The sequence below is a fragment of the Pseudomonas neuropathica genome, from assembly GCF_051174785.1.
GTDB lineage: Bacteria > Pseudomonadota > Gammaproteobacteria > Pseudomonadales > Pseudomonadaceae > Aquipseudomonas > Aquipseudomonas neuropathica_A.
Genome location: NZ_CP195111.1, coordinates 57,358 through 113,645, shown reverse-complemented (window position 1 = coordinate 113,645; position 56,288 = coordinate 57,358). Strand labels below are relative to the sequence as shown.

The window sequence follows — 56,288 nt, the reverse complement described above, 5'->3', positions numbered from 1 at the left end:
GTAGGCAGCAATTTCGTAATGCTCGACTTTTTGCGCCGCTCCAATCAATGCCGCGTCGAGAACCGCGCCCTTGTCGATTTCTTCCAGCAGCTCTTTCGACTCTTCGACCAGTCCCTCCATGGCCACGCACTTCATGCGCTTCAATTTGATACCGGTCAGCTCCACCAACTGATCGATGCGCTCAATTTGCCCGTGGGTCTCCTCCAGGTGGGACGTAAAGGCGTCTGCCAACAGTGGATTGGTCGCGGCCTTCGCCAAACGCGGCAATGCTTTGGTGATTTGTTTTTCCGCACTGTAGACGTCAGAGAGTTCATGGATAAACAAGTCTTCGACAGTTTTTCTAGCCATTTCCAAACTTCCTTCTGGTCAGTATTGGCGTCGCCTGGTGGGCGTCCGCGAGGGATCAACAAGCAGGCAAAACTTGCCGTGCATGAGGACTGACCTGCCTGATTCAGGGCCTGTTCCGAAAATTTTCACGGTGACGGATAAAAGGTTGCAAGCTGACCGCAAGGGTTTCGAGGCACCTTCAACCTCAGGGTGCCAGCCCGGTAAAGTGCCACGGCGTCAGTCTTCCCGCGCAATGAAGGAAATCTTGCCGTTGCGCTCGATGATCGCGAACTTGATCTCTTCCAGCTTCTCGATGCCCTGGCTGGACCGCGCCGCTTCCATCACGTCAGCTTCGACCAGCCGAGCATGACGCAGGCGCTTGTGCAGGAGCTTTCCGTTCTCGACGATGATCGTCGGTTCGCCATCGATCAACTTCGAGACCCATGCCGAGCGTTGTTTAAGCAGGGACAATCCAACATCGATCGCGATCAGGGTCACGATGACGATCATGGCGTTGGTCAGCGAAAAATCATCGCCCAGCAAGGCTTGCTGAGTGGCCTCGCCGATCATCATCAACAGCACGAAATCGAAGGTTGTCAGCTCTGCCAGCGAGCGCCGTCCGGCGATCTTGAACAACACCATCAGCGCCAGATACATGGCCCCTGCACGCAATACCGAATCCATAACTCACCTACGGGAAAATGAACTGATCAAGCTTTACGCCAGGGGTGCCGGGCGTTGCGATATGACTGCGAAACAGCCCGAGGCCATCGCCGCGCAAGGTCATGTAGAGCGTCGCTCGACCGTCACGGTCGGTTTGCAGCCACAGCTTGATGCCTTGCGCAGAACTGCGTGAACGCAACGGTTGCGGTTGCAGCGTTTCGATGCTGAAGCCATCCAGCATCTCCCCGGCGAGCTGTAACTCCACCGCCGCGTTCGGCGTAGAATTCAACGTGATTTTCATCGCATTGGTCGAGCCGTTGCGATGGAACATTTCATACGCCACACGAAGCTGGCCGTCCTCGCTACGCACCTCTCTTGAACTGAGCCAGCCTCTGGAAAAAACTCCCGCCAACGCCATCACGACGACCAGCACCAACACGTACCAGCCAACGCGCTCGAAACGCCAGACCTTCAACTGATAGGCCATGTCTTCGTGAATCGGACGCTCGCGGCTCTTCAAGTCCGGATGATCTGAATCTTCGCTCATCAAGCGCCTTCCTTTTCGCCCGCTCGTGCACGGCGATGAAAGTGCGGCAACCACTGCAATGCATACTCCGTCGCCTCGGTCTGAACCTCGCAACGCCCCCCGGAGAAACGATGCTCGCGACTGAACACGTAGCACTCATCCGCCGATTGAAAGGCCCAGGCAAAACAGATCGTGCCTGCCGGGATGCCATCGACATCGTCCGGGCCGAGAATCCCGGTGGTTGCAATCGCAGCATTCGCGGTGCTGTCGCGTAACGCGCCGGTGGCCATTTCTCTGGCGACTTCAACGCTGGTCAGATTGAACGTTTCAATGGTCTGGGGGTTGACGTGGAGCAGGCGTTGTTTGGCTTGTGGCGAGTACACGACGTAACCACATTCGATAAATTCGCCACTGCCCTCCACTTCCGACAACAGCGTGACAATTTTGCCGGCCGTGCAGGACTCCGCCGTGGTCACCACCAAAGCGTTATCGCGCAGGTATTGCACAGTGTCATCGGCGATGGACATAAGCGCAGTGCCCTCCTCTGTGATAATCCTCTTCCGGGAGGCCTGTTGCCGGCCTCCCGGTGCCGAAAGGTCAGGAAGTGCCTAATCCGTCAGATAGATCAGCGCTGCTGGCCGTTGTGCCTGTTGAGGTCGTTGCGCCTGGACCCGCCTGCGCATGCTCGGTGGTTTTGGTCACGGTATCGCGCACCGCTTCGTAACCCTCCTGGGCCTGTTTTTTCACCTTGTCGACCAGCCCAGCACTGGTGCGTCCCATATACCGTTGCTCAGTCCGGGTAGACGGCAGCGCAGCGCCGAGCAAAGCGCCCAAGGCAATGCCTGCGGCCGCCACCACCAAGGGCTGCTCCCGGAGCAACTGATTGAATTGCTGCCCCAACACTTGCGAGTTGTGGGTGAGCCGATCGCTCGCGTCGTGCAGGGTATGACTGAGGTTTTCGCTGGCCGCGCTGACATTCTCGCTCAAATGCGCGGCCTTGCCCTTCAGCGACTGATACCCCCCTTTGAGCGTGTCAGCGGTCTGGTGCAGATGCTCGCGAGCAGTGCCCAAGCCGTCAGCCAAACCGTCAGCCCACTCCCCGGCTTTATCCTGATCAGGCCCCGTGCGATAGACCGGCTGCTGCACCGGTGGCCGATTCTGCCCCATCATCAACCAGAGCAATCCAACCGATGTCAGCACGGCGGGGACCGGGTTGTTACGCACACTGGTGCCCAGATTGCTGACGAAGGTCGAGCCATTGTTCTGCAGCATGCCCCACGCCTGATCAAACATCTGGCCGGGGGTGAACTTGCTTTCCAGCTTGTCGACGATGTTGCCGATACTGGCGCGCTGCGCGTCGATTTCCCGCTCGATCTGCTCGGGACTTTTTTGCGACTCGATATCCAGTTCAGTGTTCATGAGACTTTCCTCCGCAGCGCTTCCTGATCCTTGTTCAAGGCATCCAGTGTGCGATCAGGTTTGAAGTGGGATGGCTCGAATTGTTTCTTGCCGGATTGCACCATGGCGAAGCCGATGATCATCACCACGGCACCGACGATGAGGGCCGCCAGCCACGGCGCCATAAACAGACTCAAGCCGTAAACCGCCGCCATCAGCAGGATGATGAAACCCGCCAGAAACACAATCGCCCCCCCCGCCACGGCCGCGATGCCGGCCTTGAGTGTAGTGAGGCTGTTCTGAAGTTCGGCTTTGGCCAACGCCAGTTCCTTGGTAAACAACGCGGGGACTTCGCGGGACAACTGCCGCAGCAGGCCAACCACCGACGCATCTTCCGGTTGCGCGAGCGGTCTGGTGCCCGGCAGATCCTGATCTTCTCTGTTCATGACAAGTCTCCTCTCGCGCTGGGCGAAACAGTGGCTGATGCACCGGCAAAATCAGTGGGATGATCGTGCGCGTCGGGCGACGCAGGTGTGATGCCGGTCGCCAGTCCTGGGCTCGGGTCGCCAGACGATGCGGTGGAGGTTTCATAAGGCCGATGCGCGCCATAACCACCCGTCGGCGGTGTCGAGCTTCCCGCCGCAGGATCATGCTCCGCGCTGACGGTGGCCGCAGCAGACGTTCCCGCTTTGAGGAATCTCGATAAGCCAAACCCGATCGCCACGCTGCCAGCAATAAACAGCGCTGGATTGCTGCGGGCCAGATCGGCGGCGTCATGCAGCAGTTGCTCGGCACTTTTGCCGCGCAGATTGCCGGCAAGCCCGGTCATCGACTCCGCCATGTCCGTGAGATAGTCGGACATGCCCAGCGTGTCTTTGTCCTCCAGTTCGGAGACGAAGCTTTTTGCGCCCTGGGCCAGTGCTTCGATCTGCTCGGCTGCGGTATCGCGATATTGGCCGAACTGCGCGTCGGCTTGCTGCCTGGCGCCACCGAGTGCTTCGGTGACTTCTTCCTTCAAATGCTCAAAGTCTTGCCCGGATTTAACGTCTGCAGGATCGTCTGCCTGAGATCCCGCCCTGCTGTCTGAAGTATTCATGTCGCCCCTCGCTTTCTGAGTGAAAACGTCTAGTGGGACTACGCAGCAGTATTGCCCTGAGCCCCTCATAGCAGAGGACGGGAGAGGTTGAACAAGAGTTCAAAGAGGATGATGAGCGTCAAACACTGGCAGATGCTGTTGCCAGATCGCCCCGCCAATTGATCCAGTGGTCGGGGCAATCTGGCTTCCTGGAGCGAAGTTGCTGTCAGGATGCGTCAATCCAGATGGTTTTGATTTCAGTGTATTGGTCGTGCGCCCAGATTGACTTGTCGCGCCCGCCGAACCCCGACTCCTTGTAGCCGCCGAATGGCGTCGAGGCATCGCCCTCGCCGAAGCAGTTCACCGTGACGATCCCGGCACGGATGCCGCGCGAGAGTTTCAGGGCGTGGCGCAGGTTGCCGGTGTAAGCCGATGCCGCCAGGCCGTAGGCCGTGTCGTTGGCCAGCGCAATGGCTTCGTCAACGGTCTGGAACGTGGTGACGCTCAACACCGGGCCGAAGATCTCTTCCTGGAACAGACGGCTATCGCGACTCACACCGTCAACGATGGTGGGTTCGACGAAGATGTCGTCGCGAGTGTTTCCGCCCACCAACACGCTGAGGTTTTCGTCGCGGGCCACATCAAGGTAGGAGCGCACCTTGTCGAAATGCGCCTTGCTGATCATCGAACCCAGGCGGTTTTCCGGGTCCAGTGGATCGCCCATTTTCCAGTCGCCCAGATGCACCTGGACACGCTGCAACAGCTCATTCTTGACGTCGGCGTGGACGATCAGCCGCGAGGAGGCCGAACAGTTTTCACCCATGTTCCAGAACGCACCGTTCACCACATGCTGAGCGACGAGGTCGATGTCTTCGACATCATTCATCACCACGGCCGGGTTCTTGCCGCCACATTCCAGCACGATGCGTTTGAGGTTCGATTCGCTGGAGTATTTCAGGAACAGCCGCCCGGTGTCGGTTGAACCGGTGAAGCTGACCATGGCCACATCCGGATGACGACCCAACGGCTCACCGGCCTCCTTCCCTCCCCCGGGCACGACGTTGAAGACACCGGCGGGAATCCCCGCCTGATGCGCCAGTTCGGCGACGCGCAAGGTGCTCAAGGTGGTTTCCTTGGCCGGTTTGACCACGATCGAACAGCCTGCGGCCAGCGACGGGCCGATTTTCCAGGCGAGCATCAGCAGCGGGAAATTCCACGGCAACACCAGGCCGACAACGCCAATCGGTTCGCGCACCACCATGGTGACCGCACCAGAGCCGACGGGGGCCGTGGCGTCGTAGATCTTGTCGATCAGCTCGGCATGCCAGCGCAACGTATGAATCGTTTCCGGCACGTCGATGTTCTGGCATTCACGAATCGGCTTGCCACTGTCCAGGCTTTCCAGCACCGCCAGTTCATGGGCGTTGTCTTCCAGCAACTGGGCAAAGCGCAGCAACACGGACTTGCGAGCGGACGGCGCCAGTGAATGCCAGCGTGCGTCATCGAAGGCTTTTTTCGCAGCGGCAACGGCGGCATCGACGTCATCGGCATTGCACGCGGCAATCTCGGTCAGTACCTGTTCGGTGGCCGGGTTGGTCGCGGTGAATGTCTTGCCTGAACGCGAGGCGCAAAACTGGCCGTTGATGAACGCTTGGTTGCGAAATTCGAGTTTCGCAGCCAGCTCGAGGTATTGCTCTTTACTCAGCAGGTCTGCCATTTCAAGCCTCCTCAACAATGCGGGCGACGTTTTTCTGAAGGGTTTTGATCACGCTTTCCAGCGCTTGCTTCTCGGAAGGCTCCAGCGGTTGCAGTGGCGCCCGGACCCCGCCGGCACGCAGGCCACTGAGTTCGCTGCCATGTTTGATCGACTGCACGAACTTGCCGCTCTCGAGGAAATCCATCAAAGGCAGCATCGCCGACATGATCCGCCGGCCCTTATCGAAGTTCTTCTCCAGTACACAGGCTTCGTAGAGCGCGATGTGTTCACGCGGGATGAAGTTCGAGCCGGCGCATACCCAGCTGCGCGCGCCCCAGGCGAAAAACTCCAGGGCCTGATCATCCCAGCCACAGGACAGCTGGATCGACGGATGGGCATGTGCCAGACGGTGCAGGCGGCTCATCTCGCCCGAACTTTCCTTGATCGCGGCGATGTTCTTGCAGCCAGCGATGGCTTCGAAAAAATCGTCGCCCATCGCCACGCCCATTCGCGACGGATAGTTGTACAGCATGATCGGCAGCCCGGCCGCCTTGTCCACGGCGAGTACATGGGCGGCAATTTCCTTTTGCGTCGGCAAGGCATACGGTGGCGAACCGACCAGGATGGCGTCTGCTTTCAGGGACTTGGCCTTTTCGGCGAAGTACACCGAGTCTTCGGTACGAATGCCGCCGGTGCCGATGACCAGCGGCAAGCGTCCGCGAATCACCTCTTTGGCCCGCTCGGCCACGGCTACGCGCTCCTCGGCGGTGTGCGCGTAATACTCGCCGGTGGAGCCGCCAATAACGATGCCGTGAACCTTGGACTCGATCAGGTATTCGAGCACGTCGGAGAACGCCGAATAGTCGATCTGGCCATCAGCGGACAACGGGGTAATCGCAGGGGTAAAAATTCCGTCAAAGTTCATAGCGTTTTCTCCAGTGGTTCAATGTTCATCAGTGACCGACGGCATACCGGGCACACCGTGGTTATTTGCGGCGCAAGCCTCCAGGACAGCAGCAGGCCAACGAGCGCGACCGCTGCCGCGTCGGGCCAACGCAGACTCAGCTTTCTCTCCCGGCGCGGTACTGCCCCCACTTGAGGTTCATGTTCACCCCAAGCGAAAGGAACGGTTCTGGCGGGTTGCTGTTGGGGCCTGGCGCCTGCAACAGGAAATCAATCAGTGGGTCACGCTGCCCCGCCAGCCAGTCAGCGAGCAACTTGCCGGTGACGGTTCCGCGCGTGACACCCAGACCGTTGCATCCCAGCGCGCCATAAACGTTGGGCGCCAGTTCACCGAAGAAACCGTTGTGGTTGCGTGACATGGCCAAGGCGCCGCCCCAGGTGTAGTCGAACGTCACGTCCGGCAACATCGGGAAACGCTGATCGAATGAAGCCTTGTGCCGGCGCACGAAGCGCTCGTTGTATTTGCTGTTGCTGCGGCCATCCGGGTTGAAGGTGAAACTGTTGCGGATCAGCAGGCGGTTATCCGGGGTGCGGCGTACCGTGGTTCCGAACGGATCGGCCGGAATGGCGCCCCAGTACGGTTTGCCGCCCAGGCGCGCCTGTTCCTCTGCAGTCAGCGGTCGCGTGATGCTGGCGTAGGTGTAGATCGGCAACATGCGCCCTTGCAGGAAACCGAAACGCATACCGAACGAGTTGTTCGCCAGAATCAGTTTGTCGGCGGTGATGCTGCCGTGGGCGTGTTTGAGGACTGTCTTCGCGCCGTACTCCACTTCCAGAATCGGCGTGCGCTCGTACAGCGTGACGTTCGATGGCAGATGATCGGCGAGGCCTTTCACCAGTCCGGACGGTTGCAATAACACTGCGCCCGGGGTGAACAATGCCTGGCGGTAAAACCGCGTGCCCAGGTGTTCGGGCAATTCGTCGGCATCAATCATTTGAAAGGGCTGATCGAGCTTTTCCAGGCCCCGGCGATAGGCATCGAGTACGGCGATCCCGCGGTTCTCTACCGCCGCCTGATATTTGCCGCAGGCTTTCATCTGGCAGTCGATGCGGTATTGATCGACCAGTTCGCGCAGTATCGATTGGCCGGCCAGATTGAGTTTCAAACTGGTCCGGGCCAACGCGATGTCACCGATGTAATCCTCAGCGCCAATGTCATGGGGAAGATCAATAGCGAACCCGGCATTACGCCCCGAGGGCCCCAATCCGACTTCCTGCGCTTCGATAAGCACCACTTCGTCGTCGGGAAAATTCAACGCCAGTTGCCGCGCGCACGCCAGTCCCGTGAAGCCGGCACCGATGATCACCCAGCGGGCTGAACGGTGCCCGCGGTGAGCCGGTTCGGGACTGCGTGGCTTGCTCAAGTGAAACCAGCCACAACTATCATCATCGGCGGGTAATGAACTGACTTTCATAGTGTTGAACCGTTAATCGTTGAAGTTGCAAAACGCACGCGGCACAAAGCAAACGCACGCAGTGGCGTTGATCCGGAAACTTGCAAAACTGGCACTTGCTCAAACAGCGTCGATTTGACTGTTTGTTTTAAAAACTGGCTGCCACGGCATAACGTCCGCTACTGGCATAGTCACTCGAGTAGTAATAATCCCTGAAGGTCATGGGCGGTAAGCCGAACAGGTCCTTGAAGCGTTTATAGAAGTGCGGATAACTGACAAACCCGGTCGCCAGTGCCACATCAGTCAACGAGCGATCACTTTGCACGATCAATTGCCGAGCCCGGGTCAAACGCAGTTCCAGGTAGTAACGATTCGGTGCCGCATTCAGATAGCGGGCAAACCGTCTTTCCAGTTGCCGGCGTGACACGCCAACCTGGCTGGCGATGGCATCGATTTCCAGCGGCTCTTCGATGTTTTTTTCCATCAAGTCGAGCGCGATGTTCAAAGGCTTCGGAATCGACGAGCAGCGAGTGCTGTCGGCATTCGCAGAAAACTTCGGCTGAACTTTTCCAGACTGGTGAACCCGTTTTATTTCATCGACCAGTGCTGCATCGTTGCGCGCGCCCAGTTGCTGCATGATCGCCAGGGTCATATCCAATGCCGAATGAGCGTTGGCGCAAGTGGCTCGGCGCTGTGTGCAAATAAACTCGCGAGTCGAAACTTTCAGCTGCGGGAAATATTCATGGATGAGGCCGCCGCTGTCGCTGTGACAGGCGAACTCGCAAGCCTCCAGCAAACCGGCATCGGCCAGATAAAACGCGGCATTCCAGCAACCGGCAACGATCCCTTTGCCCGCGGACTTCTTCAGTACTCGGCGCAGCACTGGCTGCGTGGCAAGCCTCACACGCTGGCCTCCGACGACAATTACCGCATCATGACTGAAGCCTTCTGCGACCAGCCTTTGCGAGGCCAGCGACACGCCAATATCGCTTTCAACCAGCCCGCCCTGAAGTGAGTAGGTCGATACCGTGTAAATCGTCTCAGCGTTGATCAGGTTTCCAGTGGCCAAGGCATCCATCGCCGTTGAAAGGGTCGTCAACGAAAAATGATCGAGCAAGATAAACGCCACCCGCACCACCCGTTCATGGCCCGACATCACGGTGGTTGGGCGAAAGCCGATGTTCTGTTGCTTCAAAGGACTCTGGAAAGTTTCCATGTTGCGTCACCCGCTCACCTTCATTTGAAACGACAACCTTGTGGCTTGGCGACTGGCACGGCCCGCCGCCAACCCGTGGTTGAACCGATTACTTCGCTGCCGCCCGCGCGTCACTCAACCAGCCGTCATAGGCCTGCTGGTTGGCCTTGATCCATTCCGCGGCATGGCGCTTGATGTCGGCGAGGGACTTTTCACCCTGCTGCATGCGCAGGTTTTGCGCACTTTCAGCGGCCGTAGGGATGCTGACTTCAGAGAGGAATTTGCGCGCCACCGGGTTCTTCTCGGCGAACTCTTTGCTCATGACGGCATTGATCGTGTCCACCGGGAAGCCGAGGTTCTTGCCGTCATGGAAGGTGTCCTTGCTTTCCTGGCCATCCGGCAGCGAGGTGAACGGCACCGGCAACCAGACCACGTCACGCCCTTCCACCAGAACACTGGCGATCCACTGCGGAACCCAAGTGAAGAACAGCACCGGTTTGCCTTGCTGGAAGCGCGCAATGGTGTCTGCCATCAGCGCGAAGTACGAACCGCGGTTGTCGACCACGGTTGGGCCCAAGCCATAGGCTTTCATGTGGTGTTCAACCATGATCTCGCAGCCCCAGCCCGGGTTGCAGCCGGTCAGGTCGGCCTTACCGTCACCGTTACTGTCAAAGAGTTTGGCGATTTCGGGTTTCTTCAAGTCCGACAGATCCTTGATCTGGTAAGCCTCGGCGGTCTTCTTGTCGATCATGTAGCCCTGCAGCACGCCTTTCATGACTTGCCCGACCTTGACCATCACGTCATCGCCGCCGGCCTTTTCATAAAACGCTTGGTGCAGGTGTTCCCATTCATGCACGGTGAAGTCCGCATCGCCGTAAGACAACGCGAGAAACATCGCCGGGTAGTCGACTTCTTTCGGCTGTTTGACGTCGTAGCCCAGGTCCTTGAGGCCGGCGATCACTACCTCACCGCGAAAGCGCTCTTCAGCAATGGTCGGGAAAATCGGCGTAATCGAAACACCGGCACCGGGTTTGTTGGCATCGGCCGCGTAGACCGCCGAGCACAGCAAAGTCCCAAACACTGAAGCTACCAGGCTCGCAACCACGCTTTTCTTGAGATTTGTCAGTTTCATGTTTCACCACGCTTGGAATTTTTAATGGGGTGAGCAGGCCAACTCAATTCGTCACTGGACGTGCAACGTTCTTCTTTTTCTTCAGTTTCATGACCAGCCCCACGGGGCCGCTTTCATACCAGCGCTGCCCTGTGGCCAGATCGCTGCTGCGCTCACCCATTGCCTGGGTCAGTCGGTCAAGGAATACCGCGAGCAGCACCAGCCCGGCGCCGCCGACGCTGGCCAGGCCCATGTCGAGGCGGCCGATGCCGCTCAACACCATCAAGCCGAGACCGCCCACCGAGATCATCGAGGCGACCACCACCATCGACAGCGACAGCATCAATGTCTGATTGAGCCCGGCCATCATCGTCGGCGCTGCCAAGGGCAACTGCACCTTCATCAGCATTTGCGTGGCCGTGCAGCCGAACGCGCGGGCGGCTTCGACCTTGTCCGCAGGGACTTGGCGAATACCGAGGTTGGTCAGCCGCACCAGCGGCGCGACGGAAAAGATGATGGTGACGATCACACCGGGGACGTTGCCGATGCCAAAGAGCATCACCACCGGCACCAGATAGACGAACGCTGGCAGTGTCTGCATGGCATCCAGCACCGGTCGGATGATCATTTCCGTGCGATCACTGCGTGCACACAAGATGCCCAGCGGTATGCCGATGACTGCGCAGAACAACAGCGAGGTCAGCACCAGGGCCAATGTGACCATCGCATCGTTCCACACACCGATCAGCCCAAGCCCGGTGAGGGTTGCGACGCTGAAGATGGCGATGCGCTTGCCGCCAATCTGCCAACTGATCAGTCCGGCGATGATGATGAACACCGTCGGCGGAACCGACAGCAGTCCCCACTGGACACCGTCGAGCACTTGATCGACCGGCCAGCGGATCGAGCGAAACACTTCCCTGAAGTTATGCACCAGGTATTTAAGGGCGGTCTCTACCCACGAGCCCAACGGAATATTTAAACTTTGGAAAGGATCTAGAAAGTTGAAGTCTGACATGGTGCTACCTCGCCCTCAGAAGCGGTGAATCAATTCTGATTATTCGCAGTTCAGTTATTACACAGGCAGCTCAGAAGATGCCCCTGCGAAATCGAACCTTTATAAAGCCCAACTTCATCCACCACCGGCATGGGAGTTGCCGAGGCAGCGACAATATGAAAGATATCGCGAAGAGACGCTTCCGCTTTGATCGGTGTTTGCCCGCCCGGTATATAAGCGACATTGCAATCCTGTTGCGCGATATCGCCCGCTTTCAGAATGCGACTGGTGTCGAAGCCATTAAAGAAATCACGCACATATTTATTCACCGGGTTACAGAGAAGTTCACGCGGCGTGCCGATTTGCACCACGCGCCCGCCTTCCATGATCGCAATGCGATGACCGATGCGAACCGCTTCTTCTATATCGTGGGAGATGAAGATAATGGTGCGATCCTGCTCGGCCTGGAGCTTGATCAGCTCGCCCTGCATTTCGCTGCGAATCATCGGATCGAGTGCCGAGAACGCTTCATCCATCAGCAGAATGGCGGGATCGTTGGCCAGTGCGCGGGCCAGGCCGACACGTTGTTGCATGCCGCCGGAGAGTTGGTGAGGAAAGCTCAGTTCCTGCCCTGCCAGGCCAACCTGCTCCAGTGCGCCCATCGCGCGGCAGTAGCGCTCTTTCTCGCTGACGCCGCTGATTTCCAGGCCGAAGCTGACGTTGTCAATAACGCTCATGTGCGGCATCAATGCAAACGACTGGAAGACCATCCCCATGTCTTTGCGGCGAACTTGCAACAAATCCTTGTCGCCCAGGCCGGTGATTTCCTTGCCATTGAGAAAGATCTGTCCGGACGTCGGTTCGATCAGCCGGTTGAACAATCTGACCATGGTCGATTTGCCCGAGCCGGACAAACCCATGATGACGAAAATCTCACCACGGCGAACCGAGAAGTTCGCATCAAAAACACCAATCGCCTGACCGGTCTTTTTGAACACTTCAGCTTTTGATGCGCCTTCTTTAACCATTTCCATGGCAAGTGCTGGCTGCGTACCGAAGACCTTGAAAACATTCTTTACGCAGATGATCTCGTCGGAACTTGTCATACCATGCCTCCTTCGCATCGTGCACCTTTCGCATTAAGCGACAGGCAAACGAGCAAAAATAATTGTAAGCGGCAGCGGTAATGAATAAATGTCTTCACGACGGGCTTCCTTTTATTATTTTTGAGGTCCCAGGAAAAAGGGATGTTTCAAATCTATTAGCATCACCCCGCTTAATCCAACTACATTTACAGGGACAATTCGATAACGTCGGGTTATCGGTTGCGACGACTGCCATTGCCGAGTGCTGCGTCAGCACCATGAGCGACCGGGTCTATCCCCACAGCGACGCTCGCGTAGCCCTCCCCGCACGGTTCCGTTACCCTCCTCGCGCTTCGTTGGGGAGCTGTATGGTTAGGAGAGTGTACGAATGAGCAAGCATGTCGACCCTGACACCATCCTGCTGAAAATGCCGTCCTTGAGGGCTGTGAAGGCATTTGTCGCCGCGGCCAAATACGAAAGCTTTACCCGTGCGGCGGAGGCGTTGTGCGTTTCGCAAGCCGCGATCAGCCGGCAGATCCGTGAGCTGGAAAGCTATCTGGGCGCGCAACTGTTTACCCGGGTCGGCCGGGCGGTGGAACTGACAGCCGCCGGCGCGGTGTTCTTCGATGCTGCGCAACTTTCGTTCGTCAACATCGCCCAGGCCGCCGAACGCATCCGCAGCAGCCAGTCGACCAAGAAGGTGCTCACCGTCTGTTGCTCGCCGGCCTTTTCCGCATTGTGGCTGTCGAATCATCTGCAGGAGTTCTTCGCCCAGTGTCCGGACATTGAGCTCAATCTGATCACCACGCAGAACTTTCTGACCATGGAACCCGGTGTGCAGCCGGACATCTTCATCACCAAGATTTCGCGCATCCGTGACGGTTATAGAAGTTACCCGTTGTGCCACGACGTGATTTACCCGGTGTGCACCCCGCAGTATCTGGAAAAGCACCCGGAGATTTCGACGATCGAAGGCGTGCGCGATTCGGCCCTGCTCAACCTGAGTCCCTATGGCCGCTCGCAAGTCGCCGAGCATGTCGACTGGGGCGTGTGGCTTGCGTTCCAGGCCATCGATATCGACGATCGACCGCCGAACAGTCCGCAGATCTTCAACGCTAACGACTACAACCTGCTCATCAGCATGGTCCTGACGCATCAGGGCATTGCGCTGGGCTGGAATCACCTGGTCACCGGATTGGTGCAGCAAGGCCTGTTGGTGCGACCGATCGAGCAGCAGGTGCAATTGCGCAACAGCTGGCACTACCTGAGCTGTCGCGAAAGCTCCGAAAACGAAGATGAGCTGCGGCGTTTTCGCGAATGGATTCTGGCGAAGTTTCCTCGCCGCTAATCCGCTCGGCACAAGCGTCGGGTGATTTGGTTATCAATAGCCCGACGAAAATGTTGCTAGAGCGGCACCCTCCCCGTGGCCCATTGTTGAGCTGCGCCGGCCATGATCGGCCCGGCTCAACTCACAGGAAGGGATTGTTGAATGTCACTCTTCGAATTCTGTCGCGACTTTGATTTCCTCGATGCCCCGCTCAAGACCCGCGCAATTGTGCAGGACAGTCTGCTGGACATCGTCGGCGTCATGGCCGGTGCGGCCAGCAATGACACCAGCAGCGCGATGCGGCGTTTCGCTGAACAGCATTACCCGGCGGGCGCCTATAGCAGTCGTCTGATCTTTGCCGGGCAGCGTGTCAATGTGCTCGGTGCGGCTTGGGCCGGAGGTTTCAGCGCTGACAGCCTCGACGCCCACGAAGGCCACTTCAAATCCAAGGGGCACGCCGGAGCGACTGTTGTTCCCGCCGTGCTTGCCCTCGCCGATGCGCTGCATCATCAAGGCCAGTCGATCAGTGGCCATGAACTGCTCACCGCGCTGTGCATCGGTTATGAAACAGCGCTACGGGCCGGCTCCGCACTGATGGCGACCTCGCCGACTTATCACGCATCGGGTGGTTTTTCGGCGCTGGGCGTGGTGTGTGCCGGGGCGCGCTTGCTGGGCTTCGATGAAACGACGTTTCGCCACGCCCTGGGGATTGCCGAGTACTTCAGCGCCCGCTGTCCAATGATGCGCGTGGTGCAAGCACCGACGATGCTGCGCGATGCCCATGGTGCAGGCGCATTTGCGGGTTTGAACGCCTTGCTCATGGCCCGGGAAGGCATCACCGGTGCGCCGGCAGAAACCGTTGAAGACATCACCGTCGCCGAATACTGGACCGACATCGGTGAACGCTGGGAGATCGACAGTCAGTACTTCAAACCCTGGCCAGTCTGCCGCTGGGCACAACCGGCGCTGACCGCCATGCTCGAACTGCAGCGGGAAAATCCTCAGCTCGATGCGGGCTCGATTGAAACCGTTCGCGTCGAAACGTTCTACGAGTCGATGTGTTTGCAGGGGCATACGCCGAATGACGCCGATGAGGCGCAGTACGCCCTCGCCTTTCCGCTGGCCGCACTGATTGTCCGGGGCAAGGTCGGTCCGGAAGAAGTCACCGGGGCGGCGATTTTTGCCGAAGATATTCTGGCACTGAGCCGCCGTATCGAAGTCGTCGAAGCCGCCGATATCTCCGCCCGATTCCCCGACGAAATCCTCTCCAGATTGACCATTACCCTGAAGAACGGTGCGGTGTTGGTCAGTCCGGTCACCGCCGCGCGTGGCGATCCCGAAACGGCCCTCAGCGTTGAAGAGCTGGATCAGAAATTTGATCTGTTCGCCAGCGGTCTCGGTGTAGAGCGCAGTGCCGAAGTGAAAACAGCGATCAAACACATCGCTCAATCCAGCTGCGCCATTACCGCGCTGGACCCGGTTTTTCACGCCGTTCCGGCACGCCAGTCAAACCCCATCGATAACCCCAACGCATGAATTGCCCACAGCAAATGTCGTTTGTGACGGCTGTATTGCGCCCTATAGGCTGAGGGCAATGTCGCCCTGGGAGGATAACAATGAATAAAGAAAGCGTTTTTGACCTGATTGCACAGCGCAAACCCTGGCATTCGTTGCCGGGAGCCCTTTACAGCAGTGAAAGCGTTTACCGCCAGGATCTTGAGCAGATCTGGCACAAGGACTGGATCTTCGCCGGCCACACCTTTGAAATCAGCAAGCCGGGGCAGTATTTCACCCTGCAGATCGGCGACTATCCCGTTGCCGTGGTGCGCGGCAAAGACGGAGAAGTTCGGGCGTTCCATAACGCCTGCCGTCACCGAGGCGCGAAAATCTGCGAGGCCGATCACGGCAAAGTGGCGAAGATGGTTTGCCCGTATCACAAGTGGACGTACGAGCTGGATGGCAACCTGTTGTTCGCCGGCAACATGGGCCAGGATTTCGATAAATCCCAATACAGTCTGAAAAGCGTTCACTGCGAGATCGTCGATACCTACATTTATGTCTGCGTGGCCGCCAAGGCCCCGGACTTCGAGGGTTTCCGCAAAGCCGTCAGTCCTTTCATCGCGCCGCACTATCTTGAAAACTGCAAAGTGGCGTTCGAGTCGAACATCATCGAGAAAGGCAACTGGAAACTGGTCTTCGAAAACAATCGCGAGTGTTACCACTGTGACGGCTCACACCCGGAATTGCTGCATTCGTTCGTCGATAACTTGTCGGTGGGTGGCGTCAGTGGCGAAGATGATCCCGAACTCTCGGCCTACTGGTCCAAGTGCGAGAGCGCCGGGCTGCCAAGTCGTCTGGTGATGGACATCAATGGTCAGTTCCGCATGACCCGTATTCCCCTGTCATCCGGTGCCGTCAGCTACACCATGGATGGCAAACCGGCCGTTGCCGGTCGCCTGGACAAGACAGCTGAAGCGGACATCGGCGCGCTGCTGTACTTCCACTACCCCTCCACCTGGAATCACTTCCTCGGTGACCACGCGCTGAGCTTCCGCGTGCTGCCGATCAGCGCCACTGAAACCCTGGTCACCACCAAATGGCTGGTACCTGACAGCGCAGTGGAAGGCGTGGATTACGATCTTGAACGCCTGACCAAAGTCTGGATTGCCACCAATGATCAGGACCGCACACTGGTTGAAGGCACCCAGCGTGGCGTGACCTCGCCGTCGTACGAGCCGGGGCCTTATTCGGAAACGGCCGAGACTGGCGTTTGTCAGTTCGATGACTGGTATTGCGCGACCATGATGGATCGCCTCAAAGGCCCCATCCCGTTGAAGTCTGTTGGCTGATCTGCGCTCTGTTCACTCATGTTAACCCTGCTCCCTACCAGCATCCCGACGGATGCTGGCAGGGGCTCTTTCGTCTCGAAAAGCTGTTATTCCGGTTCGTCGCCAAAAAAAGCCGGGAGACAGCGATAAGGATGTCCGCCTCAATGAACACCTCGACATCATCCGTGGCGACTTATGCAAACTACGGCGAACGCGTGTCCACGCGCATCGTTTTTTTGATCACCGGCATTGTGATGTCGGCCTGGGCGCCACTCGTGCCGTTAGTGAAAGCCCGTACCGGACTGGACGACGGCGGACTGGGTCTGTTGTTGCTGGGATTTGGTATCGGCTCGATTGTCGCCATGCCGTTTGCCGGTTACCTGACTGCACGTTTTGGCTGTCGGCCAGTGATCATCTGCTCAACTCTCGCGTTGTGTTCGCTGCTGCCGATGCTGAGCCATTTGACATGGCTGCCGGGACTGGCGCTTGCGGTGCTGGGATTCGGCGCCAGCATGGGCATGCTCGATTGCGCAATCAATATCCAGTCCATCATTGTTGAAAAGAACAGCGGCGAAACCCTGCAATCCGGTTTCCACGGGCTCTACAGTGTCGGGGGCATTGCCGGCGCGGGGGCCATGACGGCGATGCTCAGCCTGGGGCTGGATCCGCTGCTGTCGATACTTTGTCTGGTGGCGATCATCCTCGCCGCACTGTACAAGGCTGCGCCAGGTTTACTGACCTATGGCACGGAAAGAGACGGCCCGTTGTTGGCGATTCCACGGGGGATCGTGCTGCTGTTGGGCAGCCTGTGCTTCATTGTTTTCCTGACGGAAGGCGCCATGCTCGACTGGAGCGCGGTTTTTCTCGCCTCGCAACGCGCAATGGAACCCAGCTACGCAGGCTTGGGTTATGCGAGCTTCGCCGCGGCGATGACGCTCGGGCGCCTGACCGGAGACGCCATCGTCCGCCGACTGGGTGGCGTTCGCGTGGTGGCGCTGGGCGGGATCTGCGCGGCGGCGGGCATGCTGGTTTCGCTTGTGTTCGAGAGCTGGCAGGCGGCATTGCTGGGCTATGCCTTGGTCGGCATCGGCTGCTCGAATATTGTTCCGGTGCTGTTTACGGCGGCAGGTCGGCAACAGCGCATGCCCCAGCGCACGGCGATTCCGGCGATCATTTCCATGGGCTACGCCGGCATTCTCATGGGGCCGGCATTTATCGGCATGGTTGCGCATTTCAGTACGCTGGTCATCGCATTGGGGGGATTGGTATTCCTGCTCCTGTTCGTCAGCTACGCCGCAAGATTTCTGAAGACATAACGCACTGGCAGCACTGATGGAAACGGGATTGGCTTCTTCAGTGAGGATTATCGCCCACACTGACCTTGATCGGTGTTGTCTGGGAAATGTCGCGTTGGCGGGTCGCATGCCAACACAGCAGCGAGCCCACCGTCACCAGCACGGCGCCCTGCCAGAATTGCATCTGCAGACTCACGCCCAGCCACACCGCGGCGAACGCCGACGAGAGCACGGGCGCGGAATAGGACGCGGTCGCCAGCAAGGTCAGGTTTCCCCGCAGGATGCCGATGTTCCAGAGTGCGTAGCCACCGGCCATGGCGATGCCCGCGGCCAGCAGTTCCAGAGAGTTTGCCCAGGTGAATGGGGGAATCTGTTCGAGGCTGAGGTACCACTTCAACCACAACACCACGGACGTCAATACGAAAAACAGCACCACCAGATTCTGCCCACCGGCATAGCGGCGCGTGACATTGCAATACAGGGCAAAGGTAATCGCACAGGTCAGGGCCAGGCTGTAGCTCAACGGGTTGGACTGAACATTGCGCACAATCCCCGGCAACGATAACCCCTCGCCACTGACGACCCACAGGATGCCGAAAATCGCCAGCGCGGAGCCTGGAATGATCAACCACCGGGTCTTCTGCCCGTTCATGACAATCGCCAGCACCACGGTCAGGCATGGCCATAGGTAATTGACCACGCCCAGTTCAATGGCTTGATGACGATCACTGGCGAAACCCAATGCCAACGACAGGCACACCTCATAAGCGACAAACAATGCGCTGCCCAGCACCAGATAGAGCCTGGAGGTCGAGCGAATACGCGGGCGGCCGAGAAATACCAGCAAGAGCATGGCGCCCAGCGAATAGATCAACGCAGCGCCCCCCAACGCACCGAAGTGCTCGCTGACGCCTCTGATCAGTCCGGCGGCGGTACTCCACAAAACTATCGCCACCAAACCACACGCCGTGGCGGCCCGCTCACCTTTGATCAGCATCATGACTCCTGGCACAAAATGGCAAACCGACCGCACAGGCTAACCAGCGCAAGAGGATCAATAAAGGAACATTTTTGCCCTGCAAAGGATGAGCTGTCGTTATGACTCAGCCTTGATTGACCTGCGTCCAACTGTCGCAGCAAACAGCCATTGGAAAATTCCGCACAAGCCTTAGAATCCGCGCGCTCTTGCAGTCGCCGGATCTGGTGACCAAAACGTACCCAACCGCCCTGCCCGTCTGGCAGGCACTTGCACCACAACACACTTCGGCTTGGCAATCGCATGCGCAGCGGCGCACGTTGCGCTGTTCGTCCTCTAGAGGTTTTTATGTCTCCGCGTTTGCTGGCCATGGCGCTGGCGCCCCTGCTCGGGCTGTTCATTGTTGCGCTGGGCAACGGTTTCATGTCGTCGCTGACCACCCTTCGACTGGACGCTGCCGGTGCGTCGACCACGATGATCGGCATCGTTTCATCGGCCTACTTCATCGGCCTGACTTTGGGTGCTGTGTTCAATGACCGTTTGATTTTGCGCATCGGCCATATCCGCGCCTACGGCAGCTTCGCCTCGCTGATCGCTGTGACCATCCTGCTGCAGGGCTTGTTCTATGACACTTGGGGCTGGTTCGCCCTGCGCCTGATCAATGGCTGGGCCACGGTCGGCGTGTTTCTGGTGATCGAAAGCTGGCTGCTGCTAGCGGGCGACGCGAAGATTCGCGGGCGCTTGCTCGCGTTGTACATGATCGTCTTGTACGGCGCCGGTGTGCTGGGTCAGGCAACGCTGGGGAAAATCACCGGTTTGAGCGACAGCGCACCGTTCATGGTCGCCGGCATGCTTGCCTCGTTTTCGGTGTTGCCGATCGTGATCCTGCCCCGCGTATCGCCGCTGCTCGATCAGGTCGAGCCGCTGAAGCCACGGCAACTGCTGGGCGTGACGCCGACCGGGCTGGTCGGCTGTTTCGGTTCGGGTGTGACCATCGCGGCGATTTACACTTTGCTGCCGCTGTATCTGCAACGCAGTGGTCTGAATGTCGGTGAAGTCGGCAGCATGATGGCTTGGACGATTCTCGGCGCGATGCTCCTGCAATACCCGGTCGGGCGTTGGTCCGACCGCAAGGATCGCTTGCAGGTGCTGACGATTCTGACGGTGGCGTGCACGGTGTTGTCGCTGCTGATCGTCCTGGTGCCGTTGTCCGCGTCAATGCTCGCGGTGATGTTGTTTCTGCTCGGCGGTGGTGTGTTCGCGCTTTACCCGGTCGCGGTCAGTCACGCCGCCGACCGCGCCCCGGCCGAAGCGTTGGTGCCGATGATTCAGGGCTTGCTGTTGATCAACTCTCTGGGTTCGGCGATCAGTCCGATGATGATCTCTCCGGTGATGAATTCGTTCGGTGCCAATGGTCTGTTCTGGGTATTTGCGCTGGTCAATCTGTGTATGGTCACCTTCTTCTTGTGGCGCCGTGGCAAACGCCCGGTTCCGGCCAATCCCGCGCCGTTTGCGGCAGCAGCGACGTTCTCGCCGACAGGTGCAGAACTGCGGGTGACCGAAGACTTGCGTCAAGCGGTGCAGGAGCATCCGCCGATGGTCGATGCATTGAGCGGCGAGCCTTCGCCGCAGTGTGAGACGCGCTAAGGGTTGCGCCAGTCTGCGTCAAGCGCAGGCTGGCTCGCACCGCTATTCAGATTCGTGGGTGATATCCACGAGAGGAATCGGCTCGATCGCCCAAGCGCGAATCTGACGACGTTCGGGGCTGGGTATTGCGCAGGCTTTGCGTCCGGTGAAAGTACGCGCAAGACGCTCTTCATCGATGCGCCAGCCGCGCAACTCCAGTGCCTGCACATCTTTGCGAAAAGCAATCTGCAGCGCATCGGATTTCAACGAAACCTCCTGCTGAAAAGAGTCCGGCACACGCTCCGGCCGGACGTTTTTCAACACGGCATGATCTTGTTCGAAGATACGGATATTGCTCGCAATGAATCTGCTATCCAGCAGTCGGGTGCGCAGGAACGTTCTACCCATCATCCACCAGGTGCGCGTGTGATTGGCATCAATCGGCACATGCGCCGAGACGATGTAGATCCGCCAGCCGTTGGGCAACTCAAGCTCAAGCGTTGTGCATGGGCCGGACAAATGGAAGCCCGGAACAGTCACCACACTGACAAACTCAGTGGATGATTTGCGCCTCAACAACCCTTTGCGTGCCGGTCTGCGCATAAGCATTTGGGCGCTACCGCTCCACGCATCGCTGTCGACCTCAAATGATTCAATCTCGGGATGATCCGGATCGCCGAAGGTTGAACCATGGACAAACGGTGCGTGGGCAAAGTCCAGACCGTTTTCAATAATCCGGTCCCAACTGGCCTGCCAGTCAAAGTGGCCCGAGACCACGCGGATGGCGGGATCGTCGACCCAATCGAGCATAGGCAACGGTGGACGCTCAGACTCCGGCAGATCACCTAAAAATGCCCAGATCCAACCGTAGCGCTCAAGCGTCGGGTACGCATCGACGCGGGCCTTGGCGGGAATCCGCAGGTCGGGCTGCGCCGGTATCTGCGTGCAGACGCCATCCCCGCCAAACCGCCAGCCGTGATAAGGACACTGCACGCTGTTGCCAACCTTGCTGCCGGCGGACAGCGAGCCGCCGCGATGCACGCAAATATCCGAAAGCAGGTGAGCGACACCCGCGTCATCGCGGAACGCCACGAACGGTTGTCCGAGCAATTGAACCGGCATCAATCCATCAGTCAACTGTGACGATGGGAGAACGACATACCAGAGGTTTGTGAGCATGGGGGGAGTGTGATCCGTCAGTACAGTTAGCTCAGATCGGGAAACCTGAAACTTGAATTCAACCAGCGCCTGCGCATCGACAATCAGCCAAGCACGTTATAGATCTCTGCAACTACCTGAGTCGTTGCGGCTTCGATGGTTCCTTCGTTACGGCACAGCACCCAGCCATGATCGGTAACCGCCTGCTCGAACATCTCGCTACAGGTGACGTGCTCCGCGTGTTTCTGGATCACCGTGCCGCCGAGTCCACGCGATCGTGCCGTCGCCCTCGCCCATGAAATATCCGGCGCGGTGACAACGCCGACATGCAGATCCGGCACGCGCACGCCTCGCTGCATGTTCAACTGCAGAATCTCGGCAAACGGCACGCTATGGCGAAATGCGGCATCTGACGGATACCAGCGGTCGATCAGGATGATGCTGTCCAACGGCTGTTTGGGCAGCACTTGCCGGGAAATCCAGCGACGGCTATCGGCAAGGCGCTGACACACCGCCCACTCCAGATCCCGCGAGGGATGTCTGGCGAGTTGGTTGACGAGGGCCATGGTTTCGCCGCGGTACGGGTCGCTTTTTCTCTCGCACAGCCGAATGACTTTGTGCTTGTCTGCCCGCAGCGCAGCGGTGACGGCCTCCAGCAGTGTGGTTTTGCCGGTGCCCTTGGGCCCATCCAGAGAAATAAACAGCGGCAGCTTCATGGTTCACGCAACGATCGAGACATTGCTGAGCACTCTAACCTCATTTGCGCAAATCAATGAGCTGATCCCTGCCCTTTGCCTACACTTGCTTGCCAATGATGTTTACCCTCTGCCAAAGGAGTCACCATGTCCAAGCTCTATCCGAGCATCGATCCCGAGGGATTGGTCGAGTATTCCGTGGTCTACACCGACCGCTCGCTGAATCACATGTCGCAGTGCTTTCAAGGCGTGATGAAGAACATTTCCACGACCCTGAAACAGGTCTACAACGCTGAAGCGGTAGCGGTGGTTCCGGGCAGCGGTACATTCGGCATGGAAGCGGTGGCGCGGCAGTTCGCCTCCGGCCAGCAATGCCTGGTGATACGCAACGGCTGGTTCAGTTATCGCTGGAGCCAGATTCTGGAGATGGGCAATATCCCGGCGGCCACCACGGTGCTCAAAGCCCGGCCGGTCGAGACGGGTCGCCAGGCAGCCTACGCCCCGCCGCCACTGGACGAAGTGCTGGCAGCCATCGCCGCACAGAAACCGCAGGTTGTCTTCGCACCCCACGTTGAAACTTCATCCGGAATCCTCCTGCCCGACGACTACCTGCGGGCAGTCGGCGACGCCGTGCATGCAGTGGGTGGTCTGTTCGTGCTGGACTGCATCGCCTCCGGCACGATTTGGGTGGATATGCACCAATGCGCCGTCGACCTGCTGATCAGCGCCCCCCAGAAAGGCTGGAGCGCCTCCCCTTGCTGCGCCCTGGTGATGTTCAGTGCTGCGGCGCTTGAGCGCATCGAACAGACGCAAAGCAGCAGCTTCGCCTGCGACCTGAAAAAGTGGCTGCAGATCATGCAGGCCTACGAACAGGGCGGACATGCCTATCACGCAACCATGCCCAGCGATTCCCTCGCGCGGTTCAACGAGGTGATGAAAGAGACGCAAGCCTACGGGTTCGACAAGGTTCGCGATGAACAACAGGCGCTGGGCGATCGGGTGCGCGCCCTGTTGACCGGCAAAGGCATCAAAAGTGTGGCGGCTGCGGGCTTTCAGGCCCCTGGTGTTGTGGTGAGCTACACCGATGATGCCGACATCAAGAACGGCAAGAAATTTGCCCAGCACGGCCTGCAGATCGCTGCCGGCGTGCCACTGCAATGCGATGAGCCGGCCGACTTCCAGACCTTTCGCCTTGGGCTGTTCGGACTGGAGAAGCTGCAGAATATCGAGCGCACGGTCAGCCTGCTTGAGCAGGCACTGGATGAGGTGATGGTTGACTAAAGTCCCATATCGTTCCTAGCGCTTGAACTCCAGAAGGGCATTCCCGACGTGTGCCCTTCTTCCAGCAAGGCGGTTCATCATTCTGTTCAGTGGTCTATCGACTATTTGGCCCCGGGACCAATCAGCGAGCTTTCAATCTGCACGCCGGGCATCATTTGCTGCAAACCTGCGATCAGCTTGTCCCCTGCCTCAGTCAAGGCCTCAAGCGGCATCGCTGGCAAACTCTCCAGAATGAACCACATGCACTTCGCATCGGCCCCAAGGCGGGTTCTGACACCTTGCCGCCAATTCCAGCGGCGGCAGGTCACGCCTTTGTCATCGCGCCAGACCACTTCGCCGGCATCTGGATACTCGACAGCGGGAACGCCCTCTTTCATCGTGTCAAAGGGCTCGTTGCCATCGGCGACGACAAGGCGCGGAGAGCCGGCATAGGCTTTCAGGTTTTCCCCTCCCACCGGAATCGCGTACTCGATACTGATGGCGTTATAGAGATCGACGATGGGATCGAGGCTCGGCAAGGTCCCGTCACGTAAAACCCTTTTACGCAACGCTTCGGCTGAACAAGGCGTGCGCTGCGGCTTGGCCCCGAACTTTCTGAAGGCGTCGGCCCAGGCGGCAAGGTGAGCGTCTCCCCAGCTTGGCCCTCCCGCCTGCACAACCTTGCAAGCATGATCCAGGGCGGCCCGGGCAACTTCAGGACGAGTGAGTGGTGTAGCTTCCACCACAATGCTCAGAGCCCGGAACTCTGGAGCCAGTTCTGCAACGGCTGGATCGATCAATGGCAGTACGGACAGCATCAAAAACCTCCAGGATTCAAATGGTGTTTCATGCTATCTATCGATGACCGATTTAGTCAATATAATGACCGAGCTGATCTGCTTTAGCAGGTGAGCCAATTGACGGCTCGATCGTTAAAGGCCGAGAATTCCAGCACTTTTTTCATGAACCTGATCAATGACCATGAATACCAGCTTGTCGACTACCCCGGGTGCTGATGCTCAAGCTGTCAGCCTGGCCGTCGCACGCACACTCAAACAAGCCCGCAAGGCGCAGAAAATCACGCTGGACGAGCTTTCTCGGCGCTCAGGCGTGAGCAAAGGAATGGTCGTCGAAATAGAAAAATGCACCGCGAATCCCAGTATCGGCATTCTTTGCAAAATCGCCGCCGCGCTGGGCCTTTCGGTTGCCGACATCGTCAATGTGACCGAGGCACCCTCTGCCCATATCATCGACAGCCAGGACATCCCCACGCTCTGGACCGGTGACCTTGGAGGGACCGCGCGACTTCTAGCAGGAACGTCCGGCCCGAACATGATCGAGTTATGGCGCTGGGAAATGCATCCAGGCGAATCGTTCGCTTCACCGGGGCATCCTCAAGGCACGCTTGAACTGTTCCATGTAGAGAAAGGCACGTTGAAATGCTTGGTTGGGGAAACAGAGCTTGTCATTCCTGCCGGGAGTTCGGCAGTGGCGAAAACCGATGTACCTCACGCCTATTCCAACGCGGGCAGATCCAAATTGGTGTTCACCATGTCGGTTACCGAGATACATCAGTAGAGAACCGGCAGTAAGACACAGGCTTCATGACGTAACCGTCAGTAGTTGAAGTCGTGCCCCAACTCATTCTCCATCCACTCCAGAAATCGCCTGACCCGCGGAAAACTGGCATGCGCTCTCGGGAACACCAGGTGGTGCGCGGTGATCGGGGCACTCAACCCTGGCGTCACTTCGACTAACGCGCCGCGCGCCAGATAATCCTGAGCTAGCAGCGTGCTTTCCAACGCAAATCCAAGACCGTGGCTGGCCGCCTCCAATGTCATGTAGGAGCGGTCAAAGCTGAGTGAATAGGGTTTTTCAGGACGCGACAGGCCATGTTGAGCAAACAGCTGCGGCCACTTGATCAGCGTCGCTTCCGACAGGATCAGATTGCAGTCGAGCAAATCTGCGACTGTGCGGATCGGGCGTTGCTGCAGCAGTTTGGGCGACGCCAGAACCGCGATTTTTTCATCGCGCACCGTACGGACTTCGAAACTTGGCCAATTCGGCATGCCGTGACGGATGTCGACATCGATCTTGTCGCGACTGAAATGCAGTGATTCGTAAGAACACGAAAGGTTGAGCTGGATATCAGGATGACTCTGGCGAAACTGTTCCAGCCGCGGCATCAGCCACAGCAACCCGAAGCTGGGCGACGAGTGCAACCGCAGGCAATCGAGGCTGACATCGCTGGCAGCACGCTCTGTCGCCACCGCCAGGCTATGCAGGATACCCGACACTTCAGTCAGGTATTGCTCGCCCACCGGCGTCAACGTTACGCCCCTGGCTGTTCTGAGAAATAACTGACGCCCGATCATCGCTTCCAGTTTGGCCAATTGGTGACTGACCGCTGACGGGGTCAAGTCCAGCAATTCGGCGGCGCGGGCAACGTTGCCGAAGCGTGCCGTTTGCTCAAAGGCCTGAATGGCTTTCAGGGGTGGCAGGGTCGCAGGTGCATCGCCAGATGAACTCATGATGATTGTTTTTCCGCTGCAAGTGGCTTGGGCCGGGCTTATGGCTATTCAAGCATTGGCAGACAGCGCTGGCGAGTGCTGAATTTTTTTCAGCACCCAGTGAAGTTTGCGTTATTGCTCAGGGCCAGGCTGGAGGACAAGCTGAGTCATCGGTTCTTTGCGGACCGAACCCATAAAAACAATTAGAGGAACACCTCCATGCTTCTCCAAGGCAAAGTTGCAATCATCACCGGTGCCGCATCTGCCCGTGGCATCGGCCGCGCTACAGCGACGACGTTCGCACAACAAGGCGCACGTGTCGTCATTCTCGATCTGGATGCCTCCGCAGCGCGTGACGCCGCCGCGTCGTTGGGCGAAGGTCACCTGGGACTGGCAGCCAACGTCGCGGACGAGGCGCAGGTTCAGCAAGCCGTTGCCACCATTATCGAGCACTTCGGGCGCATTGATATTCTCGTCAACAACGCCGGCATCACTCAGCCACTCAAGACCCTCGACATTCGAACTTCGGACTATGACAAGGTGCTGGACGTCAGCCTGCGCGGCACTTTGCTCATGTCCCAAGCGGTGATTCCGCTTATGCGTCAACAGGCCTGCGGCAGCATCGTCTGCATGTCGTCAGTGTCTGCCCAACGCGGTGGCGGCATTTTCGGCGGCCCGCATTACAGCGCGGCCAAGGCCGGTGTGCTGGGGCTGGGCAAAGCCATGGCGCGGGAGTTGGGCCCCGATAACATTCGCGTCAACTCCATCGCGCCGGGCCTGATTCACACCGACATCACCGGCGGCCTGATGCAGGACGAGCGCCGTCACGCCATCATCGACGGCATTCCGCTGGGTCGCCTGGGTGAGGCGCAGGACGTCGCCAACGCTGCGCTGTTTCTCGCCAGCGACTTGTCCTCTTATCTGACTGGCATCACTTTGGATGTGAACGGCGGCATGCTGATTCACTGAGTACTTCTGGGCGGGCCTGTGCGGCCCGTGCGGTTCTGGATCGATGACGCAGCCGGGCCTGATGGTCTGGCGGTCAATAAAAACAAGAGATCAGACCATCATGACTACCCTGTCGCTCGAAGCGGTTTCGACCGTGCGCTCCTCTGCCTATCGCAAAACCGCCTGGCGCCTGATGCCCTTCCTGATGCTGTGCTATTTGTGCGCCTATCTGGATCGGGTCAACGTCGGCTTCGCCAAACTGCAAATGATGAACGATCTGGCCCTCAGCGAAACGGTCTACGGACTGGGCGCCGGCGTGTTCTTCATCGGCTATTTCCTCTGTGAAGTACCGAGCAACATCATCCTGCACAAAGTCGGTGCGCGCGTGTGGATCGCGCGGATCATGATCACCTGGGGCATCGTTTCGGCGCTGTTCGCCTTCGTCGAAACCGCGTGGCAATTCTATGCGCTGCGCTTTCTGCTGGGGATTGCCGAAGCCGGTCTGGCGCCGGGCCTGTTGCTCTACCTCACCTACTGGTTTCCGTCCTACCGTCGGGCACGCATGACGGTGCTGTGGTTCATCGCCATTCCGCTGTCAGGCATGGTCGGTGGTCCGATTTCCGGCTGGATCATGAACCACTTTGCCGGCGTGCACGGTTGGGCCGGCTGGCAGTGGATGTTCGTTCTGGAGGCGGTGCCAACCGTGGTCGTCGGGCTGCTGGTGCTGAGCTATCTGAAAGACGGCGTACATCAGGCCACTTGGCTGAATGACGAAGAAAAAGCCTTGATCACCCGCGAGCTGGCCGAAGACGACCAGCAAAAAGTCACCCACGCCTCGGTTGGCGAATTCATTCGCGATCGCCGTCTGTGGCTGCTGGCGGCCATCTACTTCTGCGTGGTGATGGGCCAGTACGCAATCACCTTCTGGCTGCCCACTCTGGTACGCAATGCAGGGGTTTCCGACCCGCTGCACATCGGTTTCATGACCAGCCTGCCCTACCTGTGCGCCATCGTCGCGATGTTGTTGGTGGGACGCAGTGGTGACAAGCATCGCGAGCGCCGCTGGCACCTCATCGTGCCGATGATTGCCGGTGCGATCGGCTTGAGCCTGGCGGCGATGATGGGCGGCAATTCGACGCTGTCGATTCTCAGTCTGTGCCTGGCCGCTTCCGGCATTTTGTCGGCGACGTCGCTGTTCTGGATGCTGCCCACCACGCTGCTCGGCGGGGTGTCTGCTGCCGCCGGCATCGCAGCGGTCAACAGCTTCGCCAATCTCGCCGGGTTCTGTTCGCCCTATCTGATCGGCTGGATCACCACCCTGACCGGCTCCAGCGCCATCGGCATGTACCTGATTACGGGTGTGCTGTTCCTCGGCGCCAGTCTGGTTCTGCGCATTCCCGCCGCCCTGGTCAATCGTTGAGTTAACGGAGTTTCATCATGACGACTAATCTTTCACACGCTGCATCCCTGAGCCTGACGGAGCGCGCGCACAACATTCGCCGCCACGCGCTGCGCATGGGCCAGGTCCAGGGTCAGGGCTACGTCGGCCAGGCCCTCGGCGCTGCCGATCTGCTGGCGGTGTCTTACTTTCATGCGATGAACCATCGCCCCGCTGACCCTGAATGGGAGCTGCGCGATCGCTTCTATCTCTCGATCGGTCACTACGCCATTGCGCTGTACGCAGCGCTGATCGAAGCCGAGATCATCCCGCTCGCCGAGCTGGAAACCTATGGTTCGGACGACAGCCGCTTGCCGATGTCGGGCATGGCCGCCTACACCCCGGGCATGGAAATCACCGGCGGCTCGCTGGGCCAAGGCTTGGGCATCGCCGTCGGTGCCTGCCTGGGCCTCAAGCGCAAAGGTTCGCCCTCCTTCGTCTACAACCTGCTGTCCGATGGCGAGTTGAACGAAGGCTCGACGTGGGAAGCGGTCATGTCGGCTTCGCACTGGAAGCTCGACAACCTGATCGCCATCGTCGACGTCAACAACCAGCAAGCCGACGGCCACTCCAGCGAAATCCTCTCGTTCGAACCCATCGTCGATCGCTGGCAGGCATTTGGCTGGTTCACCCAGCGCGTCGACGGCAATGATCTGGATGCGCTGGTCAGCGCGTTCGATGCTGCGCGCAATCACTCCGGCCGTCAGCCGCGGGTGATCATCTGCGACACCAAAATGGGCAAAGGCGTGCCCTTTCTGGAAACCCGCGAGAAGACCCACTTCATCCGTGTGGAAGAGCACGAATGGGACCTGGCGCTGCGCAATCTTGAAGAAGGAAAAACCCAATGAACAACGCCGTCAAAACACCCATGTCGACTGCCGAACCGGGCAAGAAACGCCTGACCACGTCGGCGATGATCGCCTCCATTGCTGCGGAAGGCCAAGCCACCAAAGCCGCGCCTTTCGGTCATGCGCTGGCGGCGTTGGCCGATCAACGCCAGGACATCGTCGGCCTGTCCGCCGACCTGTCCAAATACACCGACCTGCACATCTTTGCCAAGGCCCACCCGGACCGGTTCTATCAAATGGGCATGGCCGAGCAACTGCTGATGAGCGCAGCCGCAGGTATGGCCCGTGAAGGTTTCGTACCCTTTGCCACGACCTATGCGGTGTTTGCTTCGCGGCGTGCCTATGACTTCATCTGCATGGCCATCGCCGAGGAAAACCTCAACGTCAAAATCGTCTGCGGCCTGCCCGGCCTCACCACCGGTTACGGCCCCAGCCATCAGGCCACCGATGATCTGGCCATCTTCCGTGCCATGCCCAACCTGATGATCGTCGACCCCTGCGATGCCCTGGAAATCGAGCAGGCCGTACCCGCCATCGCCGCGCATCAGGGGCCTGTGTACATGCGTTTGCTGCGCGGCAACGTACCGCTGGTGCTCGACGAGTACGGCTATCAGTTCGAGATCGGCAAGGCCAAAACCCTGCGCACCGGTAACGATGTGCTGATCATCTCCACCGGCCTGATGACCATGCGTGCACTGGAAGCCGCCAAGGAGCTGCAAGCCGATGGCGTCGATGTCGCCGTACTGCACGTACCGACGATAAAACCGCTGGATGAACAAACCATTCTTGCCGAGGCACGCAAATCCGGTCGTTTGGTGGTCACCGCAGAAAACAGCTCGATTATTGGTGGCCTCGGTGAGGCCGTCGCTGGTGTGCTGCTGCGTAACGGGGTCACGCCAGCGTTCAGGCAGATCGCCTTGCCTGACGCGTTTCTCGACGCGGGGGCACTGCCGACATTGCACGATCGTTACGGCATTTCTACCCAGGCCGTCTGCGCGCAGATCAAGCTCTGGCTGGACCGCTGACCGATCAGGGCGCTTATGGACGAGCGCCCTACAACTCGCAGACAACGAACAACTTGTACGATGTCCTATCACAAGGTATTACTACGTCTCCCACAAAAAAAATAAAACCACGGAGATCGCTACATGGACTCATCCCTGTCCGCTCGACCTGAAAGCCCTGACCGAGCGCAAGGCAACACCCGCCGCAGCTTCCTGAAAAAATCTCTCGCCGTTTCCGCCACGCTCGCCACCGTCGGCAGCACCGCACTGACGCGGATCGCCGAGGCCGCCGAACCCTTGAGTCAGCGCTACCCAGATCCGCTGATTCACATCCTCGACGACAGCTTCCTTGAGCTGCGTATTTTCAACGCCAGTGTTGAAAAACTTGCCACCGGCATGCGCTGGGCTGAAGGACCGGTTTGGGTCGGTGATGGCCGCTATTTGCTGGTCAGCGACATCCCCAATAATCGCATCATGCGCTGGGACGAAATCACCGACACCTTCAGCGTGTACCGCGAACACTCCAACTTTTCCAACGGCATGTGCCGGGATCGCCAAGGGCGTTTGATTGTTTGCGAAGGCTCCACCACCACCAGCGAAGGTCGACGCATCACGCGCACCGAAACCAATGGCACGATCACCGTGCTGGCCGACAGCTTCGACGGCAAGCCCTTCAACTCGCCTAACGACATCGTCTGCAAAAGTGACGGATCGATCTGGTTCACCGACCCGCCCTTCCAGACCGGCAACAATTACGAAGGCCACAAAATCACCCCGAGCCAACCCCACGCGGTGTACCGCATCGACGGCGAGAGCAAAAAAGTCACGCGGGTCATCGACGACCTCAACGGCCCCAACGGCCTGTGCTTTTCGCCTGATGAAAAAACCCTGTACGTCGTCGAAGGTCGCGCCAAGCCTAATCGCCTGATCTGGGCGATGACCGTAAAGGACGACGGCACACTCGGCGAACGCCGCAAGCACATCGAAGGGCTGGACTATGCCGCGATCGACGGCATCAAGTGCGACGAAGCGGGCAACCTGTGGTGCGGCTGGGGCGGCAATGGTGATCCCAAGGCCGACCTGGAAAAACTCGACGGCGTGCGCGTGTTCAATCCACAGGGCAAGGCCATCGGGCACATTTCCCTGCCAGAGCGTTGCCCGAATTTGTGCTTCGGGGGGCGCGAAGGGAATCGGTTGTTCATGGCCAGTAGTCACTCGATCTATTCGCTGTTTGTGAATACTCGGGGGACTACGTTTGCGTTGTAAAAGCGAGGCTCGTCTCGCGACAGTTTCGTGAGTATCGAAACGAGAGTCTGCCGCGCATCCAAGGATGCGCGGCATTCAAGCCCGGTTACTGTCCCGCCTCGCCGGGCCTTGTGAAGCGTCCCTAACGTCAGACACCCCAAGATTGTGTTCGGAATTGATAAAAGTCTTTCCCGGATTCGCGTCTGTTTGCGCAAAACCCTCAAGCCTAAAGTTCGTCCTGCCAGCAACACCACACTTACTTTAGGAAATCTCATCATGAAAACGGCAATGATCATCGTCGCACTCTTGGGCTTCAGCTCTGTAGTAGCAGCGCAGGACGGGACTGCAAAGACTCAACAGGTCGAGCAATATCGCTACGGCACCCACCTGGACGTCGCCAAGGTCATCTCTGAAGACCCGGTGCCGGATGTTTGCGCAGTGGTACCGACGCACATGACCTACCAGGATTCGCAAGGCAAACGCCACATACTGGCCTATAACGTCATGGGCCGTTGCAGCCAGGGCTAAGTCAGCTGTTCGCCGATCATTGCGTCTCGGAGAGTGGTCTCATCGAGGCGCAAATACCTTTTTGCTCCGCAGTATTTCAATCGATCAGTTCTTTGGCCGTGGCTGCCAGCTGACTGCCAACCCGATCTTTCAGTGTTCCGATAAACCGGGTGATTTTTGCATCGACGAACTGCCGAGAGGTATAGACGGCATACACGTTGCGCTCATAGGTATGGTAGTCAGGCAAAACCCGCACGAGCCTGCCGGAACGCAGATCATCAATGGCCGTGAACCCGGCCAGCAAGCCAATCCCCGCGCCCTCTCGAATGGCCAGCGCCATCGCATCCATATCGTTAACGCTGAAACTTGGCCCTGTCGGGACAAATGTCGCGTCCCCTGCCTTGCTCTTCAGCTGCCACTCGTCCCGCACGTAGTCCACGGTGCCCAGCAACAGACACTGGTGATCGCGCAGATCTTCAGGTGTCTCCGGGGCCGCATGCCTGGCCAGGTAATCTGGCGACGCCACCAGCACACAATGGCTGACACCGATCTTCTGGCTGACATACGCCGAATCGGGTAACGCGCGGGCGATCAGAATCGAGACGTCCAGTTGATCTTCCAACAGGTTTGGCATGCGTTGCGAGAGCAATAAATCCACCGTCACCTCCGGGAATTGCTGGCGGTACTCCAGCACCGCCCCCGTAACCAGATGCCGGGCCAGTCCGGGAACGCAATGCACCCGCAGTGTTCCCCGAGGCTCCAGCGCGGCATTGCTGGCTTCGGCTTCGGCACTCTCCAGATCAGCGAGGATTTTCGTGCAGCGCTCATAGAAGCGTCGCCCGGCATCGGTGACCGACAGGCGTCGGGTCGAGCGTTGCAACAGACGTGCGTCGAGCACGTTTTCCAGCGCCGATACAGCACGCGATACGTTACCGACGGTTGAATCCAGATGATTGGCCACGGCCGTGAAACTGCCCATCTCGACAACCTTTATATACACCGACATGTTCGAAAGCTTATCCATCGCGACCTTCCTGTAGATCTGACGCTCACCCGTGATAACGCGCATTTTTTCCGGATGCTACACGTTCGGCCCGCGGCTCGATATTACCTCTGGCGACAACAATGATTCCCTCTGGCCCGTCTAAATCAATGCCCCCTCCTTCCATAGACTTGGTTGCACAGGCTGCCTAAACCGGCGCCGGGTTTCTTACGAATCTCTGACAACCAACTGAAGGGCACATCATGAAAACCTCCTACGACCCGCTTTATCTTTTCATCGGTGGTGAATGGATCAGTGCCGAAGGGCGCGATACTGCCGCCGTCGTCAACCCGGCAACCGGCCGGGAAATCGGCCGCGTCCCGCTCGCCACCGCAGGCGACCTTGATCACGCCTTGGAAGTGACTCGCCTGAGCTTCGAGCAATGGCGCCAGACCGTGCCTGACAAACGCGCCAAGATCCTCAAACGTGCCGCCGACCTGATCCTCGAACGCGCATCGCAGATCGCCGCGCAGATGACCCTGGAGGAAGGCAAGCCGCTGAATGAAAGCCTCGATGAAGTGACCCGTGCGGCGGAGTATTTCGAATGGTTCGCCGAAAGCGCCCGGCGTATCGATGGCCGTGTGGTCCCGGCCAACCGGCCAGGCGTGCTGCAACTGGTCAAACGCCAGGCCATCGGCCCAGTGGCCGCATTCACACCGTGGAATTTCCCGGCAATCACCCCGGCACGCAAGCTCTCGGCAGCGTTGGCCGCCGGTTGCAGCGTCATTCTCAAACCCGGTGAAGAAAGCCCTTCCACAGCGCTGGCTCTGGCGCGTGCACTCGACGATGCTGGATTGCCCAAAGGTGTGCTGCAAGTGGTCTTCGGCGTACCGGATCAAGTGTCCAGCCATCTGATCGCCTCGCCGATCATTCGCAAAGTGACCTTCACCGGCTCGGTGCCCATCGGTCGCCTGCTGTCTGCACGCGCTGCCGAAGGCGTGAAGCCCATCACCCTTGAACTGGGTGGGCACGGACCGGTGCTGGTGTTCGAGGATGCCGACATTGAAAAAGCCGCCGTTGAGGGCGTCGCTAACCGCTTTCGCGGCACTGGGCAGGTGTGCATTTCATCCACTCGGTTTCTGATCCAGCGTGGCGCCTATCAAGCCTTTGTCGATCACTTTGTTGCGGCGGCCCAAGCCCTGAGGATCGGTGACGGCCTGCATCCGGATACTCAGGTCGGACCTTTGGCCAACCCAAGGCAATTGGCAAAAATGGAAGAACTGGTCGCCGATGCCGTCGAGAAAGGAGCACGGGTATTGGCCGGTGGTGAAGCCTTGTCAGGCGAAGGCTACTTCTTCCAGCCCACGGTTCTGGCGGATGTGCCGATGAACGCCCGCGTCATGCACGAAGAACCCTTCGGCCCCATCGCCGTGCTGATGCCGTTTGATGAGCTGGCCGATGGGCTGCAAGAAGCCAACCGCCTGCCCTACGGACTTTCGGCCTACGCGTTCACCTCCAGCGCGCGCACGGCCATTGATGTCGCCGACGGATTGGAGGCCGGGATGATCGGCATCAACCAATACCGCATCGTCGCTACCGAACTCCCATTCGGTGGCATGAAAGAAAGCGGCCACGGTTCCGAAGGCGGCATTGAAGGCATCGAGCACTATCTGACCCACAAATTCATCAGCCAGGTTTAAGGAACTCGCCCATGTCCAAGCTCAATTTCAGCAGTCCTCGCGAAGCCGCGCGCGCGTTCACGCCAAAGCTGGCGCAATTCGTCGACTCGACGCTTTATCCGCAGATCTGGAGTGACCCGGCGCTGTCCCCACGCGACCGTAGCCTGATCACCGTGGCGGCATTGATTGCCGCTGGTCACTCGGAAGAGTTGCCTGCCCACTTACGCCGCGCGGCTGGCAACGGTGTGACCCAAGACGAACTGGCGGCAGCGATCACGCACCTGGCTTTCTATGCGGGCTTCCCTGGCGCCATCACCGCATCTGCTATCGCCAACGCGACGTTCAGCGAAACGGAGAACAACTGAATGAAAGCCATCAACATCAGAGAATTTGGTGCGCCAGACGTCCTTGAACTCGTCGAGGTCGCCAATCCTGAAGTCCGTCCTGACGACCTGCTGGTGCGTGTCTATGCCGCCGGGGTGAACCGTGCGGATCTGACGCATCGAACCGGTGGGTACGGCCATCCGAATTTCGGCGACTCGCTGATCATCGGCCTGGAAATCGCCGGCGAAGTGATCGGCAAAGGTAACGCAGTGGCCGGGTTCGAGGTGGGAGATCGCGTCATGGGTGTGGTCGGCGGCGGCGCCTACGCCGAACTGGCCCGCATCGATTACCGCATGGCGATGCACATCCCTGCGCAGCTTGATTATGTACACGCGGCGGCCATTCCCGAGGTCTTCGTCACAGCCCATGAAGCCATGATGCACCTGGCTCGGCTCAAGGCTGGCGATTCGGTGTTGATTCATGCGGCCGCTGGCGGCGTCGGGTCTGCTGCTGTGCAGTTGGCTTACGCCACCGGCGCCACGGTGTATGCGACCACCGAAGGCAGCAAGTTGGCGCGTGTCGAGCATTTGGGCGCAGACGTGGCGATCGACTACAAGACCCAGGATTTCGCTGAGGTGATCGCCGACAAAACCCAGGGTCGCGGCGTCGATGTAATCATCGACTTTATCGGTGAGCCCTACTTCGCCCGCAACATCGCGTCCCTTGCACGCGGCGGCCGCCTGATTCAGGTGGGGATTCTCGGCGGTGGCGGCAACGTCACGGTGGCGCTGGAGGACATTCTTTACCGCCACTTGCAAATCATCGGTACGGTCATGAAGTCACGCACGCAACCGGAGAAGCACGCCATGATCAAGCGCTTCCGCGAGCATTGGCTTGATCGCTTCGAGGGGGCCGGCAGCCTTGAGCCGGTTGTCGACAGCACGTTTGCACTGTCGCAGGCTGCCGATGCTCACCGCAGAATGGAATCTTCCGCAAACGTCGGGAAGATCATTTTGACCATGCAGCCCAACGACCTGGTTTAGTGCCGCTCATCTTTCGGTGAAACTGAAAAGGTGCCTGTGACGGGCACCTTTTGCGGGTGAGAAATTAATCTCTCCTCAAGACCAGAAGCCTTTGTGCGGCTCAGCCGCCTCGCCCTCCAGCATCGGCCCCAACACATTGACCTTGCGCTGCCCTTTGGCGAACACCTCGCGGCACGGCAGCGAGAACGTCGGGTTCTCCGGATGGTCGCCCGTCAACCCCAGCAGCGCATGCTCCGACAAGGCATAAACCACCCGCCCGATCCCCGTCCAATACACCGCGCCAGCGCACATGCAGCAAGGTTCGGCGCTGGTGTACAGCGTGCACAGTTCCAGCTCTTGCGGCGACAGTAGTTTTGCCGCTGCCGCTGCTGCCACCAACTCGGCGTGCTGAGTCGGATCGCCTTCTGGCGGCATCGAGTTGTTCCCCGCTTCGACAATCACCTTGCCGTTGCGGTCGGCCACCAATGCCGCGAACGGATGGCGACCGCGTTGCTTCGATGCCTCGGACAAGGCAATGGTCTGGCGCAGCAACGTCAGATCAAGCTCGCTGACGCCGGCCGGAATGAGCTGAGTGAATTGATTCATGGGTAACTCCTGGGCAGTGGAAAACAAACAGTCAGTCGGCCAGTTCAGCGCCGATGGTTTCGGTCGATTTTTTGTCGTTGTTGAGCAGGATGTTGAGGACGATGGCGGTGATCGCTCCGAGGAAAATCCCGCTGTCGAGCACCAGTTTCAGGGTCGGGCCGACGTGTTCGAACAGCGCCGGAAAGGACATCGGCAGCACGCCGACACTCACCGACACCGCGACGATGATGCCGTTGCGCGTGCCCTCGAATTGCACCCGCGACAGTTCCTGAATCCCCGCCACCGTGGTCATGCCGAACATCACGATTGCGCAGCCACCGAGCACCGGCGTCGGCACTGCGGCGATCAACGCGCCGAGTTTGGGGAACAGGCCCATCAGCACCATGATTGCCCCGGCAGCGGCCACGACGTAGCGGCTTTTCACGTTTGAGAGCGCAATCAAACCGGTGTTCTGGGTGAAGGCGTTGTAGGGAAAGCTGTTGAACAAGCCGCCGAGCATGGTCGACAAGCCGTCGGCGCGAAACGCGTTGCCGAGAGTCTGTTGCGTGGTCGGTTTGCCGGTCAGTTTGCCGATCGCCAGGCAGTTGCCGGTGGTCTCGGCCATGATCACCAGCATCGCCAGGGTCATGATCAGAATCGGCACCGGCGCGAATTCCGGCGCGCCGAAGGCCATCGGCGCACTCAGCTCGAACCACGCCGCTTCGCTGACCCGATTGAAGTGAGTCATGCCGCAGGCCGCTGCGATCAGGCTGCCGACGAACAGGCCAATAAGCACGCTGAGGTTGCCGAGGAAACCCTTGCATTTGGCGTAGATCACCAGCGTCACGCTGACCGTGGCCAGGCCCAGCAACAGGTTGGCGGGGTTGCCGAAATCCGCCGCGTCGGGATTGCCGCCGCCCAGCCAGATCGCCGCCGCAGGCATCAGCGAGATGCCGATAATGGTGATCAGACTGCCAATAACCACCGGCGGAAAAAACCGTAGCAAGCGGCTGAACACCGGTGCCAACGCGATAGTGATGAAGCCTGCGGCAATCACCGCCCCGAAGATCTGACTGAGGCCGAACTCTTTACCGATCATGATCATCGGCGCCAGGGCTATGAACGAACACCCCTGAATCAGCGGCAGCCGTGCGCCAAACTTCCAGAAACCGAGGGTTTGAATCAGCGTCGCCACACCCGAGGTCAACAGGTTGGCGTTGATCAGCAATACCACCTGCGCCGAAGTCAGTCCCATCGCACTGCCGAGAATCAGCGGCACCGCCACCGCTCCCGCGTACATCACCAAAACATGCTGCAAGCCAAACGTGAACAACTGTCGCAGTGGCAAAACCTCGTCCACCGGATGAATGCGTTGTGTGGTCATTTCACACGCTCCTGAAGGTGCGGCATCTGTTGAGATCGCAGGCATGCTCAGGGGCGTTTGAAAATCAGATCCGCCCCGGAGATCGTTTGACGCGGGGCCATGGTTGAACGTTTATTGCGATGAACAAAATTGGCAACCATCGCTTTTTTCGATGGCACGAATCTGGCATTGGTTATTTGCTTTATACCCTCATCCTCGACCCGGGAGTCCACCGCTTGCGCTTCTCACTCGATCAACTGTTGATGTTCGTCCAAGTGGTCAAAAGCGGATCGTTCTCCGCCGCCGGGCGCAAACTGGGCAAAACCCAATCGACCATCAGCGCGGCGATTGCCAACCTCGAAACCGACCTTGGCGTCGACCTGTTCGATCGCAGCAACCGCAGTCCTGCCCTCACCGCCAGCGGCCACAAATTGTTGGTGCAGGCCGAAGCCGTGCTCGAACGCTGCATGACCTTCGAAGCCCACGCCGATTGCCTTTCGGAACACGTCGAACCCAGCCTGACACTGGCGATTGAAACGCCGTACGGCCCGATCATGCCGGTACTCAAAGCCTTCGAATCCGCATTCCCCTTCGTCGACCTGATCATCCGCCACCCGGTCTACGGCGACGTCAGCGAACTGGTCAGCAGCGGCGAAGCGATACTCGGCGTGGCGTTCTCACAGCCCGGCTATCCCAAGGAGCTGGCGTTCCAGCAACTGGGCAAACTGATCATGCTGCACGTCTGCCACCCCGAGCACCCATTGGCGCAACTCGATAACGTCACGTTCGACGACCTGCACGTCCATCGCCGCCTGGCCTTCAGCGCCCACGCGAGCAAACTGCCGAGCAGCGAATACCTGCGCTCGACCCAGTTGTGGCAGGCGGAAAGCTATCTGGCGTTACTGGAAATGGTCCGCGCCGGGCTCGGCTGGGCCACCCTGCCCCGGCAGCTTATTCAGCGCGAACTGGCCAAGGGTGAACTGGTGGAACTGCAGCTCTCGGCGTATCCGCATACGGACTGGCAGATTGGTGTGGATTTGCTCTGGGCGCGGCAGCGGCCGCTGGGTAAAGCCGAACGTTGGTTGAAGGAGAAATTGCAGGGCAACAAGGTGTATGAGCTGGATCGCAATGGGCAGATCACCACGCTTTGACGTGGGAGACAAAGAGGCCCGCCAGAGCGGGCCTCGATTTCAGGCCAGTTTGACTGTTTCAGTCTGAGCGTTGTGCTCAGGGCGAATCTTGAACCAGATCGAATACATCGCCGGCAGGAACACCAGCGTCATGATGGTACCGACGAACGTACCGCCAATCAGGGTGTAGGCCAGCGTGCCCCAGAACACCGAGTGTGTCAGGGGAATAAAGGCCAGGATGGCCGCGAGCGCCGTCAGCAGTACCGGCCGCGCACGTTGCACCGTGGCTTCGACCACGGCATGGAACGGGTCCAGTCCTTCCAGCGTGTTGTGATGGATCTGCCCGATCAGAATCAGCGTATTGCGCATCAGGATTCCCGACAGCGCAATCAACCCGACCAGCGCATTGATGCCAAACGGCTGATTGAAGATCAGCAGCGTCGGCACCACGCCAATCAAGCCTAATGGCGAGGTGAGGAAGACCATGATCATCGCCGCGATCGAGCGCACCTGCACAATGATGATCAGCAACGTCATGGCGATCATGATCGGCAGCAACGGCAAGATCGCCTTGCCCGCCTTGCCGGACTCCTCGATGGCGCCCGCCTGCTCGATGCGGTAACCGGAAGGCAGCGTGTCGATGATCGGCTGCAACTGCTTGAGGATCACACTCGATACATCCGGTGGTTGCAAGCCTTCGGCAATGTCGCCGCGCACGGTGATGGTCGGCGTGCGGTCACGGCGCCGCAGAATCGGATCCTCCATGCGCACATCGACCTCGCCGATCTGCGACAACGGGATGCGTTGCCCCGCCGCGCCGACCAGGGTGAAACCCTTGATCTGCGCCGGGTCGAGCCTGATATTGCCAGCGGCACGCCCGACGACCTGCACAGAACGAATATCCTCGCGTACCGCGGTGATCGGCACTCCGCTCAGCAGGAATTGCAGTTGCTGAGCAACCGCATTGGAGGTCAGCCCCACCGCCTGCAGACGGTCCTGATCGAGACTGAAATGCAAGGTCGGGGTCAGCGGTCCCCAATCGGTGTTCACGGTTCTCATCATCGGGCTGTCTTGCAGCACGCCCCGGACTTGCTCGGCGATGTCGCGCAACTTCGCCGGATCAGGCCCCATCACCCGGTAGGCAACCGGAAACGGCGAATAAGGACCGAAAACAATTTGTGTTGCCCTGACACGGGCCTCCGGCGCGAGTCCTTCTGCAACGGCTGCGCGTAGCCGGAACTTGAGGGTTTCGCGTGCCTCCTGACTGTCCGTCAGCACAACAATTTTCGCAAACGAGGGATCGGGTAATTCCGGCGCCATCGCCAGGAAGAAACGCGGCGCACCTTGGCCAATATAGGCCGTGACGATTTTTGCCTCCTCCTGCTTGTGCAACCAGGCTTCGACCTTGGCGGCCGAGGCGCTGGTCTGCTCGATCGAAGTCCCGTAAGGCATCTGCACTTCGATCATCACCTCGGGGCGGTCGGAGGTCGGAAAGAACTGTTTCTTCACCAGCCCCATGCCTGGCACAGCGACGAAAAACAGCGTGACCACCGTACCTGCCACCAGCCATTTGCGAGCAATCACCGTGGTCAGCAGCCGGCGGAAACGGTTGTAATTCGGCGTGTTGTAGATCGCCGCGTGGCCACCTTCGACCTTCTTGATGTCCGGCAACAATTTCACGCCCAGATACGGGGTGAACGCCACCGCGACGACCCAGGACGCGATCAGTGCGATGCCGACAATCCAGAACATGTTGCTGGTGTACTCGCCGGCAGTGGATTGCGCAAAACCGTTCGGCAAAAAACCGATCGCCGTCACCAACGTACCGGACAGCATCGGCGCTGCCGTATGGCTCCAGGCGTAGGCGGACGCTTTGATGCGGTCGTAGCCCTCCTCCATTTTCACCACCATCATTTCAATGGCGATGATCGCGTCATCGACCAACAGCCCGAGCGCGAGGATCAATGAGCCGAGGGTAATCCGATCGAAATTCTTGCCGGTGGCGGCCATCACCACGAACACGATCGCCAGGGTTAACGGCACAGCCGCAGCGACCACCACCCCTACCCGCCAGCCCATACTGAGAAAGCACACGAGCATGACCACCAGCAGCGCGACGAAAAACTTGACCATGAACTCGCCGACTGCCGAGTCGATATTGACCGCCTGGTCGGTGACTTTGGCGAGGGTCATGCCCAATGGCATTTCCGCATTGATCCGCGCGGTTTCCGCATCCAGCGCCTTGCCCAGATCCAGACCGTTCCAGCCCTCGCGCATCACCACGCCCAGCAACAGCGCGTCTTCACCGTTATTGCGCACAACAAAAGTCGCCGGGTCTTCGTAACCGCGTTCAACCGTTGCCACATCAGAAAGCTTGAGCGTGCGCCCCTGCACGGAGACCGGTGTGTCGCGAATTTTCTGCACCTTGTCGAAAGCACCGTCCAGACGCAGAAACACCTGTGGCCCATTGGTTTCGATGGAGCCGGCGGGCGTCAGCACGTTCTGACTGTTCAGCGCGGCGAAGATGTCCTGCGGTGACAGGCCGAGGGTGGCCAGCCGGTCATGGGAAAACGAAACGTAGATGCGCTCGGCTTGCTCACCGATGATGTTGACCTTCTTCACTCCCGGCACGTGTAGCAGACGCTGGCGCATGGCTTCTGCATCACGCACCAGCAAGCGCTGTGGCTCGCCTTTGGCTTTCAAGGCGAACAGCGCGAAGGTCACGTCGGAAAACTCATCGTTGACCATCGGCCCGATCACACCGGCCGGCAGCCTGATGGCCTCATCGTCGAGTTTCTTGCGTGCTTGGTAGAACTCTTCCTGCACTTGCGCGGGTGGCGTGCTGTCGAGCAACGACACCATCGTGAACGCCAGTCCAGGGCGGGTGTAGGTTTCCGAGCGGTCGTACCACTTGAGTTCTTGCAGGCGCTTTTCAAGGGGTTCGGCGACCTGATCCTGCATCTCTTGCGCCGTCGCGCCCGGCCACGCGGTAATCACGGTCAGCTGCTTGACCGTAAACGGTGGATCTTCCGCACGTCCCAGTTGAAAGAACGACAACGTCCCTGCAACGGCAATCAGAAAAATCAGAAACACCGTGATCGCCCGCTCGCGCACGGCAATGGCCGAAAGGTTGAAACGCCCCTGGCTCATGGACGACTCCCGGCAACGCTGGCTTCGCTCTGCTGTGGCAATCGCACCGCTTCGCCATCGCGCAGCAGGTGTGCGCCCAACGCCACCACCTGCTCGCCGGCATTGATGTCACCGGCGATGCGGGCCGAATCATCGCTCAACCCCAGCACCTGCACCGCTCGCCAGGTCACTGTTGCCGGTGTCCCGGCGATTACCCACACACCGGGTCCTTTGCCCGGGTCGTAAACAGCCGCGATGGGCACTTGTAACGCCTGTGTCCGGGTGACGCCCTCGGCAATGCTGAGGGTGACGGTCGCACCGATCGGCGCATTGGCCAGCGGCCCCTCGAGCACATAGCGCGCTTCAAACGTGCGTGTTGTGCGGTCTGCGGAGTCCGAAAGCAGCCTGAGATTTACCGTAACAGGCGCTGAGTTCACCCCGTAAAGGCTGGCTTGCGCGGTGGATCCGGCGGCCGGGCGCAACGTTTCCGGCAGATGCACGATGGCTTCGCGTTGACCTGCGCGCGCCAGGCGCACCACCGGTTGTCCCGGGCTGACCACTTGTCCTGGCTCGGCGAGTGTTTCCACCACCACGCCGTCCGCATCTGCGACCAGCAGCGCATAACCCGAGGCATTGCGGGCCACGTCGGCTTGCGCTTGCGCGGCGTTGAGCTGCGCCTTTGCCGTCTCCGCGGCGGCTCTGAACTGATCGTAGGCTGATGCCGAAATGGCGCCAACGCCGACCAGTTTGCGATAGCGAGCCTCGTCGTCGGCTGTCTGTTTGGCGCTGGCGCGAGCAGCGATGACCGCCGCCTGCTGCGCCCGCGCTTGCAGTCCTAGGTCGATCGGGTCGAGACGCATCAGCGGCTGCCCGCGCTTGACGGCCTGCCCCGTATCAACCAGACGTTCGAGCACTTTGCCCGATACGCGAAAACCCAGGTCGCCCTGAACGCGCGCCGCGACCACTCCGGTGAAAGAACGAGCGACATCGGGTGACGCTTGCACCGCAGCGGATCTGACCAGCGGCGCCTGTGTTCGAGGATCTGCAACGCTGGAAGATTCGCCACAGGCAGTCAGGGCAAGAGGTAACAAGCATGCGGCAATGGGGAAAGGTCGGAGCCGGCGCATAGATTCCCTTACTGAGGAATAGGATGATCATCATATTCTCAGTCTTGTGACCAATATCGTCAATAGTCACTATTTGAGAAGCGGCATCCTGTCCATCAGCAATATCGGCCTACGAATCGACTCACATGCCCGACTAAAAACGGTAGCTCACCGAAGTCCCGAGTCCACTCGCACTGTTCTTGTATCGGGCACTGTAGGCACCTCTCGAGGCCGAGCTGTCGCTGATCTCGACGCTCTCCTCCCACAGGTAGGAATAAGCCAGGTCGATCGTGACATTTTCCACGGGCGTCCAGCCGGCACCGAAGCTGAGTACCTTGCGGTCGCCCGTCGGAATGCGCGGCCCCCGATTGGTGTTGTTGGCCGGTGACTGATCAACCGAGAAACCGGCACGAAGTACCCATTGGTTATTCAGTTGATAGGCCGCGCCGATCGCGTGAGCCCAAGTGTCATGCCAGTTCTGCTCTTCGCTGATCGTCCCCAACTGGCCGCTCAGCAATGGCGGCAAGCCACTGTTCTCGATCGTCAGCTCCTTGAAACGGCTCCAGCGTGTCCAGGTACTGCCGACATAAAGCGTCCAGTCGTTATTGAATTGATGGGTGACCGAAAAGTCCACCGACTCCGGCGTGTCCACGTCCAGCGACGCGTCATAGCTGCGGCCGCTGACGCCCAGCACGCTGAAGATGCCATCGGTGACTTTGGTTTTCGCATCGAGGTGGTAACTGACTTTGGAGTGATAGGTCAGCCCCAGGCGGGTCTGGTCTGTCGCCTGCACCAGCACACCGGCGTTGAAACCTAGCGCGGTGTCATCGCCGGTGCTTTTCAGCTTGCCGTCATTACGCCCCGGGCTGAGAGGATTGGGCACCATGCCCGAAATCTCTCCACCAATACGGTTGATGGTCGGGCCGAAGCCGATCGAGACTTTTTCGTTAAAGGCATAGCTGATGGTCGGCTGGAACGTCAGCGTGGTGACTTCGCTCTTGTTGGCGTAATAGCGTCCGGCAAATCCACTGCCATAGTCGGTGATCAGCCCGAACGGCACATAAAATCCGACGCCGAATGCCCAGTGATCATCAATGGGTTTGACGTAATACCCCATCGGTACGGTGGTGGTCGGCACCATGTCGCCGTCTTCCTTGCCGCCGAACGTACTGCGCGTCTGGCTGATATCGGACTTGGCGAACAGCGTCGCGGCGCCCACGCTGACCTGCTCCCGTTTAAGCCGCGCCATGCCCGCCGGGTTGCCGTAGATCGTGCTGGCGTCTTCAGCTGAAGAGGAGCGCCCGGCAAAACCCGAGCCCATCCCGCTGATGCTTTGTTCGTTGAGTGCAAAGCCACCGGCAAACACATTGGAAGACGCAAGCACGAAGGCCAGGCCCACGGGGCTCTTGAGCATTGTTTTTTTCATTATTGGACTCTATGGAGATCACTGGAATAGAACATCGAGCACTACAGCGAAGCCATAGTATCCATGTGACCGATTCAGTCAATGGTCACATAAGACTAAATTCAATGCCCTCCCGGCACTGATGTGCCGGTGGGCAGGAAACGTAATGAGGGGATGTCGTTTGACTCGAATCGCCTGAAAACCTTGCTCAGCGATGGGTCAAGGCATGAGGCTGCGCAGGATGAGATTGGTGGTCAGCGTGGGCGCTTGCTCGATCAAATCCAGATTGTGCTGCAACAGCAACGGGTTGACGAAAGGTCGCAACGCCAGATTGATCGCCTCGACCGTCTCGTCGAGCGGAGTCTTGCGCTCGAACTCCCCCGCTTCTCGCCCTTGACGCACGATGTCGAGGATAAAGCTCTTGATCTGTGCTTCGTACACTTGGGCACTGTTCCAGCGCTCCGATGCGGAAAACGCTGCGATGTCGTAGAGCTTGCGATCGTTGAAGAACAGGTCAACGCCCGTGGCGATCACGGTTTTGACCAACCTGCGCAAACGCTCGGTAGCTGAAACCGACTCTGCGTTTATCGCCTGTTCGACCGCGGCAACGATTTGCCCCAGGCAGTTGGCGCAAATGGCCTCGCCAATCGCCTGCTTGGAATCAAAGAATTTATAGATGTAGGCCTTGGAAAAACCGATGGCCTTGGCCAGGTCGGAAACCGTGGTTTTACCATAGCCGTATTGGCTGAAGTGCTCGTTGGCCGCGGCGACAATCTGGTCACGAATGTCGTGTTCGGCGGGGCCGCGAGTGCTCGGCGAGGAGGTCGATACGGATGGCTGATTCATGGGCGCAGCTTACTCAGCCTGTCGGCGACTGACAATGTGTGATGCGCTATGAACAGCGCATTTCATCCCCAACCCTGTGCCTCTTCAATGAAGTGCAGCACCGCGCTGGACCTTTCATCGATCCGCGAAATCAGCGAAAGCTCACTGACCATTTCCGCTTGAGCCAGCGGCACGATGCGTATGCCCGGCATGGTCAAGCGCGTCATGGTTTCCGGGACGATGCTCAGGCCGATGCCGGCCGCCACCAGCCCCGGAATGCTCATCAACGACGGCACGTGCATGATGTTCTCGGGGTGCAGCTGATTTTGCCGGCACGCCTGAAGGGTGTGTGAGGTCAGGCCGATGCCGGCGCTGTCCTGTAGAAACACGAATTTCTCATGACGCAGCGTCGCCAGTTCGCCGGTAAAACTGTCCGCCATTTCATGGTTGTCCGGCATCAGCAAGACCAGCCTCGACTGGCTGAAATGATGGGTACGCAGGCGCTCCGGCAGGTGGTCCTTGAAGACCCGCGCAAAGGCCAGGTCCAGTTTGTGCTCGAGCAACATGTCGAACTGCGCGCGGATACCGGCGTCCACCAGCGACACTTTGACCTCCGGGAAGGTGCTGAAGTAATGCCGCAGCAACTGCGGCAGATTGGCCTCGAACAGCGCTGAGTGATAGCCGATGTTGATCTCGCCCACTTCACCACGGCGCGCCCGCCGAGCAGCGGCAATCGCCAGTTCACTGGATTCGATGGACTGCCGCGCATGGGGCAGAAATGCCTCGCCAGCCGCGGTCAACGCGACGCCACGGTTTTGCCGCCGGAACAACGCCAACCCCAACTCGGACTCCAGGGTTCGCATCAACTGGCTCAGTGCCGGTTGCGCAACGCCCAACTGCTCAGCCGCGCGGCTGAAGTGCTGCAGGTCAGCGGCAACGACAAAGGCTTTCAGGTGACGCAGTTCCATAATCGCTACTCATAAGGTCGGCTTATCTATTTATCGTGATTTCGATAATTATTCTGCAAGCGGGATGCGCTAACGTCTAGCCACCTCGACGATCCCTGCCCATTGCGTCGTTATTGCGCAGAACCGTCCGGGCATCCCGACACTATAAAAATAATGACGAGCACCCTTATGAGCACAATCAGTCACGAGACTCATGATTCGCGCATGCCGCGCAAAGCGGTGACCGCTGCGACCATCGGCACGGCCCTGGAGTGGTTCGACTTCACGCTATACGGCGCGATGTCCGCGACCATTTTGCCCAAGCTGTTTTTCCCGGCCATGGAGCCGACCGCCGGCCTGCTCGCTTCCCTGGCAACCTTCGGTGTCGGTCTGGCCGCGCGGCCGTTGGGCGCCATAACCTGTGGCTACCTGGGTGACAAACTCGGCCGTCGCAATCTGATGCTGGCCACCGTGACCATGATGGGTCTGGCTTCGGTGCTGATGGGGTTGTTGCCCACCTACGCTCAAGTGGGTATCTGGGCACCGATCCTGCTGGTGCTGCTGCGGATCATCCAGGGCTTCGCGCTGGGCGGCGAGTCCACCGGTGCGCAACTGATGGCGCTGGAACACGCCTCCCCTGATCGCCGCGGGCGCTATTCCGGCATGCTCGGCTTGTGTTCACCGCTCAGCCAGATATTGGCCAACGGCGTGTTGATGGGCCTGGCCGCGACACTTTCAGGCGAGCAATTTGAAAGCTTTGGCTGGCGAATTCCTTTCCTGATGAGCTTCGTACTGGTCGTGGTGGCTATTTTCATTCGCTTGAAAGTCGATGAGACCCCGGCTTTCGTGGCTTTGAAAAAGACCCCGGTCAAACAGGAAAAAAGCCCGCTCAAATCCGCGGTCGGCAGCCACTACAAAACCATCCTGCGCCTGATGCTGTTTTTCTGCTCGCCCGCTGCGCTGTTCTATCTGATCGTGATTTTCTCCCTCAGCTATCTGACCAAGCACTTGGGCTTCAGTCAGTCGACAGGCTTCATGTCGCTGATGGTGGCTAACGTCTGCGCGATTTTCGGTGCGCTGGCCGGCGGTTATCTGTCCGATCGCTGGGGCCGGAAAAAGGCCTTGGCGCTGGGTTCATGCATGACCTTGCTGATTCTGTTCGTGTACTTCCCGATCCTCAACACACTGAACGTTGCGGCCATCATGGCAATCATGGGGCTGTTCCTGGGCTTCACCCAGTTCCAGAGCGGGATTCAACCTGTGGCGTTTGCCGAGGCGTTCCCGACCCAGGTCCGCTATTCGGGTTCGGCACTGGCCTACACCGGCGCCAACCTGGTGATTGGCGGGCCGATGCCGATGATCGCGGTGTGGCTGATGAGCCAGTCGAACAACTCGCCGTGGCCGCTGGTGACCTTGTGCGCGGTGATCAACCTGATCTCCCTGGCCATGATTGTCATCGGCCCGGAAACCCGCGGCATCGACCTGAACACAGTCTCCAAAAACGACACCCTCGACACCCACGCTTCCGCCCTTCTTTCCAAATAACGCAGCAGGACCACCATGAACCGCACCGTCTTCATCCTCAACGGCCCAAACCTCAACCTGCTGGGTCGCCGTGAGCCGCACATTTACGGCCACACCACCCTTGAGCAGATCCGCCAACGCAGTGAAACACTGGCCGCGGAACTTGAGCTGATCTGCGATTTTCGCCAAACCAACCACGAAGGGGTAATGGTCGACTGGATTCAAGAGGCGTTCGAGCAAGGCGCGGCCGTCATCATCAACCCGGCCGGCCTGTCGTTCCACTCGATTCCGGTGCTGGATGCGCTGAAACTGCTCGCCGCACCGTTGATTGAACTGCACCTGTCGAACATCCATGCACGGGACGAGCTACACCGCCATTCGATCATGTCTGGTGTGGCCAATGCGGTGATTTGCGGCATGGGTGCCGACGGATATGCCCTGGCCATCCGCGCCGTCGATGACTTGCTACGGCGTCAGGCTGACGATCACTGACACCGCTTCGCCCTCGCCTGCCACCCAATCAAATCGCTCAAGCAAAATGTGCAGGATGCGGTTGCGATTGGGTGGCAGGCGCTGTCGCTCGTATCTGCCGGTCAGCCACGGCAGGAACCTGCCGCTTGCGGCCACTTATCGAGAGTAACGAATCGTCACACCACGGCGGCTTCAATCGTTCTGGAGCGCCACGCAAACCCCAACACCATCAGCAGTCCCAGGCCCGCCATTGCCGCGCCGGCCAGGGAGATCGCCGGATAACCCAGCCCGCTGCTGATCACCGCCCCGCCCAGAGCCGCGCCAATCGCATTGCCGAAGTTGAACGCGCCGATGTTCACCGCCGAAGCCAGATTGGGCGCGTCCTTGGCCGCTTCCATGACGCGCATCTGTAGCGGCGGCACCAAGGCGAAGCTGGCGATACCCCAGATTAGAATGGCCACCGCGGCCGGCAGCGGCCAGCGCATCAGTACGGTGAACGCCAACAACACCACAATCAGTACGCTCAGCGAGACGATCAGGGTGCGATCGATCGAGCGGTCAGCGGCCTTGCCGCCCCACATGTTGCCCAGCGTCAACCCGACACCGTAAAGCATGAGCATGGCGGTGATGAAGGCGGTGGACGCATGGGTCTCGCTGCTGAGGATCGGCGCGATGTAGGTGAAAACGGTGAACATGGCACTTGAGCCGACAACAGTCAGGGCCAGCGCGGCCAGCACCGGGCCGCGCCCCAAGACGCGGATTTCCGCCATGACACCGGCACTTTGCGGCGCCCGCACGTTAGGCAAGGCGAACCACAACGCGGCCATGGTCACCACGCCCAGGCCGGTAATCCCCCAGAAAGCGGTGCGCCAACCAAACATTTCGCCAAACCAGGCAGCCAGCGGCACACCGCCGATGGTCGCCAGCGTCAGGCCCATGAACATTGCTGCAACCGCCCCGGCACGTTTCTCCGGGGCGACCAGGGTAGCGGCGACGACGGAGCCAACGCCAAAGAAGGCACCGTGGTTCAGTGAGGTGACCACCCTGGCAACCATGAGACTGTAGTAATCGGTGGCCAGGGCCGACATCAGATTACCGAGGGTGAAAATCGCCATGAGCCCGATCAGCAGATAGCGCCGGGGAATCTTGCCGGTGGTCAGGGTCATCAGTGGTGCGCCGAGCAACACGCCCAACGCATAAGCACTGACCAGCAAACCGGCAGCGGGAATGGAAACGCCCAGGTCCGCAGCGATACCCGGCAACATGCCCATGGGGGCGAATTCTGTTACGCCGATGCCGAAGGCACCGATGGCGAGTGCAACAAGTGGTGGATTGATACGCATGGAAAGCTCCTCATCTATGCCGCCAATGCTACGATCCCGTCCTTTCAGGCGGTAGATGGCATTTTTGGCAATCACCTTTGCGTAGGAGGCACAAGTGGATTTCAACGGCAGATCAGGTGAAATGAGTGTGTTCACTACCGTCGCGCAGGAAGGCAGTCTGTCGGCCGCCGCGCGTGCTCTGGGCCTGACACCCTCGGCAGTCAGCCGGATCATCGCCCGCACCGAGCAACGGCTTGGCACCCGCCTGCTATTGCGCACCACACGAGCGCTCACCTTCACCGCCGAGGGCGAAGCGTTCCTGCGCGGCGCCCGGCGTATCCTCGCCGACATGGACGAGGTCGAAGAAGCCATCGCCGATCAAGGCGTGCCCAAGGGGCGATTGCGGGTCAGTGCCGCCCTTGGCCATGGACGCCTGGCCATCGTTCCCTTGGTCGCAGCCTTCAGCGCCCGCTACCCGAACATCGTCATCGACCTCAGCCTCGGCGACGAAGTGGTCGACATTCTTGGCGGGCAAGCCGACGTCGCGGTGCGCTTCGGCCATCTGCCCGACAGCCCGCTGAGCGCACGCAGGATCGGCACCACCGGCCAAGTCGTGGTGGCATCGCCGGAGTATCTGCAGCGCCACGGCATCCCGCAGGAACCGGAAGACCTGCTCCAGCACAACTGCCTGCGCTTCAACTTCCGGCGAGCCGAATCCAACTGGCCATTTACCCGCGATGGCAAAGCGTTTTCCCTGAAGGTCAGCGGCAACATCGAATGCAGCAGTGGTGAAGCGCTGGCACAACTCGCGCGAGTGGGTGCCGGCATTGCCCGTATCGGAGAGTTCAGCGTGAGCGAAGATCTGCAGCGCGGCGACCTGATTGCGCTGCTGGAAGCCTGGAACCCGGGGGACCAGGAACCGATTCATGCGGTGTTCGTCGGCGGTGCGGCGATGCCGGCGCGGGTGCGATTGTTCGTCGACTTCCTGGTGGAACATCACCGGATGTCAGCGCAGGTATAAGCTGATATTTGCGCAGCGGCATTGCGGATAATCTGGCGCGTGCGAATGACATCCCAAACACAAGGTGCGGAGCAAGGAAGTCACCCATTGAGTACATTTCGAAAGTATCTTTGCCTGGACTTGTTACTTTGGATCTACCTCGGTTGCTGGAATACCACGCTACCGCTGATCATCGTGCAGCAGGGAAGCCTGCTGGAGCTGGCGGCCTACGAAATAGCGCTCGCGCTCGCGGCGATCATTTCAATGTTGTGTCTGGCGCCGCGTGTTGAGTCGATGCGCCGCAGTACGGCGCTCAAGGTGGGCTGTTTTGCGATATTGATGGCCAGCGTATTGCGCTACTTTTTTGCCGCAAACTGGTATTCCCTTGATGCGCTGATACTGATCGACGTGATCGCTGCATCAGCATTTGGAATGATCCAGCCTCTGTTGGGTATCTATCCTGCGGAAACCGTTGATACACACCGTGCGGACGCTGCATTTCGCGTCCGGCGCATCGTTGTTACTGTCGGCCGGGTTGCGGGGCCTTTGTTGGCGGGTATTGTGATTACGGTTTCTTCACTGGAAATCTCGCTGCTATTTGCTTCAATCGTGGGACTGGTCATCGTGGCGTTCGCCATGATGCTACCGGTTAGCGCTGCCCCTGCCCTGCAACGCAGAAAATCATCAACCGATCTCATTGATGACATGCTTTTGGGGCTTAAACTCAAATGCGTTCTACCGCCAGAACAATTTTTGACTTTTTCAGGGTTGCTACTGGGTTTGGCCGTAACCGCCACCGTACCGATGCTGGTTCCAGCGCTCATACACGCGCACGGTCTTGCTGAAGGTAGCGTTGGCCTGCTCAATGCGATATTCGCGGGCGGAGCCGTTGCAGGCTTGTTTCTCTTAAGCCCGCTGATTACCCAAAAGAAATATCAGCGCAACAAGTATCTTGGGTGTTGGGCATTATTGACTTTTGCACTCTGCACAGCGACACAAGCCGACGAAATCTGGCAGTTGAGTACTTGCCTGTCTTTCGCTGGGGCCGCTAGTGCTTGCATTACGATGGTCGGAATGGACAAGAGGGTCATGTCGATCCCGTCCGGTGTTCGCGTACGACTCATGGCATCCACATTAGTGATCAGTCAGCTAGGAAGCACGGTTTCATTCATGATGACGGGCGCCATCATGTCCCAATCCGGCGCAACCAGTTTGATATGGCTGTATCTCGGGGTATTTCTGATTATCGTCATGTATTCCATGCGATCAAAAAAGATATGGCACTTTCTGGAAGATGACGCTGAGTCAGAGCTGTATTACACGAAAAACCATCCGAAACTGGCTGCGATCATGACTCCATGAAATGTCTCCCGAGTATGTGCCCGATAGCCCGGACGAAGGATGCAGTGCCCCCAGCCAGGAACCTGACCCAGTCATTTCACCGGGTCATTGCTGATCAACGTCTTCGGCTCCAGATACGCGCTCATCCCCCACCTGCCCATTTCGCGCCCAAGGCCTGAATGCTTGAATCCACCGAAAGGGGCACGTGGTTCGTGGGCCAGGGTGTTGATGAGCACGCGTCCCGCATCGATCTGACGGGCGACGTTCATACAACGCTCAGCGCTTTTTCCCAGCACCAGGGCGCTCAGTCCATAGTCCGTATCGTTGGCAATGCTGATCGCATCGGCATCATCCTCGTAGGGAATGATCGTCAGCACGGGGCCGAAGATTTCCTCGCGCGCGATGCGCATCCGGTTGTTGGCATCAGTGAAGATCGTGGGCTTCACAAACCATCCGGCATGCAAGCCTTCCGGGCGACCTTCGCCACCCGCCAGCAACCTCGCGCCTTCTTCCTGGCCGGTACGGATGTAGCGCTGCACCCGTTCCCATTGTTTCTGGCTCACCATCGGACCGATGTCCGTGTCGGTGTTACGCGGATCGCCCGATCGGACCTGTGAGGCGCCCTCCTTCGCAATGCGCTCGAACTCTGCCAGCCGGCGGCGCGGCACGAGGATACGAGTGCCCGCGATGCAAGCCTGGCCGCTGTTGAGAAATCCGGTTTGCAGCACCAGCGGCATGACTGTCTGGAAATCCGCATCGTCAAGCACCACGGTGGGCGACTTGCCGCCGAGTTCAAGCGTCACGCGCTTCATCGTGTCAGCGCCGGTTTTGACCAGATGTTGGCCGATAGCGGACGAACCCGTGAACGAGATCTTGGCAACGTCGGGATGACGGGCGATCTCCTCGCCAACCACATCGCCTCGCCCGTTGACGATGTTGAATACCCCCGGTGGTAGCCCGGCTTCGTGCAACGCCCTGACCACGACCTGCGTCTGCAACGCGCTCATCTCGCTAGGCTTGATGACGGCGGTGCAGCCTGCTGCCAGCGCGGTGGCCAGCTTGTTGCAGATGAAGCCCGCATTGCTGTTCCAGGGCGTGATCAGACCGGTCACGCCCACGGGCGTCAGAATGACCCTGGCCATGCCGACCTGTTCCTCGAAATCGAACGCCTCCAGTGCTTCGATTGCTTGCGCAATCACATCGGCCGGATAAGTCGCCATCCAGCGCCCGCGCACCGCAGGCGCGCCGTATTCCACGAGGATGGCTTCCAGCAGTTCCTCCTCCTTTGCCACCATGGCCCGGTGCATGCGGTGCAGTGCCGCAATGCGCTCCTCCCGACTAGTACGAGCCCACGCCGGGAACGCAACCTTGGCGGCTGCGATCGCACGTTGTGCGTCCAGTGCATCGCCCAACCGAACCTGACCGATGACTTCCTCGGTGCTCGGGTTATGCAGGTCGAACCATTCCTGACCGTGTGGAAGGACGAACTCTCCGTTTATGTAGATATGTTCAATGCGTTGCATGGGAACTCCTCGCTCAAAAACGGCTCACCTGAATCGAGCCTCTGTGATGAAGTCTAAGAAGGGTTCATTATTCCGATAAGCCATCCTTTGGCTGATGAAGCATCCTTGTATTCAGGACAATCCATGCACAGAACAGCAATGACCGAGCTGGAAGTGGTACTGGCCGTGGCGCGCCGCAGCAGTTTTCGCGGCGCAGCACAGGAGCTGGGCATGTCCACGACCGCCGTGAGCAGCGCGCTGGCCGGCCTGGAAGCACGCCTCAAAGTACGCCTGTTCAATCGCTCCACGCGCAGTGTTGCCCTCACCGACATCGGGCAACGCTATGTGGCACGCATCGCACCTGCGTTGGCACAGATCAAAAGTGCCGGCGAAGAAGCCAGCGTCGGCCCTGATGAACCCAGCGGCACACTGCGCATCAATGCCCCGCATGGCGCGGCCTGCCTGCTGTTGGATCCGCTATTGAAGCAGTACGCTCAACGCTATCCCGAAGTGCGCATCGACATCGTCAGCGAATCAAGCATGGTCGACATCATCGCCGGTGGCTTCGACGCCGGGATTCGCCTGGCAGAGTCGGTGCCGCAAGACATGATTGCCGTGGCGCTGTCAGGTGACATCCGGATGCTCGTGGTAGCGACGCCCGAGTACCTCGAACGCCATGGCGTGCCCGAGCATCCGCGAGATCTACTTGCCCACCGGAGCATCGGCATGCGCATGGCCCATGGAGGCCTCTACCAGTGGGAATTGGAGTGCGACGGCCAAAAACTGCAGATGGATCTGCCGGTGTGCTTCGCGTCCAACGAGTTGCTGGCCATCAAACAGGCCGTGGTGTCGGGTCTCGGCATTGGGTTCATTTCCGAGTGGTTCATCCGGGAAGAACTGGCGAGCGGCGCCCTGGTGCCGGTGTTGATGCCGTGGTGCCCGTCGTTTGGCGGGTTGAGGCTCTACTACTCGGGCCATCGCTTCGTGCCGGCGCGATTGCGCGCACTGATTGAACTGGCGCAGGAGTTGCGGCCCACTGTGGCTTGATCAGGGCTGAGTTGGAAATAGTTGACCTTTACCGGCAGCTACTAATGTTTAGCTTTAACAGTTGCATTTTTAACTTGTTGAGGGCCGACAATCTCACATCCCCGTAGAGAACTCAGGAGGATGTTTTATTGCAGTTCGTATGGTACGCAAGGCGTCATTGTATTGGCAAAGCATATGCAAAGCCCAATCGGCACGGGCGCGGATGCGCATATCATTTTCATCTGAAGGGCACTCACTGTTAAACATTGATTCAACGTTTCTTATGATCAGTTGCTCAGGCAAATACAGGATCCGGCTATTTTTATAGCTTGAAGCACGTAACTCTGCAATTGGGTAGGCTCCCCCAAGTCCAGCCGAAACGCCAACTAGAAGCGCGGGTTTATGTCCTAGTTCGCTGAGCCCTGCGTACAAAAAGAAGTTCTTCAGGGCCGGGCAAGCCATGCCATTCCACTCAGGGCAAATAACGATCAATGCTGTTGCTTTTTGGAGGGTGGATTGCTGGACACTCCAGACTTTCTGAATGTCTTCTTCTGGCCACAGCGGTAGCGGGCTCAACGCCAGATCTATTAGTTCGCTTGAGTCACAAAGCTCAAGTGCTTCTAACCGGTTACACAGATAATGGGCAACTTTGATTGATTGACTGTTGGATCTATTCGATCCAGACAGCAGAACGATATGACGACTCATTGTGCGACCTTCTGCTTAGCTTCACTTACCTTGGGTGCCGTGCGATGGGAGCGAACGATTGGCCAGAACAACTCCTCTTTCCAGTTTATCGGTGACAAGTGTTCGATACCGTATGCTGGCGGACGCCTACGGGTAATTTTGGCTGTTCCGAACAACACATCCCATAAAAACAACAGATTACCGAAATTGCCTTTGTAGTGAGTCACGCCATCCTCTGCAGTCAAACCGTGATGCGCAGAATGAGTGGATGGAGTGGAGATGGTTCGCTCAAGAACCCAGATGATCGGCCGTAAGGCGCGAATGCGATAAAGTTTGTCATCCCATGCAACACTGCTGTGTGCGGCGAAGATCACAGTCATTTTTATAATCAAATAAACATAATAAACGGGTGCGAGCCCCAGATAAATCAACGCGCCAGATAGCCAGATGCCCGGCATCAAGAGATAGTAGAAACTATTGTTGCGATAGACGATGCGAATGCTCATATAGGGCGCGGAATGATGTGCGCGATGCAATGCATAAAGAGCGGGAATCCGATGAGTTAGACGATGCCACCAATATTGGGTCATGTCATCCAGCAGTAGAAACAACGCAAATCCTGCGATCCATGGAATAGAGGACAGCGCGTCCTTCATTTCCGGGATGGCCTGATTCAATATCATGCCACTTAGCCACATGACTAAAGGAAATGTGACTATCACTAATATACCGGAGCCGACGACTTCAATGAGTACGTCACGTTTACTACCTGACGACTGACGAAGCGACGAACAGGCGAGTTCCAGCAAGATGAAGGAGAGGA

At 58.9% G+C, this 56,288-nt stretch carries 53 protein-coding genes (2 of these 53 only partly in view); 22 read left to right on the top strand and 31 right to left on the bottom strand.

Annotation, left to right across the window (positions count from 1 at the left end):
* The 14 genes from ACRRSD_RS00535 to ACRRSD_RS00470 form a co-directional block, all read right to left on the bottom strand.
* Nucleotides 1-348, bottom strand: the 5' portion of a protein-coding gene (locus ACRRSD_RS00535; protein WP_435036654.1) for a ferritin-like domain-containing protein. It extends 153 nt beyond the left edge of the window; 348 of the gene's 501 nt are visible here — the first part of the coding sequence; the start codon lies at nucleotides 346-348; its stop codon lies off the left edge, out of view.
* Nucleotides 349-564: 216 nt separating this feature from the next.
* Nucleotides 565-1,011, bottom strand: coding sequence for a DUF421 domain-containing protein (locus tag ACRRSD_RS00530; RefSeq protein ID WP_414872287.1), 447 nt, complete (start codon nucleotides 1,009-1,011; stop codon nucleotides 565-567).
* 7 nt (nucleotides 1,012-1,018) lie between these two features.
* Nucleotides 1,019-1,537, bottom strand: a complete 519-nt coding sequence (locus ACRRSD_RS00525) for a hypothetical protein (protein ID WP_435036653.1) — start codon at nucleotides 1,535-1,537, stop codon at nucleotides 1,019-1,021.
* Complete coding sequence (locus ACRRSD_RS00520; protein ID WP_435036652.1) at nucleotides 1,537-2,043, bottom strand: CinA family protein; 507 nt, start codon at nucleotides 2,041-2,043, stop codon at nucleotides 1,537-1,539. The genes ACRRSD_RS00525 and ACRRSD_RS00520 overlap by 1 nt, the downstream gene beginning before the upstream one ends.
* 70 nt (nucleotides 2,044-2,113) lie before the next feature.
* Complete coding sequence (locus tag ACRRSD_RS00515) at nucleotides 2,114-2,935, bottom strand: DUF3618 domain-containing protein (protein ID WP_435036651.1); 822 nt, start codon at nucleotides 2,933-2,935, stop codon at nucleotides 2,114-2,116.
* Nucleotides 2,932-3,360, bottom strand: a complete 429-nt coding sequence (locus ACRRSD_RS00510) for a phage holin family protein (protein ID WP_435036650.1) — start codon at nucleotides 3,358-3,360, stop codon at nucleotides 2,932-2,934. The genes ACRRSD_RS00515 and ACRRSD_RS00510 overlap by 4 nt, the downstream gene beginning before the upstream one ends.
* Nucleotides 3,357-4,010, bottom strand: a complete 654-nt coding sequence (locus ACRRSD_RS00505) for a hypothetical protein (RefSeq protein ID WP_435036649.1) — start codon at nucleotides 4,008-4,010, stop codon at nucleotides 3,357-3,359. Before ACRRSD_RS00505 ends, ACRRSD_RS00510 begins: the two co-directional genes overlap by 4 nt.
* A 205-nt stretch (nucleotides 4,011-4,215) precedes the next feature.
* Nucleotides 4,216-5,706, bottom strand: a complete 1,491-nt coding sequence (locus tag ACRRSD_RS00500) for an aldehyde dehydrogenase (protein ID WP_435036648.1) — start codon at nucleotides 5,704-5,706, stop codon at nucleotides 4,216-4,218.
* A gap of 1 nt (nucleotide 5,707) precedes the next feature.
* Nucleotides 5,708-6,610: a dihydrodipicolinate synthase family protein gene (locus ACRRSD_RS00495; protein WP_435036647.1), complete on the bottom strand. Its 903-nt coding sequence runs from the start codon at nucleotides 6,608-6,610 to the stop codon at nucleotides 5,708-5,710.
* Between the two features lie 136 nt (nucleotides 6,611-6,746).
* Nucleotides 6,747-8,063: an NAD(P)/FAD-dependent oxidoreductase gene (locus ACRRSD_RS00490; RefSeq protein WP_435036646.1), complete on the bottom strand. Its 1,317-nt coding sequence runs from the start codon at nucleotides 8,061-8,063 to the stop codon at nucleotides 6,747-6,749.
* Between the two features lie 127 nt (nucleotides 8,064-8,190).
* Nucleotides 8,191-9,258, bottom strand: a complete 1,068-nt coding sequence (locus tag ACRRSD_RS00485; protein ID WP_435036645.1) for a GlxA family transcriptional regulator — start codon at nucleotides 9,256-9,258, stop codon at nucleotides 8,191-8,193.
* Nucleotides 9,259-9,346: 88 nt separating this feature from the next.
* Complete coding sequence (gene proX, locus ACRRSD_RS00480; RefSeq protein WP_435036644.1) at nucleotides 9,347-10,369, bottom strand: glycine betaine/L-proline ABC transporter substrate-binding protein ProX; 1,023 nt, start codon at nucleotides 10,367-10,369, stop codon at nucleotides 9,347-9,349.
* Between the two features lie 43 nt (nucleotides 10,370-10,412).
* Entirely contained in the window at nucleotides 10,413-11,366 is a 954-nt protein-coding gene (gene proW, locus ACRRSD_RS00475) for a glycine betaine/L-proline ABC transporter permease ProW (protein ID WP_034154053.1), read from the bottom strand.
* Nucleotides 11,367-11,416: 50 nt separating this feature from the next.
* Nucleotides 11,417-12,451: a quaternary amine ABC transporter ATP-binding protein gene (locus tag ACRRSD_RS00470; protein ID WP_435036643.1), complete on the bottom strand. Its 1,035-nt coding sequence runs from the start codon at nucleotides 12,449-12,451 to the stop codon at nucleotides 11,417-11,419.
* A 367-nt stretch (nucleotides 12,452-12,818) separates the two neighbouring features.
* Between ACRRSD_RS00470 and ACRRSD_RS00465 the strand changes: the two genes are divergently transcribed.
* The 4 genes from ACRRSD_RS00465 to ACRRSD_RS00450 all read left to right on the top strand — a co-directional run bounded on the left by ACRRSD_RS00465 (nucleotide 12,819) and on the right by ACRRSD_RS00450 (nucleotide 17,901).
* Nucleotides 12,819-13,778: a LysR family transcriptional regulator gene (locus ACRRSD_RS00465; protein WP_007913217.1), complete on the top strand. Its 960-nt coding sequence runs from the start codon at nucleotides 12,819-12,821 to the stop codon at nucleotides 13,776-13,778.
* 141 nt (nucleotides 13,779-13,919) lie between these two features.
* Nucleotides 13,920-15,293: an MmgE/PrpD family protein gene (locus ACRRSD_RS00460; protein ID WP_435036642.1), complete on the top strand. Its 1,374-nt coding sequence runs from the start codon at nucleotides 13,920-13,922 to the stop codon at nucleotides 15,291-15,293.
* Nucleotides 15,294-15,373: 80 nt separating this feature from the next.
* Nucleotides 15,374-16,606: an aromatic ring-hydroxylating oxygenase subunit alpha gene (locus ACRRSD_RS00455; protein WP_435036641.1), complete on the top strand. Its 1,233-nt coding sequence runs from the start codon at nucleotides 15,374-15,376 to the stop codon at nucleotides 16,604-16,606.
* A 143-nt stretch (nucleotides 16,607-16,749) separates the two neighbouring features.
* On the top strand, nucleotides 16,750-17,901 hold the full coding sequence (locus tag ACRRSD_RS00450; RefSeq protein WP_435036640.1) for an MFS transporter: 1,152 nt from the start codon (nucleotides 16,750-16,752) through the stop codon (nucleotides 17,899-17,901).
* Nucleotides 17,902-17,938: 37 nt separating this feature from the next.
* On the opposite strand, the gene yddG is transcribed toward ACRRSD_RS00450, so the two are convergent.
* Nucleotides 17,939-18,877, bottom strand: a complete 939-nt coding sequence (gene yddG / locus ACRRSD_RS00445; RefSeq protein ID WP_435036639.1) for an aromatic amino acid DMT transporter YddG — start codon at nucleotides 18,875-18,877, stop codon at nucleotides 17,939-17,941.
* 282 nt (nucleotides 18,878-19,159) lie between these two features.
* Here yddG and ACRRSD_RS00440 point away from each other — a divergent pair, with 282 nt between their 5' ends.
* Nucleotides 19,160-20,503, top strand: coding sequence for an MFS transporter (locus ACRRSD_RS00440; protein WP_435036638.1), 1,344 nt, complete (start codon nucleotides 19,160-19,162; stop codon nucleotides 20,501-20,503).
* A 42-nt stretch (nucleotides 20,504-20,545) separates the two neighbouring features.
* Here the strand turns inward: ACRRSD_RS00440 and ACRRSD_RS00435 are convergent, their stop codons facing one another.
* Together ACRRSD_RS00435 and ACRRSD_RS00430 are read right to left on the bottom strand one after the other, a co-directional pair.
* Entirely contained in the window at nucleotides 20,546-21,661 is a 1,116-nt protein-coding gene (locus ACRRSD_RS00435) for a Rieske 2Fe-2S domain-containing protein (RefSeq protein WP_435036637.1), read from the bottom strand.
* 83 nt (nucleotides 21,662-21,744) lie between these two features.
* Nucleotides 21,745-22,356: a dTMP kinase gene (locus tag ACRRSD_RS00430; RefSeq protein ID WP_435036636.1), complete on the bottom strand. Its 612-nt coding sequence runs from the start codon at nucleotides 22,354-22,356 to the stop codon at nucleotides 21,745-21,747.
* Nucleotides 22,357-22,482: 126 nt separating this feature from the next.
* Here ACRRSD_RS00430 and ACRRSD_RS00425 point away from each other — a divergent pair, with 126 nt between their 5' ends.
* Complete coding sequence (locus ACRRSD_RS00425) at nucleotides 22,483-23,616, top strand: alanine--glyoxylate aminotransferase family protein (protein ID WP_435036635.1); 1,134 nt, start codon at nucleotides 22,483-22,485, stop codon at nucleotides 23,614-23,616.
* 101 nt (nucleotides 23,617-23,717) lie between these two features.
* Here the strand turns inward: ACRRSD_RS00425 and ACRRSD_RS00420 are convergent, their stop codons facing one another.
* Nucleotides 23,718-24,413, bottom strand: coding sequence for a B3/B4 domain-containing protein (locus tag ACRRSD_RS00420; RefSeq protein ID WP_435036634.1), 696 nt, complete (start codon nucleotides 24,411-24,413; stop codon nucleotides 23,718-23,720).
* A 157-nt stretch (nucleotides 24,414-24,570) separates the two neighbouring features.
* On the opposite strand from ACRRSD_RS00420, the gene ACRRSD_RS00415 reads away from it, so the two are divergent.
* A complete protein-coding gene (locus ACRRSD_RS00415; RefSeq protein WP_435036633.1) occupies nucleotides 24,571-25,173 on the top strand; it encodes an XRE family transcriptional regulator in 603 nt (200 codons plus the stop codon).
* A 38-nt stretch (nucleotides 25,174-25,211) separates the two neighbouring features.
* Here ACRRSD_RS00415 and ACRRSD_RS00410 read toward each other — a convergent pair whose 3' ends face one another.
* A complete protein-coding gene (locus ACRRSD_RS00410) occupies nucleotides 25,212-26,126 on the bottom strand; it encodes a LysR substrate-binding domain-containing protein (RefSeq protein WP_435036632.1) in 915 nt (304 codons plus the stop codon).
* A 198-nt stretch (nucleotides 26,127-26,324) separates the two neighbouring features.
* On the opposite strand from ACRRSD_RS00410, the gene ACRRSD_RS00405 reads away from it, so the two are divergent.
* From ACRRSD_RS00405 to ACRRSD_RS00380, 6 genes are all read left to right on the top strand, one after another.
* Complete coding sequence (locus ACRRSD_RS00405) at nucleotides 26,325-27,074, top strand: SDR family NAD(P)-dependent oxidoreductase (protein WP_435036631.1); 750 nt, start codon at nucleotides 26,325-26,327, stop codon at nucleotides 27,072-27,074.
* 100 nt (nucleotides 27,075-27,174) lie between these two features.
* Entirely contained in the window at nucleotides 27,175-28,473 is a 1,299-nt protein-coding gene (locus tag ACRRSD_RS00400) for an MFS transporter (protein WP_435036630.1), read from the top strand.
* 17 nt (nucleotides 28,474-28,490) lie between these two features.
* On the top strand, nucleotides 28,491-29,339 hold the full coding sequence (locus ACRRSD_RS00395; protein ID WP_435036629.1) for a transketolase: 849 nt from the start codon (nucleotides 28,491-28,493) through the stop codon (nucleotides 29,337-29,339).
* Entirely contained in the window at nucleotides 29,336-30,364 is a 1,029-nt protein-coding gene (locus tag ACRRSD_RS00390) for a transketolase family protein (protein ID WP_435036628.1), read from the top strand. Before ACRRSD_RS00395 ends, ACRRSD_RS00390 begins: the two co-directional genes overlap by 4 nt.
* Nucleotides 30,365-30,487: 123 nt before the next feature.
* A complete protein-coding gene (locus tag ACRRSD_RS00385) occupies nucleotides 30,488-31,609 on the top strand; it encodes an SMP-30/gluconolactonase/LRE family protein (RefSeq protein ID WP_435036627.1) in 1,122 nt (373 codons plus the stop codon).
* A 255-nt stretch (nucleotides 31,610-31,864) separates the two neighbouring features.
* Nucleotides 31,865-32,116, top strand: a complete 252-nt coding sequence (locus ACRRSD_RS00380; protein ID WP_435036626.1) for a DUF2790 domain-containing protein — start codon at nucleotides 31,865-31,867, stop codon at nucleotides 32,114-32,116.
* A gap of 76 nt (nucleotides 32,117-32,192) precedes the next feature.
* Here the strand turns inward: ACRRSD_RS00380 and ACRRSD_RS00375 are convergent, their stop codons facing one another.
* Nucleotides 32,193-33,119, bottom strand: a complete 927-nt coding sequence (locus ACRRSD_RS00375; RefSeq protein ID WP_435036625.1) for a LysR family transcriptional regulator — start codon at nucleotides 33,117-33,119, stop codon at nucleotides 32,193-32,195.
* Nucleotides 33,120-33,340: 221 nt separating this feature from the next.
* Here ACRRSD_RS00375 and ACRRSD_RS00370 point away from each other — a divergent pair, with 221 nt between their 5' ends.
* From ACRRSD_RS00370 to ACRRSD_RS00360, 3 genes are read left to right on the top strand one after another with little or no spacing between them, the layout of a single operon-like run.
* Entirely contained in the window at nucleotides 33,341-34,777 is a 1,437-nt protein-coding gene (locus ACRRSD_RS00370) for an NAD-dependent succinate-semialdehyde dehydrogenase (protein ID WP_435036624.1), read from the top strand.
* Nucleotides 34,778-34,788: 11 nt separating this feature from the next.
* On the top strand, nucleotides 34,789-35,121 hold the full coding sequence (locus ACRRSD_RS00365) for a carboxymuconolactone decarboxylase family protein (protein WP_435036623.1): 333 nt from the start codon (nucleotides 34,789-34,791) through the stop codon (nucleotides 35,119-35,121).
* Complete coding sequence (locus ACRRSD_RS00360; protein ID WP_435036622.1) at nucleotides 35,122-36,123, top strand: NAD(P)H-quinone oxidoreductase; 1,002 nt, start codon at nucleotides 35,122-35,124, stop codon at nucleotides 36,121-36,123.
* 75 nt (nucleotides 36,124-36,198) lie between these two features.
* On the opposite strand, the gene ACRRSD_RS00355 is transcribed toward ACRRSD_RS00360, so the two are convergent.
* A complete protein-coding gene (locus ACRRSD_RS00355; protein WP_435036621.1) occupies nucleotides 36,199-36,708 on the bottom strand; it encodes a nucleoside deaminase in 510 nt (169 codons plus the stop codon).
* Between the two features lie 31 nt (nucleotides 36,709-36,739).
* Nucleotides 36,740-38,071: a nucleobase:cation symporter-2 family protein gene (locus ACRRSD_RS00350; RefSeq protein ID WP_435036620.1), complete on the bottom strand. Its 1,332-nt coding sequence runs from the start codon at nucleotides 38,069-38,071 to the stop codon at nucleotides 36,740-36,742.
* Nucleotides 38,072-38,286: 215 nt separating this feature from the next.
* Here ACRRSD_RS00350 and ACRRSD_RS00345 point away from each other — a divergent pair, with 215 nt between their 5' ends.
* Nucleotides 38,287-39,201 (top strand): LysR family transcriptional regulator, encoded by a 915-nt coding sequence (locus ACRRSD_RS00345; protein WP_435036619.1) that lies wholly within the window; start codon nucleotides 38,287-38,289, stop codon nucleotides 39,199-39,201.
* A gap of 39 nt (nucleotides 39,202-39,240) precedes the next feature.
* On the opposite strand, the gene ACRRSD_RS00340 is transcribed toward ACRRSD_RS00345, so the two are convergent.
* The 5 genes from ACRRSD_RS00340 to ACRRSD_RS00320 all read right to left on the bottom strand — a co-directional run bounded on the left by ACRRSD_RS00340 (nucleotide 39,241) and on the right by ACRRSD_RS00320 (nucleotide 46,613).
* Nucleotides 39,241-42,330 carry an efflux RND transporter permease subunit gene (locus ACRRSD_RS00340; protein WP_435036618.1) on the bottom strand — a complete coding sequence of 1,030 codons (3,090 nt, stop codon included), beginning with the start codon at nucleotides 42,328-42,330 and terminating at the stop codon, nucleotides 39,241-39,243.
* Nucleotides 42,327-43,436, bottom strand: a complete 1,110-nt coding sequence (locus ACRRSD_RS00335) for an efflux RND transporter periplasmic adaptor subunit (RefSeq protein WP_435036617.1) — start codon at nucleotides 43,434-43,436, stop codon at nucleotides 42,327-42,329. The genes ACRRSD_RS00340 and ACRRSD_RS00335 overlap by 4 nt, the downstream gene beginning before the upstream one ends.
* A gap of 133 nt (nucleotides 43,437-43,569) precedes the next feature.
* Nucleotides 43,570-44,841: an OmpP1/FadL family transporter gene (locus tag ACRRSD_RS00330; protein ID WP_435036616.1), complete on the bottom strand. Its 1,272-nt coding sequence runs from the start codon at nucleotides 44,839-44,841 to the stop codon at nucleotides 43,570-43,572.
* Nucleotides 44,842-45,039: 198 nt separating this feature from the next.
* Complete coding sequence (locus ACRRSD_RS00325; protein WP_435036615.1) at nucleotides 45,040-45,666, bottom strand: TetR/AcrR family transcriptional regulator; 627 nt, start codon at nucleotides 45,664-45,666, stop codon at nucleotides 45,040-45,042.
* 62 nt (nucleotides 45,667-45,728) lie between these two features.
* The gene (locus ACRRSD_RS00320; protein WP_435036614.1) at nucleotides 45,729-46,613 is read right to left on the bottom strand and encodes a LysR family transcriptional regulator; all 885 of its coding nucleotides are present in this window, start codon (nucleotides 46,611-46,613) and stop codon (nucleotides 45,729-45,731) included.
* A gap of 168 nt (nucleotides 46,614-46,781) precedes the next feature.
* Between ACRRSD_RS00320 and ACRRSD_RS00315 the strand changes: the two genes are divergently transcribed.
* Both ACRRSD_RS00315 and ACRRSD_RS00310 read left to right on the top strand, forming a co-directional pair.
* Nucleotides 46,782-48,137 carry an MFS transporter gene (locus tag ACRRSD_RS00315; protein WP_435036613.1) on the top strand — a complete coding sequence of 452 codons (1,356 nt, stop codon included), beginning with the start codon at nucleotides 46,782-46,784 and terminating at the stop codon, nucleotides 48,135-48,137.
* Nucleotides 48,138-48,152: 15 nt separating this feature from the next.
* On the top strand, nucleotides 48,153-48,608 hold the full coding sequence (locus ACRRSD_RS00310) for a type II 3-dehydroquinate dehydratase (protein ID WP_435036612.1): 456 nt from the start codon (nucleotides 48,153-48,155) through the stop codon (nucleotides 48,606-48,608).
* Between the two features lie 155 nt (nucleotides 48,609-48,763).
* On the opposite strand, the gene ACRRSD_RS00305 is transcribed toward ACRRSD_RS00310, so the two are convergent.
* Nucleotides 48,764-49,930: an MFS transporter gene (locus ACRRSD_RS00305; protein ID WP_435036611.1), complete on the bottom strand. Its 1,167-nt coding sequence runs from the start codon at nucleotides 49,928-49,930 to the stop codon at nucleotides 48,764-48,766.
* A 94-nt stretch (nucleotides 49,931-50,024) separates the two neighbouring features.
* On the opposite strand from ACRRSD_RS00305, the gene ACRRSD_RS00300 reads away from it, so the two are divergent.
* Together ACRRSD_RS00300 and ACRRSD_RS00295 are read left to right on the top strand one after the other, a co-directional pair.
* Nucleotides 50,025-50,930 carry a LysR family transcriptional regulator gene (locus ACRRSD_RS00300; protein ID WP_435036610.1) on the top strand — a complete coding sequence of 302 codons (906 nt, stop codon included), beginning with the start codon at nucleotides 50,025-50,027 and terminating at the stop codon, nucleotides 50,928-50,930.
* A 45-nt stretch (nucleotides 50,931-50,975) separates the two neighbouring features.
* On the top strand, nucleotides 50,976-52,271 hold the full coding sequence (locus ACRRSD_RS00295) for an MFS transporter (protein ID WP_435036609.1): 1,296 nt from the start codon (nucleotides 50,976-50,978) through the stop codon (nucleotides 52,269-52,271).
* A 71-nt stretch (nucleotides 52,272-52,342) separates the two neighbouring features.
* On the opposite strand, the gene ACRRSD_RS00290 is transcribed toward ACRRSD_RS00295, so the two are convergent.
* Nucleotides 52,343-53,773 carry an aldehyde dehydrogenase family protein gene (locus tag ACRRSD_RS00290; protein ID WP_435036608.1) on the bottom strand — a complete coding sequence of 477 codons (1,431 nt, stop codon included), beginning with the start codon at nucleotides 53,771-53,773 and terminating at the stop codon, nucleotides 52,343-52,345.
* 123 nt (nucleotides 53,774-53,896) lie between these two features.
* Between ACRRSD_RS00290 and ACRRSD_RS00285 the strand changes: the two genes are divergently transcribed.
* Complete coding sequence (locus ACRRSD_RS00285) at nucleotides 53,897-54,799, top strand: LysR family transcriptional regulator (protein ID WP_435036607.1); 903 nt, start codon at nucleotides 53,897-53,899, stop codon at nucleotides 54,797-54,799.
* A gap of 93 nt (nucleotides 54,800-54,892) precedes the next feature.
* Here the strand turns inward: ACRRSD_RS00285 and ACRRSD_RS00280 are convergent, their stop codons facing one another.
* Both ACRRSD_RS00280 and ACRRSD_RS00275 read right to left on the bottom strand, forming a co-directional pair.
* The gene (locus ACRRSD_RS00280; protein WP_435036606.1) at nucleotides 54,893-55,486 is read right to left on the bottom strand and encodes an NADPH-dependent FMN reductase; all 594 of its coding nucleotides are present in this window, start codon (nucleotides 55,484-55,486) and stop codon (nucleotides 54,893-54,895) included.
* Nucleotides 55,483-56,288 carry the 3' portion of a sterol desaturase family protein gene (locus tag ACRRSD_RS00275; RefSeq protein ID WP_435036605.1) on the bottom strand. Its footprint extends 52 nt past the window's final position, so 806 of the gene's 858 nt are visible here — the last part of the coding sequence; the start codon falls outside the window, past its right edge — the gene reads right to left on this strand; its stop codon occupies nucleotides 55,483-55,485. Before ACRRSD_RS00275 ends, ACRRSD_RS00280 begins: the two co-directional genes overlap by 4 nt.

Bases quoted from the DNA above. Each gene is read 5' to 3' on its own strand.
- ACRRSD_RS00530 (WP_414872287.1), bottom strand. From the start codon at position 1,011: ATGGATTCGGTATTGCGTGCAGGGGCCATGTATCTGGCGCTGATGGTG.
- ACRRSD_RS00525 (WP_435036653.1), bottom strand. From the start codon at position 1,537: ATGAGCGAAGATTCAGATCATCCGGACTTGAAGAGCCGCGAGCGTCCG.
- ACRRSD_RS00520 (WP_435036652.1), bottom strand. From the start codon at position 2,043: ATGTCCATCGCCGATGACACTGTGCAATACCTGCGCGATAACGCTTTG.
- ACRRSD_RS00515 (WP_435036651.1), bottom strand. From the start codon at position 2,935: ATGAACACTGAACTGGATATCGAGTCGCAAAAAAGTCCCGAGCAGATC.
- ACRRSD_RS00510 (WP_435036650.1), bottom strand. From the start codon at position 3,360: ATGAACAGAGAAGATCAGGATCTGCCGGGCACCAGACCGCTCGCGCAA.
- ACRRSD_RS00505 (WP_435036649.1), bottom strand. From the start codon at position 4,010: ATGAATACTTCAGACAGCAGGGCGGGATCTCAGGCAGACGATCCTGCA.
- ACRRSD_RS00500 (WP_435036648.1), bottom strand. From the start codon at position 5,706: ATGGCAGACCTGCTGAGTAAAGAGCAATACCTCGAGCTGGCTGCGAAA.
- ACRRSD_RS00495 (WP_435036647.1), bottom strand. From the start codon at position 6,610: ATGAACTTTGACGGAATTTTTACCCCTGCGATTACCCCGTTGTCCGCT.
- ACRRSD_RS00490 (WP_435036646.1), bottom strand. From the start codon at position 8,063: ATGAAAGTCAGTTCATTACCCGCCGATGATGATAGTTGTGGCTGGTTT.
- ACRRSD_RS00485 (WP_435036645.1), bottom strand. From the start codon at position 9,258: ATGGAAACTTTCCAGAGTCCTTTGAAGCAACAGAACATCGGCTTTCGC.
- proX (WP_435036644.1), bottom strand. From the start codon at position 10,369: ATGAAACTGACAAATCTCAAGAAAAGCGTGGTTGCGAGCCTGGTAGCT.
- proW (WP_034154053.1), bottom strand. From the start codon at position 11,366: ATGTCAGACTTCAACTTTCTAGATCCTTTCCAAAGTTTAAATATTCCG.
- ACRRSD_RS00470 (WP_435036643.1), bottom strand. From the start codon at position 12,451: ATGACAAGTTCCGACGAGATCATCTGCGTAAAGAATGTTTTCAAGGTC.
- ACRRSD_RS00465 (WP_007913217.1), top strand. From the start codon at position 12,819: ATGAGCAAGCATGTCGACCCTGACACCATCCTGCTGAAAATGCCGTCC.
- ACRRSD_RS00460 (WP_435036642.1), top strand. From the start codon at position 13,920: ATGTCACTCTTCGAATTCTGTCGCGACTTTGATTTCCTCGATGCCCCG.
- ACRRSD_RS00455 (WP_435036641.1), top strand. From the start codon at position 15,374: ATGAATAAAGAAAGCGTTTTTGACCTGATTGCACAGCGCAAACCCTGG.
- ACRRSD_RS00450 (WP_435036640.1), top strand. From the start codon at position 16,750: ATGAACACCTCGACATCATCCGTGGCGACTTATGCAAACTACGGCGAA.
- yddG (WP_435036639.1), bottom strand. From the start codon at position 18,877: ATGCTGATCAAAGGTGAGCGGGCCGCCACGGCGTGTGGTTTGGTGGCG.
- ACRRSD_RS00440 (WP_435036638.1), top strand. From the start codon at position 19,160: ATGCGCAGCGGCGCACGTTGCGCTGTTCGTCCTCTAGAGGTTTTTATG.
- ACRRSD_RS00435 (WP_435036637.1), bottom strand. From the start codon at position 21,661: ATGCTCACAAACCTCTGGTATGTCGTTCTCCCATCGTCACAGTTGACT.
- ACRRSD_RS00430 (WP_435036636.1), bottom strand. From the start codon at position 22,356: ATGAAGCTGCCGCTGTTTATTTCTCTGGATGGGCCCAAGGGCACCGGC.
- ACRRSD_RS00425 (WP_435036635.1), top strand. From the start codon at position 22,483: ATGTCCAAGCTCTATCCGAGCATCGATCCCGAGGGATTGGTCGAGTAT.
- ACRRSD_RS00420 (WP_435036634.1), bottom strand. From the start codon at position 24,413: ATGCTGTCCGTACTGCCATTGATCGATCCAGCCGTTGCAGAACTGGCT.
- ACRRSD_RS00415 (WP_435036633.1), top strand. From the start codon at position 24,571: ATGACCATGAATACCAGCTTGTCGACTACCCCGGGTGCTGATGCTCAA.
- ACRRSD_RS00410 (WP_435036632.1), bottom strand. From the start codon at position 26,126: ATGAGTTCATCTGGCGATGCACCTGCGACCCTGCCACCCCTGAAAGCC.
- ACRRSD_RS00405 (WP_435036631.1), top strand. From the start codon at position 26,325: ATGCTTCTCCAAGGCAAAGTTGCAATCATCACCGGTGCCGCATCTGCC.
- ACRRSD_RS00400 (WP_435036630.1), top strand. From the start codon at position 27,175: ATGACTACCCTGTCGCTCGAAGCGGTTTCGACCGTGCGCTCCTCTGCC.
- ACRRSD_RS00395 (WP_435036629.1), top strand. From the start codon at position 28,491: ATGACGACTAATCTTTCACACGCTGCATCCCTGAGCCTGACGGAGCGC.
- ACRRSD_RS00390 (WP_435036628.1), top strand. From the start codon at position 29,336: ATGAACAACGCCGTCAAAACACCCATGTCGACTGCCGAACCGGGCAAG.
- ACRRSD_RS00385 (WP_435036627.1), top strand. From the start codon at position 30,488: ATGGACTCATCCCTGTCCGCTCGACCTGAAAGCCCTGACCGAGCGCAA.
- ACRRSD_RS00380 (WP_435036626.1), top strand. From the start codon at position 31,865: ATGAAAACGGCAATGATCATCGTCGCACTCTTGGGCTTCAGCTCTGTA.
- ACRRSD_RS00375 (WP_435036625.1), bottom strand. From the start codon at position 33,119: ATGGATAAGCTTTCGAACATGTCGGTGTATATAAAGGTTGTCGAGATG.
- ACRRSD_RS00370 (WP_435036624.1), top strand. From the start codon at position 33,341: ATGAAAACCTCCTACGACCCGCTTTATCTTTTCATCGGTGGTGAATGG.
- ACRRSD_RS00365 (WP_435036623.1), top strand. From the start codon at position 34,789: ATGTCCAAGCTCAATTTCAGCAGTCCTCGCGAAGCCGCGCGCGCGTTC.
- ACRRSD_RS00360 (WP_435036622.1), top strand. From the start codon at position 35,122: ATGAAAGCCATCAACATCAGAGAATTTGGTGCGCCAGACGTCCTTGAA.
- ACRRSD_RS00355 (WP_435036621.1), bottom strand. From the start codon at position 36,708: ATGAATCAATTCACTCAGCTCATTCCGGCCGGCGTCAGCGAGCTTGAT.
- ACRRSD_RS00350 (WP_435036620.1), bottom strand. From the start codon at position 38,071: ATGACCACACAACGCATTCATCCGGTGGACGAGGTTTTGCCACTGCGA.
- ACRRSD_RS00340 (WP_435036618.1), bottom strand. From the start codon at position 42,330: ATGAGCCAGGGGCGTTTCAACCTTTCGGCCATTGCCGTGCGCGAGCGG.
- ACRRSD_RS00335 (WP_435036617.1), bottom strand. From the start codon at position 43,436: ATGCGCCGGCTCCGACCTTTCCCCATTGCCGCATGCTTGTTACCTCTT.
- ACRRSD_RS00330 (WP_435036616.1), bottom strand. From the start codon at position 44,841: ATGAAAAAAACAATGCTCAAGAGCCCCGTGGGCCTGGCCTTCGTGCTT.
- ACRRSD_RS00325 (WP_435036615.1), bottom strand. From the start codon at position 45,666: ATGAATCAGCCATCCGTATCGACCTCCTCGCCGAGCACTCGCGGCCCC.
- ACRRSD_RS00320 (WP_435036614.1), bottom strand. From the start codon at position 46,613: ATGGAACTGCGTCACCTGAAAGCCTTTGTCGTTGCCGCTGACCTGCAG.
- ACRRSD_RS00315 (WP_435036613.1), top strand. From the start codon at position 46,782: ATGAGCACAATCAGTCACGAGACTCATGATTCGCGCATGCCGCGCAAA.
- ACRRSD_RS00310 (WP_435036612.1), top strand. From the start codon at position 48,153: ATGAACCGCACCGTCTTCATCCTCAACGGCCCAAACCTCAACCTGCTG.
- ACRRSD_RS00305 (WP_435036611.1), bottom strand. From the start codon at position 49,930: ATGCGTATCAATCCACCACTTGTTGCACTCGCCATCGGTGCCTTCGGC.
- ACRRSD_RS00295 (WP_435036609.1), top strand. From the start codon at position 50,976: ATGACATCCCAAACACAAGGTGCGGAGCAAGGAAGTCACCCATTGAGT.
- ACRRSD_RS00290 (WP_435036608.1), bottom strand. From the start codon at position 53,773: ATGCAACGCATTGAACATATCTACATAAACGGAGAGTTCGTCCTTCCA.
- ACRRSD_RS00285 (WP_435036607.1), top strand. From the start codon at position 53,897: ATGCACAGAACAGCAATGACCGAGCTGGAAGTGGTACTGGCCGTGGCG.
- ACRRSD_RS00280 (WP_435036606.1), bottom strand. From the start codon at position 55,486: ATGAGTCGTCATATCGTTCTGCTGTCTGGATCGAATAGATCCAACAGT.